Below are 57,671 nucleotides of genomic sequence, written 5' to 3'. Positions count from 1 at the left end.
GGCGCGGTGCGGCGGGAGATCACCGAGCTGCGTGCCGAACGGGCCTCCGGCATGGACCAGCGGCAGTGGCAGGCCACCTACGGGCCCTACCTGGAGCGAACCTTCGCCACCGGCCGGTTCCCCGCACTGGCGACGGTCGTCCGCGACGGCCCGCACCTGGACGCCGACCAGACGTTCCTGGCAGGCCTCGACTTCCTCCTCGACGGCATCGAGGCGCGCATCGCGCGGTGACCTGGCTCAGGCCGGGAAGCGTCGCTTACCGTGTGGGGTATGGCTGATCGGCGTGCCTCGCTCGGGCGGGTGCAGGCGTACCTCGGGCGGTGCGGCGCCGCCGAGGCGTTGGCCAACCGGGACGCGTTCGGCGGCGTGACGCTGCAGGGGGTGCACGGGCTCAAGATCGCGCGGGTGCTGGACCGGGCCGGGGAGCTGAAGGGCGTCGACCTCGATCCGGCCGCGTACCTCGCGCGCGGCAAGCCCGCGACACCCGTCGTGCAGGGGCAGCTGGGGTTCGATCTCGACCTCCCCGTGTTCGACTGGGTGGAGGCGCAGGCCGAGCTGGGGTTGCCGGTGGTCCGGACGGCCGGGCCCCGGTTGCGGGTCGGGCAGGTGGACGCGCTCAAGGCGGAGCTGGACCGCGACTACCCCGTGCCCGTGTCCGTCACGCTCGTGCTCGACGGCGGGTGGCTCGGGTCCAAGCACAGCGGGGTGCTCGCCGAACAGCTGCGTGCCGCCGACCGGGACGTCTCGCTCGTCCTCGGGGCGCCCTTCGATCCCGTGGACTCCTCGTACAAGGTGCAGGGGCTGCGCCGCCTGCTGCGGTGGAGCACGCGGACCGGGCGGCGGCTCGAACTGCTGCGCACCGGTCCGATCGGGATCCCCGCGGTGGCCGCCGGCGCGAAGGTCGCTGCCATCGGGCTGTCGTCCTCCACCCGGCACCTCGGTGGACCGGTCGCCCGGCGAGCGGACGGGGTGCGGCCCAAGCGGAGCCCGCAGGTGTTCGTGCCGCGGCTGCTGCACTGGCAGCGCGGGGTCGACCTCAAGGGCACCGAGGTCACGCACTGTTCGTGCGCCGCGTGCGCCCGCGCGGGCTCCGGGTTGCAGCGGTTCGACGTGGCGTTCGACAGTTCCGTGCCCGCCGGGGTGCGCAACGCCGCCCGTGAGCACGACCTGCACGCGCTCGCGGCCGTCGTGCGCGGCGTCGGCGCCGCCCCGGACCCGCGTGAGGAACTCGCCCGGCTGCGGCAGGACGCCCAGGACCTGGCGGAGGCCGTCGGCGTGCCCGTGCCGAAGTGGCTCGGCAACTGGGACTGACCATCTGGGAACGAGATCACCGGTACGGGTGGTGTCGCGGTCCTTGCACTGTCCACCGTGGACAGGAAGAGTGCGCGCCATGAGCATGGCTCACCTGGCGTCGCCGGTCGGCGAGGTGTGGGACGAGCTGGCTGTCGGGGTGCTGTTGTGTGACGGGCGCGGCCGGGTGCGTGCCGTCACCGGGTGTGCCGCGCGGCTGCTCGGGCTCACCGACGACGAGGTCGCGCGGCCGTGCGGGTGGGGGCTCACCGACGACCTCGGGACGCCGCTGCCGGACCTGCCGGTCATCGCGGCCCAGGTGGTGCGCACCGGGACCGCGGCGACGTTGGCCGTCATGGCGGGCAGGCGGCGGCTGTGGCTGGAGCTGTACCCCGTCGCGGGCGCGTCGGCGGCGTTCGCCGTGGTGCGGCCGGTGCACACCGACGTGGTGCGGGACAAGGGGTTGCTCGACCCGCTGACCGGGCTGCCGAACCGGGTGCTGCTGTTCGACCGGCTCGACCAGGCGTTGCGGCGGGCGCGGGTGCGCGGCACCACGGTCACGCTGGTGCTGGTGGCGCTGCCCGACGAACGCCGCCTCCACGAGACCGGCACGCTGCTGGTGACCGGCCTGGACGTCGACCACACCGTCGCCCGCTACGGCGTCGGCACGGTCGCGGTGATGGCCGACGGGGACGGCGACGTCGCCCGGCGGGTCACCGCGCTGGTGGCGCGGCCGGTGCGGGTGGGCTGGGCGACGAGCGACGGCACGCATTCCGTGCACGACGTGGTGGCCAGGGCGGAAGCCGCGGTCCTGGCATAGGAAAAGGGCCCGGGAGCGTCGGCTCCCGGGCCCTTCTCGGCTACCCGGTCAGGCGATCGGGTGGGTGGTGAAGAGGTTCGCCAGCGCGGCGCGGGTCGAGTCGAGCGACGACCCGCCCAGCTCCGGCGTCTGGACGTCCGACACGGCCGGGACCGGCAGGTGGCCGACCGACGGCGCCTGCACGACCGGCGCGGAGGTGACGTCCTCCATGCCCGGCACGGCCGGGACGACCGGCAGGACCGTGGTGACGTCGGTCAGGTCACCCGCCGCGGGGACCGCGGGGATGAGCGTCGTGACGTCGGTCAGGTCACCGGTCGCCGGGATGGCCGGGATCACGGTGGTGACGTCGGTCAGGTCCGCAGGCACGTCCGAGCGGCCACCGAAGCCGCCGAACCCGCCGAAGCCGCCCAGGGAGATCGCCGACAGCGGCTCCAGGACGTCACCCGACAGCGGCAGCTCCGGGGTCTGCGGCAGGTCGCGCTGCGCGGGCAGCGTCACCGGCAGGTCCGCGGGCAGCGTGACCGGCAGTTCACCGGCGAGGCTGGGGACCTCGCCGCGGGCCGACGCGGGCGCGGGCAGGATCTGCGGGGCCTGCGACAGACCGCCGTCGGCCGCCAGGTCCGCCACGTCCGTGACCTGGTCCTGGCCGGGCAGCCCGGTCATGCCGGTCGCGAACCCGGTCAGCACACCGGTGAACGCGCCGCGGAAGTCGTCCGCGGGCACGGACCGCTGCGTCGCGAACGACGGCAGCTCGGTCGGCGACATGCCACCGCTCACCGGGAGGCTCAGCTGGGACTCGCCCTCGCCGACCTGCACGTCGCTGTTGTTCGCGGACTCGGTCATCGCCTGGGCCAGCACCTCGACCGGAACGTCGTACACGGGTGCGTCGACGCCGACGGGCAGCGTGCCGTCGATGCCGGACAGCGAGCCGAAGTCGCCGCTCGTGGTGGACGTGCCGCCGACCTCGCCCTCGGTGTCGGACAGGCCCTGGGCGTAGGAGTCGCTCGCCACCGCGGCGACCGCGTCGCCGAACGGCTGCACGACCGCGGCCGCGGGCACGTCGGCCAGGTTGCCGGACAGGAAGCCCTCGTCACCGGTGGTGTCGATGTCGCCGCCGGACTCGGCCTCGGTCTCGTTCGTCGCCGACGAGGAGTTGACCCCGCCGACCCCCGACGCGACGGCCGCGAAGCTCTGCGCGAGCGGCAGAGCCTGCGGGGCGGCCACGTTGCCCGAGATCAGACCACCCTGACCGCTGGTCTCGGTGTCGCCACCGGCCTCGGTCTCCGTCTCCGACCCGGCGAGCGAGTCGTTGAGGCCCAGCGCCGCGACGGACTCGCCGTACGCCTGGCCCGCGCCCGCGACCGGCGTGGTCACGACGTTGCCGGAGCCCGCGCCGTGGGCGCCGTCGCTCGTCGCGTCGCCACCGGCCGCCATGTCGGTCTCGTTCACCGCGGCCTGCGTGCCCTTGGCGAGACCGCTGGCGCCGGTCCCGAACACCTGGAACGGCACGGAAACCGGGACCTGCCCGATGTTGCCGGACCCGAGACCGGCGGTGCCGGTCGCGTTGCTGTCGCCACCGGCGGTGACCTCGTTGTCGGCGGTCGCCGCGGCGTCGGTGAAGGCCACCGCGCCCGCGCTGTTGCCGAACGCCTGCGCCGCCGTCGCGACCGGGGTGTGCACCAGGTTGGAGGCGACCACACCGTTGTCGTCGTCGGTGTTGTTGCCGCCGCCGGAGGACACGGTCTTGGTCTCCGCGCCCGCCGCGTCGGCGCCACCGACGCCCGCCGCGGAGTTGCCGTACAGCTCGGTCGGCGTGCTCACCGGGGAGGTGACCATGTTGCCGCCGCCCAGCGAGTCGTCGCCCGTGGTGCCGGTGTGGCCACCGGACTCCGAGGTGGCGTCGTTCATCACGGCCGACTCGGCGTCGCCCGCGGCGGCCACCGAGTTCGCGAACACGTCGGCCGTGCCCGCCACCGGCGCGTTGGCCGTGGTGCCGGACGCGATGCTGTCGTGGCCGCGGGTGTAGGAGTCGCCGCCCGCCGTCGAGTCGACGGTGTTGGTGGCGATGGCGTCCGCGTCGCCGACACCGGCGACCGCGTTGCCGAAGCCCTCGACGGGCAGCGCGACCGGGGCGGCCGCGATGGCGCCGGAGGCGACGGAACCCTCACCGGTGGTGCGGCTGGTGCCGCCCGCGTCGGTGGTGGTCGCGGTGTCGCAGGAGGCGTCGGCCTCGCCGACCGCCCCGCCCGCGTTGCCGCACAGCATGACCGGGCCGGAGGCCGCGGGCTGCGCGATGTTGCCCGCCGCCAGCGCCGGGTCGCCGTTCGTCTGCACGTAGGTCGGGACGCCGTACATGCCGGTGCGGGTCGCGCCCGCGGTGGCGTCGGCGGTCGAGTGGGCCCACGCGTCCGCGTTGCCGAGACCCATGATCGCGTTGCCGTTGACCCGCGCGGGCACGGCCACCGGCACCGGCACGGCGTTGCCGCCGCCGATGCTGTCCGCACCGGTGGTGAGGATGGAACCGCCGGACTCCGCGGCGGTCGAGGCCTCCGAGGTGGCGTCGGCCCAGCCGCCGCCCGCGACCGCGTTGCCGTCGACCTGGACCGGCGTCGCGAACTGCGGCGCGACCACGTTGCCGCCGAGGAAGCTGTGCGACCCGTCGGTGTCGATGTCGCCCGTGGACCACGCTTCCTGCGTGTTGGTGCCCTCGGCGGACGCCTTGCCGAGCGCCGCGACCGCGTTGTTGGTGATCTGCACCGGGAGCGCCCAGTCCAGGTCCACCACGTTGCCGCCGATGAAGCTGCCGGAGCCGTCGGCCTCGGCGTCGTGGTTCCAGCCGTAGCTGTGGTCCGAGTCGTTGGTCGTCTCGGCCTTGCCGAGGACCGCGATCGCGTTGCCGGAGATGTCGACCGGCACGACCACGTCGACGTTGATCTGGTTGCCCTGCGCCGGGGTCCCGCCCATCTTGTCGACGGCGGGGACGCTCACCTTGTCCAGCGACGGGGCGGCGGGCAGCTTGTCGCCCACGACGGGCAGCGACGTCAGCTTGTCGGTGACCGGCTGCGCCTTGTCCGCGAGCGGAGCGGCGAAGTCACGGCCGTCCTGCGGCAGCGGCGCGACGGCACTCTGGGCCTTGTGGACAACAGGCGCGGCGGTCCCGGTCGCCTTGGCGACGACGGGGTCGGTGACGGGCGCGACCTTCGCGACCGGCAGGTGGCCGGTGACGTCGGAGCCGCGGACGGTGACGTCCCGGTGCACGGCAGGCAGGGTCTTCGAACCCAGCGGTGAGCCGAGCGCGTTGTTGTCGAGGTGGACGGGGACGGTGACCGAACCGTCAAGCGGCGATGCCGGCTTGTCCGGGTTCACGTCCTCGTCGGCAGAAGCGATGCCGGTACCCAGCATCAGCAAACCACCGGTGACTAGCGCGGTCTGGAGACCTCGCTTCGCCCAGGTTTGCATCGTCGGATGCTCCTTTCGTATTCCCTTTGGGGGGTATGGCGGGTGGCCGCGGACGCGGAGGGGGCATGCGCGTCGGGGGCATTCGGCCACCCGGGTCTGTGGGTGGGCGCGGGGAAGAAGCCCGCGGGGGGCGAAAGGCGCGCAGCACGAGCGAGAGACGCGGTGCTGGATCCGCTCAGCGTTCAGCGCTGACGGCGGACGCGCCGGTCAGTGATCAGTCAGGTGCGACACCGGGCTGAGCGCCCGGACGGCCGTGCGTGGCCGCGTCCGAAGCCGCGGCGACACCACCGCGCGTGAGGCCGAACGTGCTGTCCTGCCACGGAAGCGCGGCGAACAGGTGCGAGTCGACCGAGTTGCCCGCGGAGCCGTGGCCGCCCGTGGTCGGCACACCGGCCGGGGCGAACGGGAGCGGAGCGGGGACACCCGGGAGGTCCGGGAGGAGCGGCAGGACGGGCTCGGGGGAGCCGCGCCTGCTCATGCCGTCGGCGAAGGCGCGGTCCGTCGCGGTGCGGTGCGCGGTGGCGTCGGGGTCGGCGCCGGGTGCGCCGGTCACCGCAGTGACCGGGGCGGGCGTCTGCGTCTGCGCCTGCGCGGCCGGGAGGTCGGACCGGCCGTAGCCGTCGGACGGGTAGTGGTCCTGCGCGCCGTCGTCGAAGCAGGTGGCACAGCCGGGCAGACCCGCCAGGCCGTCCTGCGCGCCGGAACGGAACTTCCCGGCGGCGTCCTTCACCTTGTCGCCGAGGTCCTGCAACGGGTTCTTCGGCGGCGGCGGGGGGTCGGACAGGTACTGCGCGAGGGTGCCGACCGCGGTCTCGACCGGCCCGGTGACGGGCTCTGCGAAGTCCTGCACGTCCGTGACGACGGTGCGCACCTGGTCCTCGACCGGCTGCAGCGCCTGCGTGTCGGCCGAGGCGGAGGTGGTGGACAGGGCCCAGGCAAGCGCGGTCCCGGCGGCCACGCCGCCGAAGACCGTCAGCGTCCGGCAGACCACTCGCCGCGCGAACGCGGCGGTCTGCGAGACGTTGCTCATGGCCTGATCCACTGAACCTCACCGGTAGGACGGGGCGGGAGAGCACACACTGAGCGTTCGGTCGCTCACACTGGGTCCCGCATGCCGTGCAGCGAGACACTTTCATCGATCACCCCGTGCTCGCACGTCCGAACGGGACAGTCCCCCCGATCGTGTGAAAAACACACTGTGCAACCGGACCTGACGGAACGTAGTTCGCCGTGGTCGGGTGGATCGGCTGCCAAATGTCCGAGTCGCTCGATACCTTGCTTAGGTGACCTCGTCTCCCGAAGAGAAGTCCCCGCCGCCGCCGAAGAAACGACGCAGGAACCCGCCGGCCGACGTGACCGGTCTGGTGCCGACCGGGCTGCGCGTGAGCGCCGCGCTCGCGTGGCGCTTCCTCATGGTCATCGCCGCGCTGTACGTGATCATCTGGCTGTTCGGTTACTTCTCGCACCTCGTGGTGCCGGTCGCGATCGCGCTGCTGCTGTCCGCGCTGATGGCGCCCGGGGTGGAACGGCTCGTGCAGTGGCGCGTGCCGCGCGGCGCCGCCGCGGCGATCGTGATGATCGCGGGCATCGGCGTGGTCGGCGGCCTGCTCACGTTCGTGATCATCACGTTCACCAACGGCCTGCCGCAGCTGCAGTCCCAGGTGTCGGACAGCCTCGACCAGATCAACACCTGGCTGACCGAGGGCCCGCTGCACCTGCGGGACGAGCAGATCACCAAGTTCATCAACGACACCATCGACACGATCCAGGAGAACCAGGCCGCGATCACCGAGGGCGCGCTCACCACGGCGACGACCATCGGCGAGATCCTGACCGGCTTCCTGCTGACCGTGTTCGTCCTGATCTTCTTCCTGTACGACGGCCCCGGCATCTGGCGCTTCCTGATGCGCGGTGTGCCGAGCCGGGTGCGCGACCGCGTGGACGTGGCGGGCAGGCGCGGGTTCGGCGCGCTCGTCAGCTACGTGCGGGCGACCGCCGCGGTGGCGCTGGTCGACGCGGTCGGCATCGGCATCGGTCTCGCGATCCTGCAGGTGCCGCTGGTGATCCCGCTGTCGGCGCTGGTGTTCCTCTCCGCGTTCGTGCCGATCATCGGTGCGGTCGTCGCCGGCACGGTCGCGGTGCTGATCGCGCTGGTGGCCAACGGGTTCATCGCGGCGCTCGTGGTGCTCGCGATCGTGATCGGCGTGATGCAGCTGGAAGGCCACGTGCTGCAGCCGTGGCTGCTCGGCCGCGCGGTGCGGCTGCACCCGCTCGCCGTGGTGCTGGCGATCACCGCGGGCCTGCTCGCCGCGGGCATCGCGGGCGCGCTGCTCTCCGTGCCGCTGCTGGCGGTGCTGAACGCGGGCATCAAGTCGCTGGTGCACGACACCGAGGCGGAGCCGGAGGAGATCGACGTCCTGCACCAGGACGAGCAGAAACCGCCGGGTGGCGACGAGAAGCAGGACACCAAGGCGACCTGGGAGCCATGACGGTTCAGGAGCGACGAGACCCGACGCTGCCGCTGTGGCGGGCAGCGGTGCTGTTGCGGGTCCTGACGTTGCTGTTCGCGCTCGGCGTGATCGTTTACCACGTCGACGAGTACCGGCGCCCGTGGCTGGCGCTGGTCATGGGCGGCGTGATGGTCGTGTGGACCGTCGCCATCGCGGTCCGGTACCTGCGGCCCACTGCGTCGCTGCTCGCGTTCACGGTGCTCGACCTCGTCATCTGCTGCGCGATCATGACCAGCTCGCGGTTCGTGCTCACCCCGCTGCAGCTGCACGGCGAGCCGGTGCCGCTGATCCCGACGGTGTGGGTGACCGGGGTCGTCGCCGCGGGCGCGGTGGCGGCCGGGCCGGTCGCGGGCGGGGTGTTCGGCGGCGTGGTGGCGGCGTTCAACTTCGGCGTGCGCGGCTACGTCGACACCGACCTCACCCGTGACCTCATGCTGCTCGTCGGCGTGGGGTTCGTGCTCGGGCTGGCCGCGTCGTCGTCGCGGCGGTCCGCGGCCCGGCTGGAGACCGCGTTGCGCACGGAGGCCGCGACGGCCGAGCGGGAACGGCTCGCCAGGTCCATCCACGACAGCGTGCTGCAGGTCCTCGCGCACGTGCGGAGGCGCGGCGCCGAACTGGGCGGGGAGGCGGCCGAGCTGGCGAAGCTCGCCGGTGCGCAGGAGGTCGCGCTGCGGGCGCTGGTGTCGAGCGCGCCCGCGTCGACCGAGAGCGGCGCCGCGGACCTCGGCGCGCGGCTGAAGATCCTCGAGACCGAGCGGGTGTCGGTCTCGGTGCCCGCGACGCCGGTGCCGCTGCCCGCCGCCACCGCGAACGAGCTGACGTCGGCCGTGCGGGAGGCGCTCACCAACGTGGACAAGCACGCCGGCACGGCGGCCAAGGCCTGGGTGTTGCTCGAAGACCTCGGGTCGGACATCGTGGTCAGCGTCCGCGACGACGGGGTCGGCATCCCGCCCGGCCGCGTGGCCGAGGCGGAGCGGGAGGGGCGCATGGGCATCGCGCGCTCGCTCCGCGGCCGGGTCGCGGAACTGGGTGGCAGTGTCAGCCTCGAAACGGCGCCGGGGGAGGGGGTCGAGTGGGAACTCCGGGTACCGCGGGCGCGGAGCGGAGCGCAGTGACCGGTTCAGCGCAGGTCTCGGTGATGGTCGTCGACGACCACCCCATGTGGCGGGACGGGGTGGCGCGGGACCTCACCGAACGCGGCTTCGACGTGCGCGCCACCGCCGGGGACGCCCCCGCCGCGGTGCGGATCGCGCGGACGGTGCGGCCGGACGTGGTGCTGATGGACCTGAACCTCGGCGACAGCTCCGGCGTGACCGCGACCGGGCAGATCACCGGCGAGCTGGCCGGCACGCGGGTGCTGGTGCTGTCCGCCTCCGGCGAGCACGCGGACGTCCTCGAGGCGGTGAAGGCGGGCGCGTCGGGCTACCTGCTGAAGTCGGCGTCGGTCGAGGACCTGGTCGACGCGGTCAAGCGCACGGCGGCGGGCGACGCCGTGTTCACGCCCGGTCTCGCGGGCCTCGTGCTCGGCGAGTACCGGCGGATGGCCGCCGACCCCGAGCCGAAGGACCAGCCGCGGCTGACCGACCGGGAGACCGACGTGCTGCGGCTCGTCGCGAAGGGGCTGACCGCGCGGCAGATCGCGACCAGGCTCGTGCTGTCGCACCGGACCGTGGAGAACCACGTGCAGTCGACCCTGCGCAAGCTGCAACTGCACAACCGGGTCGAACTCGCCCGCTACGCCATCGAGCACGGGCTCGACGGAGAACCGGACGGCACCCGGCGGTAAGAATGCTCGCTCCGCAAGCTCCGCTCGGTAGCGACGATCGCTCCGCAAGCTCCGCTCGGTAGCGACGATCGCTCCGCAAGCTCCGCTCATTAAGCTGGCCCGCATGCATGACCCGCGCCTTCTGCTCGACCCGGCCACGGATGCCGTGCGCAAGCTCGCGCGCCGCGGCTTCACCCTCGACCTGGCCGCGCTGGAGAAGCTGTTCTCCCAGCGCACGGCGGTGATCGGGCAGACGGACGAGTCCCGCGCGGAGGCCAACCGGGTCGCCAAGGAGGTCGGCGCCGCCGCCAAGCGCGGCGAGGACGTGACCGAGCTCAAGGAGAAGGCCCGCGCGCTGAAGGCCCGCGTGCAGGAGCTCGAGGAGCAGCAGCGCAGGCTCGCCGCGGAGCTGGACGAGGTGATGCTGGGCATCCCGAACCTGCCGAGCGACGACCTGCCCGACGGCAACAGCGACGAGGACGCCGAGCAGGTCAGCACCTGGGGCGAGCCGCCGTCGTTCGACTTCGAGCCGAAGGACCACGTCGAGCTCGGGGAGAAGCTCGGCATCTTCGACTTCCCGCGTGCCACCAAGCTGTCCGGTCCCCGGTTCAGCGTGACCCGCGGCGCGGGCGCGCGGCTGGAACGGGCGATCGCCGCGTTCCTCCTCGAACTGCACACCGAGCGGCACGGGTACACCGAGTTCGGCGTGCCGGTGATCGTGAACCGGCCGACCATGACCGGCACCGGGCAGCTGCCGAAGTTCGAGCAGGACCTGTTCCGCACCGACGTGGCCGAGCGCGACCTGTACCTGATCCCGACGGCCGAGGTGCCGCTGACGAACCTGCACGCCGGCGAGACGCTCGCCGCGGAGGAGCTGCCGTTCGCCTACACCGCGAACACGCCGTGCTTCCGGTCGGAGGCGGGCTCGTACGGCAAGGACACCCGCGGCCTGATCCGCCTGCACCAGTTCCAGAAGGTCGAGCTGGTCCGGTTCTGCACGCCGGAGCGCGCGGCCGAGGAGTTCGACGTGCTGCTGTCGCACGCCGAGGCGTGCCTGCGGGAGCTGGGCCTCGCGTACCGGGTGGTGAAGCTCGCGGCGGGCGACATCGGGTTCTCGGCCGAGCGGACCTACGACATCGAGGTGTGGCTGCCCGGCCAGCAGCGGTACCGGGAGATCTCGAGCGTGTCGGACTTCGGCACGTTCCAGGCCCGCCGGGCGGGCATCAGGACGAAGGCCAAGGACGGCACACGCGGGTTCGCCAACACCCTGAACGGTTCCGGGCTGCCGATCGGGCGCACACTGGTGGCGATCCTGGAACAGGGCCAGCAGGCGGACGGATCGGTCGTGATCCCGCCCGCGCTGGTCCCGTACGCCCGGTTCGGGCGGATCAACGCGGACGGCACCGTGGGGGAGTGATCAACGTGAGCGAGCAACCCGGGGCGGTCGGCCCCGTCGACCCGCGAGAGCTGCGGGTGTCCGACGCCGAACGCACGCACGTGGTGAACGTGCTGCAGAAGGCCATCGGCCACGGGATGCTGTCGCTCGACGAGTTCACCGAGCGCACCGACAAGGCGCTGGCCGCGAAGACCCGCGGCGAGCTGAACGCGGTGCTCGTCGACCTCCCGGGCGTCACGCACACGGACACGCGGGCACCCGTGCGGGAGAAGCCGGTGGAGCTGCGTGCCAGCTTCGCCACGCTCAAGCGGAACGGGAACTGGTCGGTGCCGCGCGAGCTGGTGATCTACAACCGGCTCGGGTCGACCGACCTGGACTTCTCCGAGGCCCGCATCCCGCACAGCGAGGTGCGGATCGAGCTGAACTGCGGCGGCGGGTCGGTCCGGCTCGTGCTGCCCGACGGCGCGTCGGTGGTGCACGACGAGGTCCGGATGACCGCGGGCAGCATCAAGGACAAGGTCGGCAGCGGGACCGGGCGGCCGAGGTTCGTGCTGTCCGGTTCGGTCACCGCGGGTTCGCTGGTGATCCGCAGGCCGAGCTACGTGCGCATCGGCAACCTGCTGATCCACTCGTCGTTGCGGATCACCCGCGCGGCGGACTGAGGAGGACGAGTTGAAGGCTCTGGTCAAAGTGGCCCAGGGACCCGGGCTGGAGCTGACGGAAGTGCCCGAGCCCGCCGCCGGCCCGGGGGACGTGCTGATCCGCGTGCTGCGCACCGGGATCTGCGGCACCGACCTGCACATCCAGTCGTGGGACGAGTGGGCGGCGAACACCATCTCCCCGCCGCTCGTGGTCGGGCACGAGTTCGTCGGCGAGGTCGTGGAGGTCGGCGCCGCCGTCACGAAGGTGAAGGTGGGCGACCTCGTCTCCGGCGAGGGGCACCTCATCTGCGGCACCTGCCGCAACTGCAAGGCCGGCCGCAGGCACCTGTGCGCCAACACCGTCGGGCTCGGCGTGCACACGGCGGGCGCGTTCGCGGAGTACGCGGTGCTGCCGGAGCAGAACGCGTGGGTGCACACCCACCAGGTGGACCTGGACGTGGCCGCGATCTTCGACCCGTTCGGCAACGCCGTGCACACCGCGATGTCGTTCCCGGTGCTGAACGAGGACGTGCTGATCACCGGCGCGGGCCCGATCGGCCTGATGGCGGCGGCGGTCGCGAAGCACGCGGGCGCCCGGCACGTGGTGATCACCGACGTGTCCGAGCCGCGGCTGGAGCTGGCCCGCAAGATCGGCGTGGACCTGGCGCTGAACGTGGCCACCACGAAGATCGCGGACGTGTACGACCAGCTGCGGATGAGCGAGGGCTTCGACGTCGGCATGGAGATGTCCGGCCAGCCGTCGGCGCTGCGCGAGATGATCGCGAACATGACGCACGGCGGGCGGATCGCGATGCTCGGCCTGCCCGCGAACGAGATCCCCATCGACTGGTCGCACGTGGTGCTGAAGATGCTGACGATCAAGGGCATCTACGGCCGCGAGATGTTCGAGACCTGGTACGCGATGTCGGTCCTGCTACAGGCGGGGCTGGACATCTCCCCGGTGATCACCCACCGGTTCCACTACACGGAGCACGAGGCCGCGTTCGCCACCGCGCGCGACGGCCGGTGCGGCAAGGTCATCCTGGATTGGACGGAGTCCTGATGTTCGGTGCCATGCGCGAGAACCTGCGGTCGGAGCTCGACGAGATCCGGGCCGCGGGGCTCTACAAGGCGGAACGCGTGATCTCGACCCCGCAGAACGCGGCGGTCCGGGTCGGGTCGGACGCCGAGGTGCTGAACTTCTGCGCCAACAACTACCTCGGCCTCGCCGACCACCCCGCGCTGGTCCAGGCGGCGAAGGACGCGCTCGACCGGTGGGGCTTCGGCATGGCGTCCGTGCGCTTCATCTGCGGCACCCAGGAACCGCACAAGGAGCTCGAGGCGAAGCTGTCCGAGTTCCTCGGCACCGAGGACACGATCCTCTACAGCTCCTGCTTCGACGCGAACGCGGGCCTGTTCGAGACCGTGCTGGGCCCGGACGACGCGGTGATCTCCGACGAGCTGAACCACGCGTCGGTGATCGACGGCATCCGCCTGTGCAAGGCGCAGCGGCTGCGGTACAAGAACCGGGACATGGCCGACCTGGAGCGCCGGCTCAAGGAGGCGGAAGGTGCCCGGTACCGCCTGATCGCGACGGACGGCGTCTTCTCGATGGACGGCTACCTCGCGCCGCTGGACGAGATCTGCGCACTCGCCGACCGGTACGACGCGCTGGTGATGGTCGACGACTCGCACGCGGTCGGGTTCGTCGGCCCGACGGGCCGGGGCACGCCGGAGCTGTTCGGCGTCCAGGACCGGGTCGACGTCGTGACCGGCACCCTCGGCAAGGCGCTCGGTGGCGCCAGCGGCGGCTACACGTCCGGCCGCGCGGAGATCGTGGAGATGCTGCGCCAGCGGTCCCGGCCGTACCTGTTCTCGAACTCCCTTGCCCCGTCGATCACGGCGACGGCGCTGGCCGCGCTGAACCTGCTGGAGTCGTCCGGCGAGCTGCTCGCCCGCCTGCGCGCCAACACGGAGCTGTTCCGCGGGAAGATGACGGCGGCGGGCTTCGACCTGCTGCCCGGCGAACACCCGATCATCCCGGTGATGATCGGTGACGCGGCTCTCGCCGGCCGGATGGCGGACCTCCTGCTCGAACGCGGTGTCTACGTCATCGGCTTCTCGTACCCAGTGGTGCCGCACGGCAAGGCACGCATCCGCACCCAGATGTCCGCGGCCCACTCGACCGAGGACGTGGAGCGCGCGGTCGAGGCATTCATCGACGCCAGGGCCGCGATGTGAACACTCTTCGCAACCGAGTGAGTACGCCATCCGGTGATTCGTGCGCAACTGCTAACGATTAGTCAGCCACAGGCGTACGGGGTGCCACAATGTTCCCCGTCTCTGAGACATCAGAGCCCCAACGCCGGCAAAGCCGAGCGTCGGGGCCCGGCTCCGGCCGGGCTTCGCGCCGCTGGCATCGGTCGCGTAGCCCCCCGAGCGATCGATGCCAGTGGCGCGGTCCACGTCACCGCACCCTGCGGAACGGCATCCGCTCACCACCGAGGCTCTTCGCGTACCGGCCCGCCGCCTCCAGCACCGCCGCCCGGTCCGCGGCGGGACAGCCGGTCAACGCCTGCTTGGTCCGCTCGTTCGCGACCGCGAGCCGCTTGAGCGCCACGACGAGCCACGCGAGAGCGCTGATCCCGGCGGTCAGCACCGGCGCCAGCCACAACAGGGTCGTCATGGCGCCTCCCACCGGTCGGGCACGGGAATCGCGCCCGCCGAGAGCGCGGCGAGTGCGCCGGACGTGAGTGCTTCCGCCGCGTCGGCGGCCTCCGCCGCGGTCCTGCGCAGCTCGGCGACGTGGTCGAGCATCCGCGCGATCCGCGCGCACTCGTCGTCGCTCGGCCAGCGCACGTCGAGGTTGCGGACCTCCGAGTAGCGCACCGGATCCCTGCCGCCGGACAGCTGCGCGGCGATCACCCGCGCGCGTGCGGCCGACGACCTGCGCAGCCGCAGGCACTGCAGTGGGGCGAGCACGACGGCCCCCTCCTGTTCCACCACCGCGGCCCGCACTCGCTGGTCGCTCACCGAGATCAGCACGTCGCCACGCCGCGTCAGCGGCAGATCGCGCCGGCTCGCGGGCACGTCGGCGGTCACGGTCACGCGGGCGGTCCAGTCGTCCTGGAGGTCGTCCTCGCTGACGACCGGAGTGCCACCTCGGCCGATGCGGGCCGGCGGCAACCGCACACCGCGAAGCAGTTCGGCGTCACCGGCGCGCACCAGTTCGTGGACCGGCCGCCGGTCCACGTCGGCGACGACGAGTTCGGGAGGGAGCGTGGCGGCGGCGAGTTCGTCGGCTTTCCTGCTGATCCGCGACAGCGCGGCGCCGAACCGTTCGACCACGTCGGCGGCGTCGTCGGGCTCGGTCCAGGACGCGACGTCCATCCGGCATTCCCCGGTCATGAGCCGGCTGCGTGCCACCACGACCGCCGGGAACCCGGTCGGCTCGGGCTTGCCGTGAGCACGCCATGTGCGCACCGTCGCCACGACGGCGGCGATGTCGTGCTTGTCGAGCTCCGGCCTGGCTTCCCGCCGGACGGACGCCCCGGACGCGTCGACGAGCAGGACGTCGGATCGCGCACCACCACGTGGCCGCAGCAACCACAACGCGGATCGTGCGGTGGTGCCGTCGTACAGCCCGGGTGGCAGTTCGACCACCGCTTCGACCATGCCGTCGCGGACCAGTTCCGCGCGAATTCGCCGGTCCTCGCCGCCGCGCACGAGCACCGGGCGGGGCGACACGGTGAAGCCGTGCCCGCCGGGGTTGAGCGAGCGGGCGGTCCACCAGACCATGGCCGCACCGGTGTCGTGGGTGGCCGGGGCCGCGGCGAGGACCACGTCGGCGGTCCTGCGGTGGGCCCACCCGTCCGCACCGTGGAGCGTGACGGGGACGCCGTGAATGAGCGCCCGCAGCGTGGCGACCATGTGTGCGCGGCGGTTCTCGTTGTCGCCGACCAGCTCGACCCGGTCGCCCGCCCGTTCGTGCGCGGCCATCAGGAGCGTGCCGAGACCGCAGGCCGGGTCGTAGACCGTGCCGCGGAGGTGGGGCTCGGCGAGGGCGAGCACGAGATCGACGAGACCGGGTGCGGTGAGCAGCCAGGGAGCTCGGCGCTCCTGGTCGGCGGCCTCGGCGAGCAGGGCCTCGCAGACCGCGACCGCGCCGTGCTCACTGACGAGCCGGGGTAGCGAGGCCAGCATCGGCGTCGCGTTCGCCACGTCGTCCGGGTCGGCGAGCCATCCTCGCGACAGGTCGTCGCCCACCAGTTCCTCACCCCGGCCGACGAGGGTGCGGAAGTCGTGGTCCGCGCTGTTCTCGTCGGTGACCAGCACGGCGAGCACCTTCAGGCACATCTCGACCACCGACGTGACGGTGACGGCACCCCGCACCCTGTTGAGCGCGGCCGCGACCTCGGCGCGCGCCGACGGCGGCGCCAGCCCCTTGCCGTGTTCCGCGAGCCACGCCCGGATCTCGGGCAGGGAGAACAGGCTGACCGCACCCGTCTCCCGGACCGGCGCGGGGAAGTCGTCGTGCCTGCGCCGCCAGTTGCTGACGGCAGGCCGGGTGACACCGGCGAGCTTGGCCACGTCGGCCAGGCCGACCAGCGTCGTGTCGTGTCCCCCGGGCATGAAGGGAGTTTCCGTGAACCCCCTTAACGATGTCAAGCGTTAAGGGGGTTCACAGCCGTTTCGTGTCAGAGGACGACGTTCACCAGGCGGCCCGGGACGACGATGACCTTGCGGGGCTCGCCGCCGTTGGTCAGTGCCACGACCTTCTCCTCCGCCAGGGCGGCGGCCTTGACCTCGTCCTGACCGGCCGACGCGGGAACCGTGACGCGGGCGCGGACCTTGCCGTTGACCTGGATGGGGTACTCGACCGTGTCCTCGACCAGGTACTTCTCGTCCGCGACCGGGAACGGGCCGTGGGCCAGGGAGCCTTCGTGGCCCAGGGCCGCCCACATCTCCTCCGCGATGTGCGGGCACAGCGGGGCCAGCATCAGCACCATCGGCTCCACCACGGACCTCGGCGCCGGCTTGGTGCCGTACGTCTTGGTCACGTGGTTGTTCAGCTCGATCAGCTTCGCGCCCGCCGTGTTGAAGCGCATGTTCGCGTAGTCGGCGTGGACGCCGTCGATGGCCTTGTGCAGTGCGCGCAGCGTCGCCTCGTCCGGCTCCTCGTCCGACACGTGGACCTCACCGGTGGTCTCGTCGACCACGTTGCGCCACATGCGCTGCAGGAACCGCTGCGCGCCCACGACGTCCTTGGTCGCCCACGGCCGGGACACGTCCATGGGGCCCATGGCCATCTCGTAGAACCGGAACGTGTCCGCGCCGTACCGTTCGCACATCTCGTCCGGCGTGACGACGTTCTTCAGGCTCTTGCCCATCTTCCCGTACTCCTGCTTGACCTCCTGGTCGTGCCAGAAGTACTTGCCGTCGCGCTCGACGACCTCCTCCGCCGGGACGTACACGCCCCGCGCGTCGGTGTAGGCGTAGGCCTGGATGTAGCCCTGGTTGAACAGGCGCCGGTACGGCTCCTTCGCCGACACGTGGCCCAGGTCGTACAGCACCTTCTGCCAGAACCGCGAGTACAGCAGGTGCAGCACGGCGTGCTCGATGCCGCCGATGTACAGGTCGACGCCGCCCGGGTCGTCCGGGCCGTGGACCTGCGGCTGCGGGCCCAGCCAGTAGCGCTCGTTCTCCGGCTCGCAGAACCGTTCCTCGTCGGTCGGGTCCACGTAGCGCAGCTGGTACCAGCACGAACCCGCCCACTGCGGCATCACGTTCGCGTCGCGGCGGTACCTCTTGACCCCGTCGCCCAGGTCCAGCTCGACCTCGATCCACTCCGACGCGCGCGACAGCGGCGGCGACGGCTCGGAGTCGGCGTCCTCCGGGTCGAACGTCCTCGGCGAGTAGTCGTCCACCTCGGGCAGCTCGACCGGCAGCATCGACTCGGGCAGTGCGCGCGGCAGACCGTCCTCGTCGTAGACGATCGGGAACGGCTCGCCCCAGTAGCGCTGGCGGGCGAACAGCCAGTCGCGCAGCTTGTACTGCAGCCTGCCCTCGCCGTGGCCGTTCTGCTCCAGCCACGAGATGATCGTCTTCTTGGCCTCGTCGACGTCCATGCCGTTCAGGAAGCCCGAGTTGATCGCCGGTCCCTCGCCCGTGTAGGCCTCGCCGTCGAAGCCTTCCGACGGCTGGACCGTGCGGACGATGTCCAGGCCGAACACCGTCGCGAAGTCCCAGTCGCGCTGGTCCTGGCCGGGCACCGCCATGATCGCGCCGGTGCCGTAGCCCATCAGCACGTAGTCGGCGATGAACACCGGGATCCGGGTGTCGTTGACCGGGTTCGTGGCGTGGACACCCACGAACACACCGGTCTTCTCCTTGTTCTCCTGGCGGTCCAGCTCGGACTTCTGCGACGCGGCGCGGCGGTACGCGGCCACGGCCTCCTTCGGCGTCGCGTGCCCGCCGGTCCACCGCTCGTCCGTGCCCGCCGGCCACGCGTCCGGCACCAGCCGGTCCACCAGGTGGTGCTCGGGCGCCAGCACCATGTACGTCGCGCCGAACACGGTGTCGGGGCGGGTGGTGAAGACCTCGATCACGTCCCCGGGCACCGGGAACCGGATGTGCGCGCCCTTCGAGCGGCCGATCCAGTTGCGCTGCATGGACTTGACCTTCTCCGGCCACTCCAGCAGGTCCAGGTCGTCGACCAGGCGGTCGGCGTACGCGGTGATCCGCATCATCCACTGGCGCAGGTTCTTGCGGAACACGGGGAAGTTGCCGCGCTCGCTCTTGCCGTCGGCGGTGACCTCCTCGTTCGCCACCACCGTGCCCAGCCCGGGGCACCAGTTGACGGGCGCGTCGGACAGGTAGACCAGCCGGTGCGAGTCGATGACCTTGCGCTGCTCGACCCGCGACAGCTCCGCCCACGGGCGGCCGTCCGCGGCCGTGCGCATGCCGGACGCGTACTCGGCCTCCAGCTCGGCGATCGGGCGGGCCTTCCGCTGGTCCTCGTCGTACCAGGAGTTGAAGATCTGCAGGAAGATCCACTGCGTCCAGCGGTAGTACGCCAGGTCGGTCGTGGCGATGCGCCTGCGCTCGTCGTGACCCAGGCCCAGCCTGCGGATCTGCCGCAGGTACCGGTCGATGTTCTCCTCGGTCGTCTTGCGCGGGTGCTGGCCGGTCTGCACCGCGTACTGCTCGGCGGGCAGGCCGAACGCGTCGAAGCCCATGGTGTGCAGGACGTTGCGGCCGGTCATGCGGTGGTAGCGCGCGAAGACGTCGGTGCCGATGAAGCCCAGCGGGTGACCGACGTGCAGGCCCGCGCCCGACGGGTACGGGAACATGTCCTGCACGAACAGCTTGTCGTCGGGCACGTCGCCCTTCAGCGGGCCGACCGGGTTCGGCGCCTCGAACGTCCCGTGCTCGGCCCAGTGCTCCTGCCACCGCTTCTCGATGGAGTTGGCCAGCGCGGCCGTGTAGCGGTGTTCGGGCACGGCCTCCGAGCCGGCTACTGCGGCGGCGTCACTCATCGTGGGTCCTTCCCTGGTTGCTCTGCTCCGGAACACAAAAAACCCCTCTGCCGCAGGGCACGAGGGGTTAGCCGCACTGACCTGGTAGGTCGGTCAGCGCGGCCGGCTAAGGAGCAGGCGTCCGGCGCTCATACCACCAGTCTATCGCGCAGGCCAACCCCGTTCGTCAGGGCTCCAACCGGGACAAGTGGTGTTCCACCAGGGCGACGGCGTCCTCCGGGGTGCGGTGGCCGAGCAGGACCGCGTCACCGAGGCCGCTCACGACCGCCAGCAGCAGGTCCGCCTCCCTGGCCGGGTCGAGGTCGGCCGCCAGGGCGCCGTCGGCCTGGGCCGCGGCGATCATCGTGGCCAGCGCCTCGGTCAGCTGGGCGTGGCCGGTGCGGAAGCGGTCCGCGATCTCCTCGTCCTTGAGCGCGCGGACCAGGAACGCGTTCGCCACCAGCGCTTCCGCGCGGCCCGCCGCGTCGAGCGGGAGCAGCGCGACGACCAGGTCCCGGAGCGTGGCCGGGACGCCGACGCGGTCCTCGACCTGGGTGCGGAGCGTGCCGGTGGCGTACCGGAGCATCGCGTCCTTGGTCGGGAAGTAGTGCTGCACCAGGCCCTTCGAGATGCCCGCCTCGGCCGCGACCTCGCCGAGGCTCACCGCCTCCAGGCCGCGGTCGGCGGCGATGCGCCGGACCGCCGCCGCGATCAGCCGTCGCCGTTCCTCGTGGTCGACCCGCTTCGGCATCGCACCCCTTCGCAATACGTTCGGATTGCAAAAATCCGGCAGCCTGTTTACGATCCGATCGTATCGTCAAACGGGGGAGGCATGGATGGGGTTCCTGTCCGCACGGGCGCGCGCCGAGTACGACGCGGCCTACGACAAGGCGTTCACCACGCTGCCCGCGCCCGAGGAGCAGCACGACGTGCCGACGGACTTCGGCACCGCGCGGGTCTACCGGTTCGGGGAACCGGGCCCGGCACCGCTCGTGCTGCTGCCGGGCCGGGCGGGCACCTCGATCATGTGGGAGCCCAACCTCGCCGCGCTCGCCGCCGAGCACCCGGTGTGGACCGTCGACCTGCTCGGTGAGCCGGGCCGCAGCGAGCAGACCGCGCCGATCCGCGACGCAGCCGACCAGGCCGCGTGGATCGACGCCGTGCTCGCCGGGCTGGACCTGGACCGGGTGCACCTCGTCGGGTACTCGTTCGGCGGCTGGCTCGCCATGAACCAGGCCGTGCGCGCACCGGCGCGGCTCGCGTCGCTGACGGTGATCGACCCGGTGCGCACGTTCGCGGAGTTCCCGGTGCCGCTGCTGGTGCGGACGACGCTCACGCTCATCCCGGGTATCCGGCGGTGGGCCCGGCCCTCGTTCCTGCGGTGGACCGCGGGCGGCGCCGAGGTGTCCGCCGACGACCCGGTGGCGACGATCATCGACGAGGGCCTGCGGACGTTCACGATCGCACTGCCCGTCCCCGCGCTGTTCACCGACGAGCAACTCCGGTCGGTCACGCTTCCGGTGCTCGCGCTGATCGCGGGCCGCAGCGTCATGCACGACGCCCAGCGGGCCGTCGCCCGCGCGGAGGCGCTGCTGCCGGACGTGCGAGCCGAGCTGTGGCCGGACGCGACGCACGCCATCGCCGGTGAGTCGCCGGACGCGGTCAACGCGCGCCTCCTGGAGTTCGTCCGGTGATCGCGCTCCTGCTGTGGGACGCCGGGCTGCCGCTCGCCGCGTACTACGGCATGCGGCTTGCCGGGCAGACCGAGCAGGTCGCGTTGCTGGCCGGGGCCGTGCTCGCCGCGCTGCGGATCGGGTGGGTGGCCGCGCGGCACCGGAGGTTCGACGGGATCGCCGCGCTGCTGACGGCCGTGCTCGCGGTCGGGCTCGTACTGTCGTTCGTGTCCGGTGACGCCCGGTTCATCCTGGTCAAGGAGTCGTTCGGAACAGGTGCCGCCGCGCTCGTGCTGCTGGCGACAGCACGGAGCAACCCGTTGATCCTGGTCGCCGTGCGGGCCGGGGCGAGCGCGGAGAAGCGGGCCGAGATCGACCGGGAGCCCGCGTACCGGCGTGCGTTCGTGCTGATGTCGGTGGTGTGGGGAATCGCACTGCTGGCCGAGGCGGTGCTGCGAGTGCCGCTCGTCTACCTGCTGTCCCCGGACGTCATGGCCGGGTTGAGCGTGTTCCTGCTGCTCGCCGTGGTCGGGCTGCTGTCGCTGTGGACGACCTGGTACGCGGGCCGGGTGTGGTCCCGGCTTACCATCGACTCGTGTTCGTAGTCGCGCTGGTTCCGCTGGTGGTCGGGTTGGTCGTCGCGTCCGTCGGTGTGCTCGGGTTCCTCGAGCGGTTGCCGCGCAACCGGTTCGGTGGTGTGCGCACCCCCGCGACCCTGCGCGACGACGAGACGTTCCGGGTCGGCAACAAGGTCGCCGGGCTGCCCATCGCGGTCGCCGGGGTGGTCGGGATCGCGGGCGGCGGCATCGCGCTCGCCATGACCGGCACCGCCGCGATCGTCGTGACCTCGGTCATCGCACTGCTCGGCACGCTGGTCATCGCCGGGGCGGGCGGGGTGCTGGGGCACCGGGCCGCGGAAGCCGTGCCCGAGCCGGAGCCGGAGCTGCCCGCGGGCTGCAAGGGCTGCCAGTGCGGCGGCTGCGGTGCCGCCGCGCTGAAGAAGGACTCAGTTGGTGCGGACGTCGCCGGGGTGGGTGGCGAGTAACGCCAGCGGCATCCCCTGCCGCCGCAGCACCCGGCCCCACAGGTCCTGGTCCGTCGGCGCCAGCACGTCGCTCGGCAGCGCCGGGACCACGATCCAGTCACCGCGCTCGATCTCGCCCGCGACCTGGCCGACGTCCCAGCCGGCGTAGCCCGCGAACACGCGCAGGCCCTTGAACTTGGGCACCAGCACCTCGGGGTCGGCGTCGAGGTCGACGAGCGCGACCGGGCCGCGCACCCCGATCAGCCCCTTCACCCCGTTCGCCTCCTCGCCGGTGCGCAGGGAGGCCAGGCAGAGGGCCGTCTTCTGCTCGACCGGGCCGCCGACGAACACCGAGCCCGGGTTCGTCACGTGCGGACCCCAGTTGGGCAGCACGTCGTCGACCGGGACCTCGCTCGGCCGGTTCAGCACGACGCCGAGGGTGCCTTCGCCGCGGTGGTCTATCACGAACACGACGGTCCGGCGGAAGTTCGAGTCGGTCAGACTGGGTGCCGCGACGAGCAGCGTGCCCGGCTCAACGGCCGCGTCGGGAGCGTCGGATCGCACCAGGACATGATCCCATTCATTCAGCGGGAATCCAGCATGCCTACGGTACCTGGGGAACAATGGGAGGGGCCTCCTCGTTGGAGGAGGTGGCTGGACACCATTGTGTCCCCCGGGCTCAACCAGAATTGCCTTCGTGGAATACCGTTCGGCAGGAGCCACGTCGCGCCAACCGCCGAGAGGCGACCGGGTGCCCAGCCGTTCGAACGGCGGGTGCGTCACGCGAGTGGCACACCCGCCGTTCGGATCCCAGGGGTCTGGGGGCGCTCCCCGGCCGATTCCGTCCCATAGGCTCAACCACCGTGACCACCTCCGCTGACGTGTTCGATCCACACCACATCAGGATCGGTGCCCGTCGGCTGCTCGCGATCGACGGTTTCCGCAGGCTGCTGTTCAGCCGGTTCTCCTCGCAGTGGGGCGACGGGCTGTTCCAGACCGGGCTGGCGGGCGCGGTCGTGTTCAACCCGGAACGGGCGGTCTCCCCGGCGGAGATCGCGGCCGGGTTCGTCGTGCTGCTGCTGCCGTACTCGGTCATCGGGCCGTTCGCCGGCGCGCTGCTCGACCGGTGGGACCGCCGCCGGGTCCTGGTCGTGGCGAACCTGACCCGCGGCGCCCTGATCCTGCTGTCGGCGATCTGTGTCGGCACCGGGGTGGCGGGGTTCCCGATCCTGTTGCTCGCGTTGATCGTCATCGGCATCAGCCGGTTCGTCGGCGCCGGGCTGTCCGCGTCGCTGCCGCACGTGGTGCCGGTGCCCAACCTCGTCGAGGCGAACGCGCTGGCGGTCACGCTCGGCGCGGTGATCTCCGTGCTCGGCGGCGGGTGCGCGGTCGGGCTGCGCGCCGTGTTCGGGGCGGACAACGCGGGGTCGGGGCTGACCGCGGCGGTCGCCGTCATCGGGTCGGTGCTTGCCGCGTGGCTCGCGGCCCGGTTCGCCCGCGGCGCGCTCGGGCCCGACCGGATCGTCGAACCGGCCACGGCCATCGCGGCCGTCGCGAACGGGTTGTTCGACGGCGGCCGGGTCGCCGTGCGCACGCCGACGGTCGCCGCCGGGTTCTGCGCGCTGCTCGCGCACCGCGCCGCGTTCGGCATCTCCCTGCTGCTGACCGTGATCCTGATGCGCTACAGCTTCGAGGACTGGGGGCCGATCGAGGCCGGGCTGCCCGGTCTCGGCGTGGTGCTCGGCGCGGGTGGGGTCGGCATCTTCGTCGCGGGCCTGACCACCGCGCGCCTGGTCACGGCGCTGGGGCGCAAGCGGACGGTGTTCATCGCGCTGGGCGTGGCCGCCCTGTCCCAGTTCGGGCTCGGCCTGCCGATGCTGCTGCCGACCACGCTGGCGGCCGCGTTCCTGATCGCCTACACCGGACAGGTCGTGAAGCTGTGCGTGGACGCGGCCGTCCAGCGCGACATCGGCGACGAGGCCCGCGGCCGGGTGTTCGCCCTCTACGACATGCTGTTCAACATCACGCAAGCGCTTGCGGTGGCGATCGCGGCCACCGTGATCCCGGCCAACGGCGAGTCGGTGGCCCTCATCGTGGCGGCGACCGTCCTGTACCTGGCCGGGATCACGGGGTTCGAACTGGTCAGCCGACGAGGTCAGCGAGCAGCGTGACCTGTTCGGGGTCGCGGCCGTGGCAGTACAGCACCACCTCGTCCGCGCCGAGGTCGGCGAACTGCCGGATGGCGTCGCGGATCCCCCGCGGCGTGGTGAGCAGGCCGTCGACCATGTACCGCGCGCGGCCGGTGAACGCGTAGTACGCGGCCATCGCGGCGCGGGCCTGCTCGACCTCGGGCCCGAGCGCCACGTTGACCTGGGCGACGATCCGGGGTGCGCCGTCGCGGCCGTGCTCGGCCCACGACGTGCGGACGGTGTCGAACAGCCTGCCCGCCCACGACGGCGGCGCCGCGGCGAGGAACCCGTCACCCCAGCGGGCGACGCGGGCGAGCGCGGCGGGCTGGAAGCCGCCGAACAGCACCTCGGGACCACCGGGCCGGGCGGGCGCGGGGCCGATCGGGCCGACCTCGTCGCTGTACGGCTCACCGGTCCAGACGCGGCGCATCACCGCCATCTGCTCGTCGAGGCGGCGGCCGCGAGTGCGGATGTCGGTGCCCGAGGCGAGGTGGTCGTCGAGCCGGCCGCCGACGCCGAGCCCGAGGACGAACCGTCCGCCGGACAGCCGGTCCAGCGTGGCGGCCTGCTTCGCCAGCAGCGCCGGTTCGCGCAGCGGGGCGAGCAGGACCTCCGTCTGCAGCCGGACGCGGGACGTGGCGCCGGCGAGCACGCCGAGCGTGACGAGTGGCTCCGGGTTGTCGTACACGAGCCGGTCGAGCAGGCCGAGGGTGCTGAACGGGCCGGCGTCGGCGCGGCGGGCCCAGTCGAGCAACGCCACCGGGTCGGAGACGGGCAGGCCAAGACCGATCTTCATCGGGAGAACTCCTGTCGGAGGGGACGGCAAAGGAACGTGCCGCCCCTCCTGGTGGTGGGCTCCCGCGCTGCGGCGTACTTCTGGAGAACCCGGTTCGGAGTGCGTCCGACTCTAGATCAGGACTCGGCCGGGGGCGCGATGTTTTCCGACTCCGCCCACTTGCGCAGCTCGGCGATCGCCTCGTCGTGGTCCAGCGGCCCGCGGTCGAGGCGCAGCTCCTTGAGGTAGCGCCACGCCTTGCCCACGAGCGGGCCCGGCGGCAGGCCGAGGAGCCGCATGATCTCGTTGCCGTCGAGGTCCGGGCGGACCTTCGCCAGGTCCTCCTCGGCGGCGATCCGGGCGATCCGGGCCTCGAGGTCGTCGTAGGTGCGCTGCAACGCGGCCGCCTTGCGCCGGTTGCGGGTCGTGCAGTCGGCGCGGACCAGCTTGTGCAGCCGGGACAGCAGGGGACCGGCGTCGGTCACGTACCTGCGCACCGCCGAGTCGGTCCACTCGCCCTTGCCGTAGCCGTGGAACCGCAGGTGGAGGTACACGAGCTGGGCGACGTCCTCGGTGATCTCCTTCGAGAACCGCAGGGCGCGCAAACGCTTGCGGACCATCTTGGCACCCACGACCTCGTGGTGGTGGAAGCTCACGCCGCCGCCCTCGACGAACCGCCGGGTGGGCGGCTTGCCGATGTCGTGCAGCAGCGCGGCGAGCCGCAGCACCAGGTCCGGCTCGGCGCCGGGCTCCTCCAGGTCGATCGCCTGGTCCAGCACCACGAGCGAGTGCTGGTAGACGTCCTTGTGCTGGTGGTGCTCGTCGATCTCCAGCCGCATGGCGGGCACCTCGGGCAGCACGTACTCGGCCAGCCCGGTGTCGACCATCAGCTCGATGCCCCGGCGCGGGTGGCGGCCGGTGAGCAGCTTCGACAGCTCGACCTGGATCCGCTCGGCGGTGATCCGCTGGATCTCGCCCGCCATCTCGCGGATGGCGGCCAGCACACGCGGCGCGACGGTGAAACCGAGCTGGCTCACGAACCGGACCGCGCGCATCATCCGCAGCGGGTCGTCGGCGAACGACTCCTGCGGGGTGGCCGGCGTGTCGAGCACGCGCCGCTTCAGCGCGCCGCGGCCGTCGTGCGGGTCGACGAACTTCTTCGTGACCATGTCGATGGCCATCGCGTTGACCGTGAAGTCGCGGCGCAGCAGGTCGCCCTCGATCGAGTCGCCGAAGCTCACCTCGGGGTTGCGGCTCATCCGGTCGTAGGAGTCGGACCGGAACGTGGTGATCTCCACGGTGGTGCCGCGCTTGGCCGCGCCCATGGTGCCGAACGCGATACCGGTGTCCCAGATCGCGTCCGCCCACCCGGTCAGCAGCTCCCGCACCCGCTCCGGCCGCGCGTCGGTGGCGAAGTCCAGGTCGTTGCCCAGCCGGTCCATCATCGCGTCGCGCACGGTGCCGCCGACGAGGTACAGCCGGTGCCCGGCCGCTGCGAAGCGGTCGGCCAGCTCGTCGGCCACGGGAAAGCGCACCTGTTCCTCCTCGGCACGGGCGTTCGCGTCGATGGCGTGGGTTGTTGACACGGGGAACGAGCGTAACTGTCCTGATCGGGCAACCCGGACGCTGTACCAGCATTACGATCGCGAGCATGCCCCCGTCGTCCGGCAGGTCGCGTGGCGCCCGGTCGGGGCGCCGCGGCAGGCGACGCGGGCGGCGCATGGCCGCGGTCGACGAGACCTCGGCGGGTGGCGTCGTCGTCAACGTGGCCCGCGACAAGATCGTCCTCATCGGCAGGCTCGACCGGCGCGGACGGCTGCTGTGGTCGCTGCCGAAGGGCCACATCGAGGAGGGCGAGACCCCGGAGCAGACCGCCGTGCGGGAGGTCGGGGAAGAGACCGGCATCCAGGGCGAGATAATTCGACCGCTCGGCACCATCGACTACTGGTTCGTCGCGGAACGCCGCAGGATCCACAAGACCGTGCACCACTTCCTCATGGAGGAGCGCGGTGGCGACCTGTCCGACGAGGACGTCGAGGTGACCGAGGTGGACTGGGTCGCGCTGGACGAACTGGAGGACAGGCTTGCGTACGCAGATGAGCGCCGCCTCGTCCGCAAGGCGCTCGAGCTGCTCGCGATCCACGTCGACGAGACCACCGAGGACGTACCGGTCGAGGCTGATGGGGGCTGACCAACCATGACGCGCGGCCTGCGGGCGGGTGCGGCACTGCTCGCGTCCGCACTGCTCGCACTGTCCGCACCGTTCACCGCGGCGGACCCCGCCCATGCCCAGCCGATCGGGCAGCCGGTGCCACCCGCGGGCGGTGGGCAGCCCCGCCTGCAGCTGACGGTCGACACGATGTCCCCGCGCGTGGTCACGGCCACCACCCAGCGGGTGACGGTCACCGGCAAGGTCACCAACACCGGTGACCGGCGCATCGAGGACATCAGCGTCCGGCTGCAGCGCGGCGAGGCGATCGAGTCCGACCGCGCCATGCGCGACGTGCGCAACCAGCCCACCGACACGGCGACCGGCGAGTTCACCGACGTCAGCGAGTCGCTCCAGCCGGGCGACAGTGCGAACCTCTCGCTGAGCATCCCGGTCCGCGGCGACGGCAAGACGCTCGGCATCGACGAGCCGGGGGTCTACCCCCTGCTGGTCAACGTCAACGGCAGGCCGGACTACAGCGACCAGGCCCGGCTCGCCGCCGTGTCCATCCCGCTGCCGGTGCTGTCCGTGCCGGGCGGCGGCGCGGCGGCCCGGCCCAAGGCGACCCCGCCCGCGGTGACGATCCTGTGGCCGCTGCTGGACGAGCAGCCGAGGTCGCTGCCCGCCACCGACAACAGCACGCTGCTCGCCGACGACGCGCTGGCCGACTCGCTCGCCGCGGGCGGCCGCCTGTTCAACCTGCTCAACTCCGTGCTCACGGCGACCACCGCGAACGTCGAGCTGCTGCGGTCCATCTGCTTCGTGGTCGACCCGGACCTGCTGGACACCGTCTCGAAGATGACCGAGGGCTACCGGGTGCGGACCGCCGGCGGCAAGCTCGTCGCGGGCAAGGGCGCGCAGGCGGCGGCCGACTGGCTCACCCGCGTGCAGGACCTGACGCGCGGCCACTGCGTCCTGTCGGTGCCGTACGCCGACGCCGACCTGTCCGCGCTGTCCCGCGCGGGCGCCACCGACCTCGGCCAGCTGGCCGTGCCCAACGGCGCCGCGATCACCGGCAGGCTGCTGTCGGTGGCGCCGGTGGCGAACGTGTACTGGCCCGCCGGTGGCACCTTCGACCAGAACACGCTGGTCGGCCTGTCGACCGGCGGCTCGCCGACGGTCCTGGCCGATCCGGCGCACCTGCGCAACGTCGAGGGCCGCGCGCCGTACGTGCTCAACGCCCCGCAGACCGCGAACCCGGTCCGGGCACTGCCGGTCGACTCGCTGGTCTCGAACGCGCTCGCGAGCAACCCGCGCACGCCGTCCGGCGACACGGGTGTGTCCGTGCAGGACGGGCTCGCCGCGCTGGCCTACCGCGCCGCGTTCGACCAGCGGGTCGGCGGTCAGGTGCTGGTCGCGCCGCCGCGGCGGTGGCTCGCGTCGAACGCCGAGCTGGACCAGTTCCTCGCCCTCGCCGGGCAGCTGTTCGACGGCGGGTTCACCAGCCCGCTGCCGCTGGACCAGGCGGTCCAGGCGCCCGACGGGGGCACCGCGGAGAGCATCACCTACTCCACGCAGGACAGCAGGCTGGAGATCCCGGCCCAGATCACCGCGGACGTCATGCGGGTCAACGCGACGCGGCGGGACATGCTCGACGCGATGCCCGCGGACAACACCACGCGGGTCGAGCCGAACCAGCTGCTCGCGCCGCTGCAGTACGGCCTCCTGCGCGGGGTCTCCACGGCATGGCGCGGCCGCGTCGACGGCGCCGCGAGCATGGTCGGCTACGTGGACCTGCGGCTCGACGGGCTGCGCAACCTGGTCGTCGTCAACGACCCCGGCCGCCCGTACTCGCTCGCGTCCGGGGACAGCCCGATCCCGATCACGATCTACAACGGCCTGCCCGTGGCGATCGTCGTGCGGGTCAGGCTCAGCCCCGTGCCCGGCCTGCGGCCCGAGACGATCCAGGACGTGCCGATCCCGCCGCTGTCGTCGGTCGGCCGCTACATCCCCGCCGAGGTGTCCAGGTCGGGCCGGTTCACCGTCGACGTGCGGCTGACCACGCCGGGCGGCACGTCGCTGGGCGAACCGGTGCGGCTCGAACTGAACTCGACGTCGTACGGCATCATCAGCGTCGCCGTGACCGGCACGGCCGGTGCGGTGCTCGTGTTGCTCGTCGGGGTGCGTATCTTCCGCCGGGTGAAGGCGGCACGCGCCGGGGAACCCGAGGCGAGTGAGGAAATCGTTGACCCGTAGCGGCGATGTGACCCGGCGCCTCGGGTCACAATCACAGACCGTGGAGCCCCGGTCCCAGCAGCAGCCACCCTCGCTCGCGAAGGCGAGCGGGTCGATGGCGATCGCGACGCTGGTCAGCCGGATCACGGGGTTCGTGTGGAAGATCCAGCTCGCCTGGGTCGCGGGCCTGGGCGTGGTCAACGACTCGTTCACGGTGGCCAACACGCTGCCGAACATCGTCTACGAGCTGCTGCTCGGCGGTGTGCTGGCGAGCGTCGTCGTGCCGCTGCTGGTGCGGTCGCAGGACGACCCGGACGGCGGCCAGGCGTACACGAACCGGCTGCTGACGGTCGGCATGACCATGCTGGTCGGCGGCACTGTCCTCGCGGTCGCGCTGGCGCCGCTGCTGACCAACCTGTACATGGACGACTCGACCGGGTCGGCGAACTCGGCGCTCACCACCGCGTTCGCCTACCTGCTGCTGCCGGAGATCGTCTTCTACGGGCTGTTCGCGCTGCTGTCGGCGATCCTGCAGGCCAAGCACGTGTTCGGGCCGACCGCGTGGGCGCCGGTGATCAACAACGTGGTCATCATGGCGACCATCGGGGCGTACGCGCTCGTGCCGGGGGAGATCTCGCTCGACCCCGTCCGCATGGGCGACGTGAAGCTGCTGGTCCTCGGCCTCGGCGTGACGCTCGGCATCGTCGTGCAGGCGCTGGTCCTCGTGCCCGCGCTGCGGCGGACCGGCTTCAAGTTCCGCTGGAACTGGGGCTTCGACGCCCGCCTCAAGGAGTTCGGCGGGCTCGCGCTGTGGGTGCTCGGGTACGCCGCCATCAGCCAGATCGGCGTCGTGATCACCACCCGCGTGCTGACGTCGGCCGCGCCGGGCGGCGCCGCGATCTACGCCAACGCGTGGCTGCTGTTCCAGCTGCCGTACGGGGTCATCGGCGTGTCGCTGCTCACCGCGATCATGCCGAGGATGTCCCGCGCGGCCGCCGACGGCGACACCGAGAAGCTGGTCGGCGACCTGTCGCTGGGCAGCAGGCTGTCGACCGTGATGCTGGTGCCGATCAGCGCCATGCTGACGATCGCGGGTTCCGCGGTCGGCATCGCGTTGTTCGCCGTCGGCAAGGCCGACCTCGGCGACGCGGCCCGGCTCGGCGACGCGCTCGCGTTCTCGGCGTTCGGGATCCTGCCGTACGCGCTGGTCATGCTGCAGCTGCGGGTGTTCTACGCGATGAAGGACTCCCGCACGCCCACGCTGATCATGATCGTGATGACGGTCGTGAAGATCCCGCTGCTGTACTTCTGCGCCGACCGGCTCCAGCCGGAGGACGTGGTCGTCGGCGTGCTGCTGGTGAACTCGCTCACCTACGTGGTCGGCGCGGTGCTCGGCCAGATGTGGCTGTGGGTGCGGCTCGGGCGGCTGCAGAGCATGCGGGTCGTGAAGGTGATCGTCCAGACGATCGTCGCCGGGGTCGCCGGCGTGCTCGCCGCGTGGGGCGCCACGCTGCTCGCCGACCTGGTGCTCGGCGGCGCCGGACCGGCGCTGACCGCGTGGGTCCACCTCGTGGTCCAGGGATTCGTGACGCTCGTGGTGGCCTTCGGCCTGCTCGCGGCGTTCCGGGTGCCCGAATTGCAGCCCGCGACGCAACGAATCACCCGACTGGTGCGTCGCGGGTAGTAGTCAACGACAGGAATAACGAACCCACGTCACGTACCCTCGTTTTCATACTCACAACGAGCGGAGGGTGTCCGTCGCGCGCTGGGCGCTGGGCGGGGAGAGAGCAGTGACCACGAGACGAACCGAGTCCCTGACCGGCGAGTTGCCCCCCGGCGGAGAGCCAGGCGGGGAGGGTTTCCTGCTGCCCGGAGCCGTGATCGGGGACGGCCGGTACCGCCTGCTCGCCCAGTTCGGCCACGACCTGCGCGCCGAGGCGCACCTGTGGCGCGCCCGCGACGGGCAGCTGCGCCGCGACGTCGCGCTGACCGTGCTGGTCGGCGACCCGCACGACGGCCCGCGTGCCCAGGCCGCCCGCCGCACGCTGGAGCGGGCCGCGCACGCCGCCGCGTTCCAGCACCCGGCCACCGCCCGCGTGCTGGACGTCCTGAGCCTCGGCAACGGCATCTCCCCTGGTGAGGGCCTGCTCGGCATCATCGTCGCCGACTGGTCCACCGGCACCGACCTGATCGACGTCATCGCCGAGCACCCGCTGCCCGCCGCCAACGCGGCCCGGCTGCTCGAACCACTCGCCTCGGCCGTCGAACGCGCCCACCACGCCGGCCTCGTGCTCGGCGTCGACCACCCGCAGCGCATCCGCGTCGGCGTCGACGGGATGCTGCGGCTCGCGTTCCCCGGCCCGCTGCCGGAGGCCGTGCCGCGCGACGACGTGAAGGGTCTCGGCGCGGTGCTGTACCTGCTGCTCACCGGCCGCTGGCCGCTGCCGGGCGGGCCGGAGGCCATCCCGACCGCACCGGTCACACCGGACGGCTCGATCGTGCCGCCGCACGTGCTCGCCCCGCACGTCCCGCCGGAGCTGTCCGCGCTCGCGATCCGCAGCCTCGAGGACACGCACCTCGGCGGCATCCACACCAGCGCGACGCTGCTCGCCGTGCTCGACGAGGCCGCGCGGTCGGCGGAGCGCACCGAGTTCCTCGGGCCCGTCACCGAGCCGGCCGACGACGTCGAGGGCGGCCCGGTGTGGACCACGAGACCGCCGATCCGCGACCGGTCCCGCAGGCGCAAGCTCGCCATCGGCGTCACCGCGCTCGCGATCGCGGTCGTCGCCATCCTCGCGTGGCTGGGCACGCTGCTGATCGACTTCTTCGGCGACGACGCGAGCAGCGGCGGCGACACCGTGGTCGTGGAGCAGCCGACCCCCACCAACGGCGACACCGCGCCGCCCGCGCCGAAACCGGCCGGGCCGCTGCAGCCCGCGTCGATCGAGGTGTTCAACGTCGGCGGCACCCCGGACAACCCGCGCCGCGCCGGTTTCGCCACGGACGGCGACCCCGGCACGGAGTGGCGCACCGACACCTACAAGCAGCAGTTCCCGGCGCTCAAGCCCGGGGTCGGGCTGATGGCGTCGTTCGCGGAGTCGGTGAAGTTCGCGTCGGTGATCATCGAGTCGCCGAGCCCGAACACGGTCGTCGAGATCCGCACCGCCCCGTCCGGCACGCCGTCGCTCGACGAGACCAAGGTGATCGGCAAGGCCACGCTGCAGGGCGGCAAGACGGAGATCAAGCTCGCGAACGCGGAACCGACCCAGTACGTGCTGGTCTGGATCACCCAGCTGGGCGACGGGAACAAGTCGGCACTGGGTGAGGTGCAGTTCATCCGGGCGCAGTGAACATCCGGCGAGTGGTCGGCCCCACAGCGCGAATGGGTGAACGGCCGACCGATATCCTCCTCACGTGACCACCGCTGCCAGCTCGGACGCCGACCTCATCGCGGCACACGCCGCCGGGGATCCGCGTGCCTTCGGCGAGCTGGTCCGCCGGCACCGTGATCGCATGTGGGCGGTCGCCCTGCGCACCCTCCGGGATCCCGAGGAAGCGTCCGACGCACTCCAGGAGGCGTTCATCTCCGCCTTCCGCGCAGCGGGTTCCTTCCGGGCCGAGTCGCAGGTGACCACCTGGCTGCACCGGATCGTGGTGAACGCGTGCCTGGACCGGGTGCGGCGCCGGCAGGCCAGGCCGACCGTGCCCCTGCCGGAGACCGGACCGGGCGAGCCCGCCGCCCCGCGGGACTCGATGTCCGAGCGGGAGACGAAGCTCGTCGTGCAGAAGGCGCTCGACGCGTTGTCCGAGGACCAGCGGGTCCCGATCGTGCTCGTCGACGTGGAGGGCTACTCGGTGGCGGAGACCGCCAAGATGCTCGGCATCGCGGAGGGCACCGTGAAGAGCCGGTGTGCGCGGGGTCGCGCCAAGCTGGCCAAAGTTCTGGGGCATCTGCGGAACCCCGATGCAGATGCGAACGTCCCAGATGGCGCAGTTGAAGGGCGAGACGTGCCGGTGCGGCGCCGCTGGGAGGGACGATGACAGACAGCACGAGGGGAACGGGGGTCCCGAACGGGCCGCCGTGGTCTGTCGACGTGCTCGCCGACCTGCACGCCGGAGCGCTGGACGCGAGGCAGTCCGCGGCGCTGTGGGCGCAGGTCAACCGCGACCCGGAGGCGCAGGCGATCCTCGCCGCGCTCGACAGCGTCAAGCACGACCTCGGCGGGCTCGGTGACGGACCGTTCGAGCCGATGCCCGCGCACTTCGCGGCGCGGCTCGACAACGCCATCGCCGCCGAGGCCGCCAGGACGATGCCCGCCGCGCGGCAGCCGGGGGTCGCCCCGGTCGCCGACATGGCCGAGGCCCGCCGCAAGCGCAACCGCAGGATGGGCTGGGCCGGTGGCCTGGTGGCCGCCGCCGCTGCCGTCGCCGCGATCACGTTCGTCGCGCTGCCCGGGCAGGAGACGGGCGGCAACCCGGTGGCGGGGGACAAGGGCGACAGCTCGCAGGAGGCGCCGGGCCAGGAGCCGCCGCTCGCGTTGAAGGGCGACGACCTCGGCAAGGCGATCAGCGGCCTGTCCGGCAAGAAGGACTACGGCCCGCTGGAGGACGAGCAGGGCCTGAAGGACTGCCTGTCGGAGAAGGGGATCGCGGACCCGTCGGTCATCGGCGCCCGGGAGGTGACGCTCGACGGCAAGGAGGGCGTCGCCGCGCTGCTCGCGGGCGGCGAGGACGACCACCGGTTCCGGCTGGTCATCGTGGCGCCCGACTGTGCCGGCGACCTGATCACCGACGCGTCGATCGGCTGAGCACACTTTTTCGCGGACCGCGGGTGGCACCTGGTCGCCACCCGCGGTCGCGCTATGCGCACGGTCACCACGTACGCGTGGAACAACGGGCACCTACGATCGTGTTACACGAGTGCGCAGCAAACGAGCGCCCCGCTTCGGAGGTCTGATGTCCGAGAACGTCCGCGACGTGATCATCGTCGGGTCCGGCCCGGCCGGTTACACGGCTGCCGTGTACACGGCCCGCGCCCAGCTGGAGCCGCTGGTCTTCGAGGGCACGCAGTTCGGCGGCGCCCTGATGACCACCACCGAGGTGGAGAACTACCCCGGTTTCCGCGACGGCATCATGGGCCCGGACCTCATGGAGCAGATGCGGGCGCAGGCCGAGCGCTTCGGTGCGGAGCTGCGCGCCGAGGACGTCGACGAGGTACAGCTGGACGGCCCGGTGAAGTACGTCACCGCGAACGGCGTCCGGTACGCCGCGAAGGCGGTCATCCTCGCGATGGGCGCCGCCGCCCGGTACCTGCACGTGCCCGGTGAGCAGGAGCTGCTCGGGCACGGCGTGTCCGCGTGTGCCACCTGTGACGGCTTCTTCTTCCGCGACCAGGACATCGCCGTGGTGGGCGGCGGTGACTCCGCGATGGAGGAGGCCACCTTCCTGACCAAGTTCGCGCGGTCGGTCACGATCGTCCACCGGCGCCAGGAGTTCCGGGCGTCGAAGATCATGCTCGAGCGGGCGAGGGCGAACGAGAAGATCCGCTGGCAGCTCGACTCCGAGGTGCTCGAGGTGCTGGGGGACGGCAACGTCTCCGGCGTGAAGCTGCGGAACACCGTGACCGGCGAGGAGTCCGTGCTGGACGTGACCGGCCTGTTCATGGCCATCGGCCATGACCCGCGCAGCGCGCTGGTCAAGGGCCAGGTCGACCTGGACGCGGACGGGTACGTCCAGGTGCGCCCGCACACCACGTACACCAACATCGACGGCGTGTTCGCCGCCGGTGACCTGGTCGACCGCACCTACCGGCAGGCGATCACCGCGGCCGGCTCGGGTTGCGCCGCCGCGATCGACGCGGAGCGCTGGCTGGCCGAGCACGGCGAGCCGAAGGCGGAGTCGGCACCTGAACTCGTCGGCGGCGGCTACGCCCCGACGCAGAACTGAGAGGGAGAGAACATGGCCGGAAACACCGTGACCGTCACCGATGCGTCGTTCAGCGAGGACGTCCTGAACAGCGACAAGCCGGTGCTCGTCGACTTCTGGGCGACCTGGTGCGGGCCGTGCCGGATGGTCGCGCCGGTGCTCGAGGAGATCGCCGCCGAGCACGGTGACAAGCTCACCGTCGCGAAGCTGGACGTCGACGCGAATCCGACCGTCGCGCGTGACTACCAGGTCCTCTCCATCCCGACCCTGATGGTCTTCAAGGGCGGCGAGAAGGTGAAGGAGATCGTGGGCGCCAAGCCGAAGGCCGCGCTCCTCAACGACCTCTCCGACTTCATCTGATCACTCGTCCCGGGTGACAACCGTTCAACGGCGCACACCGTCTCCTTGGTGTGCGCCGTTGTGCCATGTGGGGTGAGCGGTTGGACGCGGCACGTGACCCCGCAAGCCCCGGCGTCGGCGGCAGGGCACAATAGTGGACCAGCAGCCGTGCTGCGACAGGAATGGAAAATCTGCGCCGACTCGGGTCGGTGCCCGATCCGAGCGAGGGGTGCATGCGGGTACTCCGCCGCGGTGACGCGGGACCGGCTGTTGCCGAGGTTCGCGCGACGCTCTCAGGGCTTGGCCTCCTGCCGGCGGATCCGTCAGCCCCACCGGAGGCCGCGGTCTACGACGCCGCCGTCGAGCACGCGGTGAGCACGTTCCAGCAGCAGCGTGGCCTGATCGCCGACGGTCTCGTCGGCCCGGCCACCTACCGCGCGCTGAAGGACGCCACGTACCGGCTGGGCGCCCGGCCGCTCGCGTACCTCGTGTCGTCGCCGGTCAGCGGGGACGACGTCATGACGCTGCAGGAGCGCCTGCTGGAGCTGGGGTACGACGCCGGGCGCGCCAACGGCGTGTTCGGCGCGCAGACCGAGGCCGCGCTGCGCAACTTCCAGCGGGACTACGGGCTGACCGTCGACGGCATCTGCGGCGCCGAGACGGTGCGGGCGCTGCGCCAGCTGTCGCCGCGGGCCCGTGGCGGCTCGCCGGTGCTGCTGCGTGAGCAGGAGCGGGTCCGCAAGGCGGGACCGCGGCTGCGTGGCAAGCGCATCGTCATCGACCCGGGTCACGGCGGCACCGACACCGGTGTCTCGGTGGCCGGCGTGAACGAGGCCGACCTGGTGTGGGACCTGGCGCGCAGGCTCGAGGGCAAGATGGCCGCGACCGGCATGCAGGCGCTGCTGTCCCGCGGGCCCGACCAGTGCCCGTCGGAGCCGGACCGCGCCCAGTTCGCGAACGAGGTGGGCGGCGACCTGTTCCTGTCGCTGCACTCGGACGCCAACCGGTCGCCGCTGGCGCAGGGCGTGGCGAGCTTCCACTTCGGCACGGCCACCGGCAGCACGTCGACCATCGGGGAGACCCTCGCGGGCTTCATCCAGCGCGAGCTGGTCGTGCGGACGGGCCTGAAGGACTGCCGTGCGCACCGCAAGACGTGGGACACCCTGCGGCTGACCCGGTGCCCGGCCGTGCGCGTGGAGATCGGCTACCTGACCAACACCGACGACCGGCGCCGCCTGACCGACCCGTCGTTCCGGGACGTGGTGGCCGAGGGCATCCTCGTCGCGGTCAAGCGCCTGTACCTGCTGGGCCAGAACGACCAGCCGACCGGCACGTTCACGTTCGCCGACGTCCTCCGGCACGAACTGGCCAAGGCCGAATAGCGAATGTTTCACATGAAACAGCCCCGGAACTGATCGTTCCGGGGCTGTTCCGTCTACTGCTGCAGCGCGGGGCTCGCCGTGGACACCGAAACGGTGCCCAGGAGCCTCTCCAGCGCCGCTTCGACGTCTTCCTTCCACCCCAGTGCCGACCGCAGCTCCAGGCGCAGACGCGGCCAACGAGGGTGCGGGCGGACCGTCTTGAAGCCGACGCTGAGGAGGAAGTCGGACGGGACGACGCACGAGACCTCTTCGTCGGGCTTCGCGTCGCCGAACGCCTCGATCGCCTTCACGCCGCGGCGGGTCAGGTCCTTGGCCACCGCCTGGACCAGCATCCGGCCGAGACCGCCGCGCCGGAACTCCGGCAGCACCATGAACCCGGTCAGCAGGACCGCGTCCGGGCTGGGCGGGGACGTGGGGAAGGCCGACGCGCGCGGCACGGCGTTCGGCGGGGCGTACAGCACGAACCCGACCGGCAGCTTGTCGCTGTAGACGATCCGACCGCAGGACCCCCACTCGAGCAGCACGCTGGAGACCCAGGCCTCTTTCTCCAGCTCAGAGGTGCCGAACTCCTCGGCCTGCTCCTTGAGGTGCGGGGCGAGCTCCCAGTACACGCACGAACGACTGTGCTTGGGGAGATCCTCGAGGTTGTCCAGCGTGACGCCCACAACGCGTCGCGACACCTGACCTCCCACCCTGGACCTTGAACCGGCCCTGACCACCGTGTGCACCGCCAGGATAAGCCTGTTCCACGGGCCGCTGGAACCGGCAGGGCGGGAATATCGGCCCGGTTACACTCGATCGACTGAGCGAAGCTCGCGCAGCGAGCATCGTCACCGCGTTGACCCCGGCTGAGATGAGCCCGCCATGTCCCTCGAGCCAACAGGCAGCAGAAGCCTCGACCCGCACCTCGGCCGCTACGCGGCGCGAGCTGCCGGCATGACGGCCTCCGAGGTACGAGCTCTGTTCGCCGTCGCCAGCAGGCCCGAGGTGGTCTCGCTGGCGGGCGGCATGCCGAACCTGGCCGCGCTGCCGCTGGACTCGCTGTCCGGCGAGGTAGCGAACATCATCGCCAAGGACGGCCTGGTCGCGCTGCAGTACGGGTCGGCCCACGGGCTGCCTGAGCTGCGGGATCAGATCGGTGACGTGATGGCGCTGGAGGGCATCAGCGGGCACCCGGACGACATCGTCGTGACCGTCGGCTCGCAGATGGCGCTGGACATGGTGACGAGGATCTTCTGTGATCCTGGTGACGTCGTCCTCGCCGAGGGGCCGTCGTACGTCGGCGCGCTGGGCACGTTCGCCGCGTACCAGGCCGACGTGGTCCACGTGGCCATGGACGAGGACGGCCTGATGCCCGACGCGCTGCGCGAGGCGCTGCGGACGGCCGAGTCGGCGGGGCGGCGGGTCAAGTTCCTCTACACGATCCCGAACTTCCACAACCCGGCCGGCGTGACGCTCGCGATCCTGCGGCGGGCCGAGATCCTCGAGATCTGCAGGCAGCACAACGTGCTGGTGGTGGAGGACAACCCGTACGGCCTGCTCGGCTTCGACGGCCAGACGTACCCGGCGCTGCGGTCCATGGACCCGGACAACGTGGTGTACCTCGGGTCGTTCTCCAAGACGTTCGCCGCGGGCCTGCGGGTCGGCTGGGTGCTGGCGCCGCACGCGGTGCGCGAGAAGCTCATGCTGGCCGCCGAGTCGGCCACGCTGTGCCCGCCCACGCTGAACCAGATGATCGTGTCGCGCTACCTCGCGACGCACGACTGGAAGGGGCAGATCAAGTCCTTCCAGTCGGCGTACCGGGAGCGGCGGGACGCGATGATCGCCGGGCTGGAGCAGCACATGCCGCCCGGCTGCTCGTGGACGGTGCCCGCAGGCGGGTTCTTCGTGTGGATGACCGTGCCGGAGGGCGTGGACACGAAGGCGATGCTGCCGCGTGCGGTCACCGCGCGGGTGGCGTACGTGTCCGGCACCGGGTTCTACGCGGACGGGTTCGGCAGCAGGCAGATGCGCCTGTCGTTCTGCTACCCGACGCCGGAGCGGATCCAGGAGGGCGTGCGCAGGCTCGCGGCCGTGCTCGCCGCCGAGCTGGAGCTGTCGCGGACGTTCGGCCCGATCAACGGGCGGCGCGCGTCCGGTCCGCAGGTGCCCGGCCCGGACATCGCGTAGTCTCCTTCCCCCGCAAGCAACTTCGCGTCCGCTATCCACAGTGGACGATCTGGTCCGTTGAGGAGTCGAGCCGTGTCCGATCTCGCCGTGGCGGTGCTGTCCGGAGGTCTGTCCCACGAGCGTGAGGTGTCGCTGCGCTCGGGCAGAAGGCTGTCGGCGGCACTGCGGTCGGCCGGGCTGACAGTCGACGAGTGGGACGCGGACGCGGCGCTCCTGGAGCGGCTGCGCGAGCACCGGCCGGACGCGGTCGTGGTGGCGCTGCACGGGGTCGAGGGCGAGGGCGGCTCCGTGCAGACGGTGCTGGAGATGCTCGACGTGCCGTACGTCGGCTCGGACTCGCACGCGTGCCGCCGCGCGTGGGACAAGCCCACCGCCAAGACGGAGCTGGCCCGTGCGGGCATCGCGACGCCGGACTGGGTGGTGCTGCCGCACAGCACGTTCCGGGAGCTGGGCGCGCAGCCGGTGCTGAACGCGATGGTCGACCGGCTCGGGCTGCCGATGATGCTGAAGCCGGACCAGAGTGGTTCGGCGCTCGGCGCTCAGGTGGTGCGGGACGCGGCCGAGCTGCCCGCCGCGATGGTCGGCTGCCTCGCCTACGGGGAGACCGTGCTGGCGGAGCGGTTCGTCGAAGGTGTCGAGGTGGCCGTGGCGGTCGTCGAGGGCGCTGACGGTCCGGTCGCGCTGCCCGCGGTGGAGATCGAGCCGGCGACCGGCATCTACGACTACACCGCCCGCTACACCGCGGGGCTCACCACGTTCCACTGCCCGGCCCGGCTCGACGACCGGGCGGCGGCCGCGGTGGCCGACCTCGCGGTGGCGGCGCACCGGTTGCTCGGGCTGCGCGACGTGTCCCGGACCGACGCGATCGTGGCGCCGGACGGGACCGTCTACTTCCTCGAGGTGAACTCGTCGCCGGGGCTGACGGAAACCTCGCTCCTGCCGATGGCGGCGGAGGTCGCGGGCCGCTCGCTCGGCGACATCTACGCCGGTCTGATCGAACGAGCGGTCGCTCGCGCTCAGTGATCGTTGATCATCGGAGCGCAATCGTCACCGTGACGTAAGGGCCTGGGGTGATCCCTAAGCCCCGTCACGAGTCCGATTTGCCCCGGTTTGCGACATCAGTTCGACAATGCGTTCGAGATCGTCGACGGACCCGAACTCGACGACGATTTTGCCCTTCCGCTTGCCGAGTTCGACCTTCACGCGGGTGTCGAACGTGTTGGACAGCCGGTCCGCCACGTCCTGGAGACCCGGCGCCTGGATCGGCTTGCGCTGGGGAGCGGCCTTCTGCTTCGCGGGTGCCTGGCCCTTGAGCAACACGACCGCTTCCTCGGTGGCCCGCACCGACAGCCCCTCGGCGACGATGCGGGCGGCCAGCTCCTCCTGCTGGCCGGCGTCCTCGAGACCGAGCAGCGCGCGGGCGTGCCCGGAGGAGAGGACCCCGGCCGCGACCCGGCGCTGCACCGCGAGGGGGAGCTTCAGCAGCCGGATCGTGTTCGTGATGACCGGACGGCTGCGCCCGATGCGGGACGCGAGCTCGTCGTGGGTCACGGAGAACTCCTCGAGCAGCTGCTGGTAGGCCGCCGCCTCCTCGAGGGGGTTCAGCTGCACGCGGTGGATGTTCTCCAGCAGCGCGTCCCGCAGCATCGCCTCGTCGGCGGTCTGCCGGACGATCGCCGGGATCTTGCCGAGCTCCGCGCGCTGGGCGGCACGCAGCCGCCGCTCGCCCATGACCAGCTCGTAGGAGTCCGGGCCCAGCTCGCGGACCACGATCGGCTGCATGAGCCCGAACTCGCGGATCGAGTGTTCCAGCTCGGCGAGCGCGTCCTCGTCGAAGACCTGGCGAGGCTGCTTCGGGTTGGCCTTGATCGCGCCGACCGGCACCTCGCGGTACACCGCGCCCGCCACCGTGCCGCTGGGCGCGGCCGGTGCTTCCGGAACGACCGCGGGCTTCGGACGCGGTGCGGTCGGCAGCTTCATCGCGCCGCCGCCCGAACCGTCCGCCGGTCCCTGTGGGATCAGTGCCGCGAGGCCCCGGCCAAGACCACCCTTGCGCTCACTCATGCTTCTACTCCTCGCCGAACGCGCGTTCGGCCATCTCCCGTGCCGCGTCCAGGTAGCTCATCGCACCCCGGGAACCGGGGTCGTACGCGAGCACCGTCTGCCCGAAGCCGGGTGCCTCGGACACCTTCACACTCCTGGGGATCACAGTACGCAAGACCGTGTCGCCGAAGTGCTTCCGGACCTCCGCCGTCACCTGATCGGCGAGCTTCGTGCGCCCGTCGTACATGGTCAGCAGGATGGTCGACACGTGCAGGTTCGGGTTGAGGTGGTTCTGCACCAGCTCGATGTTGCGGAGGAGCTGGGAGAGACCCTCCAGCGCGTAGTACTCGCACTGGATCGGGATCAGCACCTCCTCCGCGGCGACCATCGCGTTGACCGTCAGCAGGCCGAGCGACGGCGGGCAGTCGATGAACACGTAGTCCGGGTTCAGCTCGTCGAGCGCACCGGTCGGCAGCGCTGCCTTGAGGCGGGACTCGCGGCCCTCCATGCCCACCAGCTCGATCTCCGCACCGGCGAGGTCGATGGTCGCCGGCACGCAGTAGAGGTTGGGGGACTGGTCGCTGACCGCGGCGGCGTCGGTGAGGGAGCACTCGCCGATCAGCACCTCGTAGATCGACGGCACACCGGAGCGGTGGTCGACGCCGAGCGCGGTGCTGGCGTTGCCCTGCGGGTCGAGGTCGATCACGAGCACCTTCAGCCCGTGCATCGCGAGCGCGGCCGCGAGGTTGACCGCGCTGGTCGTCTTCCCGACGCCGCCCTTCTGGTTGGCGACCGTCATGACGCGGCGGTGGGGCGGCTTGGGCAGGTCGTGCTTCGGGTGCAGCATGCGGGTAGCGCGCTCGGCCTCCTCGGCGATCGGTGTCCACCCGGACACCGCCGTGGCCGCCTCGACGTTGTCGTGCATGGTCTCGCTGGCGCCCTGGACATCATGGCGTCCGGTCATGGGTGGCTGCACCTCGCCTCGTTCGACACGTGTTTCACGTGAAACAATCCTCGCTCCATCACTTCTTGGTCCGCCGCGGACCACGCCCACGCGCGCCCTGGGGTGGGTCGGCACGTGTCACCACGATGATGGTCGTCGGCACCGCCAGCACGTCGGCGCCACACCGTTCGACCACCGGAAGCGAACCACCCGCACGGGTCACGGCGCCGCCATCGCGTGCCACTTCCTCCGCGGCACTTTCCCCTTTGAGTGCGACCAGCCGGCCGCCCCGCCGAAGCAAGGGGGCGCTCCAGCCCCACAGCCGGGCGAGCGGTGCGACCGCTCGCGCGATGACAACATCGGCACCCGCGAGCTGCTGCTTGATGGCCGGCTCTTCCGCACGACCCCGAACCACACTTGCGGACAGCGAAAGAGTATCGACGACTTCGGTCAACCACGCCACCCGGCGAGCCATCGGTTCCAACAACGTGATGTGGAGATCGGGCCGCGCGATGCACAGCGGCACGCCGGGTAGCCCAGCGCCCGACCCGAGGTCCACCACACGGGCACCCTCGGGGATGGCGTCGGCGATCACGGCCGAGTTCAGGAGGTGCCGGTCCCAGAGGCGCTCGACCTCACGGGGTCCGATCAAACCTCGTTCAACGCCGACGGCGGCGAGCAGTTCCGCGAACTGCGCCGCCGCCGTCAGAGCGTCACCGAAAACTGTTGTAGCGGTCTCCGGGGGCGGAGACGCGGATGGCGCCTCAGCCAACCCGGATGCCACCTTCTTCGTATCGATGTTTCACGTGAAACGTCAGTCCGTCAGGGCTTGGGGAAGACCACGACGCGGCGCCGCGGGTCCTCGCCCTCGCTCTCGCTGTGGACGCCGTCGATCGCGGCGACCGCGTCGTGGACGACCTTCCGCTCGAACGGCGTCATCGGCTGGAGGCGGATCTTCTCGCCCTCCGCCAGCACGCGCTCCGCCGTCGCCTTGCCGAGGTCCTTCAGCTCCTGGCGACGGTCCGCCCGCCAGCCCGCGATGTCCAGCATGAGCCGGCTGCGCGTGCCGGTCTCCTGCTGGACGGCGAGCCGGGTCAGCTCCTGCAGGGCTTCGAGCACGTTGCCCCGCGGCCCCACCAGCTTGTCCAGGTCCTCGCCACCGTCGATGCTCACGACCGCCCGGCCGGCTTCCACGTCGAGGTCGATGTCCCCGTCGTAGTCCACCAGGTCGAGCAGGCGCTCCAGGTAGTCCCCAGCGATGTCGCCCTCGCGGACGAGAAGGTCCTCTCCCAACGGCCCCCGGTCACTGTCCTCGTCGGCGACCGCCTCGGCGGTCTGTTCGTCGGCGTCGGTTGCCACCGCGTCGCGGTCGGCGTCCGACTCCTGCACCGTCTCCGGCACGACTTCTCCTCTCCAGGTCCGGAACAGCTCGTGTGTCAGCGCTTCTTCCGGCCTGTGTTCTTATTGCGGGAACGGTCTGCGCTCAGACCGGAATCGGTGGAGCCGTCCGTGCCCGCGGCGCCGTTGGCGCTCGCCGGGCCGGCCGACTTGGTGGTGCCACCCTTCGGGCGGGCGGTGCCCGCCGCCTTCGCGTTCGGCGCGGGCTTCGCACCCGGGGCGGGCTTGTTCGCGGCTCCGGCGGCCTTCGCGTTCGGGGCCGGCTTCACACCGGGGGCGGGTGCGGTGCCCGGGCGCTTCTTCGTCTGGTCCGGCTTGGCGCCCGGCTTCGGCGCGAGGTTGGTGCGCTTCTCGATGGCCGCGGACTTCTTCGCCTCTTCCTCGCGGTCGATGCGGTTGTAGACCAGGCGCTGCTGCATCAGGGTCCACGTGTTGTTCGACAGCCAGTAGATGAGCAGACCGATCGGGAAGAAGAAGCCGAAGATCAGCACACCCAACGGGAAGATGTACAGGGTCAGCTTGTTCATGATCGCGGTCTGCGGCGTGGCCGACTCGGGGTTCTGCCGCTGCACCGAGTGCCGCGCGGTCAGGTGCGTCAGGACGCTCGCCAGGACCATCAGCGGGATCGACACGATGATGACCGCGGTGCGGTCCGCGCCGAAACGCTCCAGCACGTCCAGGGGCTGGGTGATGAAGTTCGAGAGGCCCGCGCCGAAGAGCTTGGCGTTGACGTAGGACTCCACGCCCTGCGCGTCGAAGAAGTAGTTCTCGGTGTGGCCCGGCGCGAACGAGCGCAGCACGTGGAACAGACCGATGAACACCGGGATCTGGATCAGCATCGGCAGGCAGCCGCCCAGCGGGCTGAACCCGTGCTCGCGCTGGAGCTTCTGCATCTCCTGCGCCTGGCGCTGCCGGTCGTTCGCGTACTTCTTCTGGATCTTCTTGATCTCCGGCGCGAACTGCTGCATGGTCCGCATCGAGCGGACCTGCTTCACGAACGGCTTGAACATGATCGCGCGGAGCGTCCACACCAGGAACACGATGCCGAGCGCCCACGCGATGCCGCTGGACTCACCGAAGACGTGCCCGAACACCCAATGCCAGCACCAGAGGATGAACGACACGGGGTAGTAGATGAAGTCGAGCACGAGAGCTACTCCTTGGCGGCAGTGTGGTGTTCCTGGCCGGCCTCGGCCGGCTCAACGAGGTCTTGGTTTCGCGGCGGCACCGGGTCGTAACCACCGGGGTGCCACGGTCCGCAGCGCAGCAGCCTGCGCACGGTGAGCCAGGAGCCGCGCAGCGCGCCGTGGGTCGTGAGCGCCTCGACGGCGTACGCGCTGCAGCTCGGCTCGAACCGGCAGCTGGGCGGGAGCACCGGCGAGATCCACCGCCGGTAGAAGTTGACGGGCACGAGGAACACCCGCGCCACCGGACCCGGTCGCCGCGTCTGCCCGGGCGTCCGGTCCTCGGTGTCGTGCGTGGTGGTCACTGGGCACCGCCGGAATCACTGTCTTCGCGGCCGAGCCGCAGTCGCCGGAAGGCGGAGTCGATGTCGCCGCCGAGTTCGGCGCTCGCCGCCGTGGCAGCGGACGGCAGCGCCCGCACGACCAACGTGCAACCCGGACGCACGGTTCCCAACCGGTCGCGGACGACGTGACGAAGGCGGCGGACGACCCGGTGGCGCACCACCGAGTTGCCCACCGCCTTGCTCACGACGAACCCGACCCTGGGTGCCGCACCGGCGTCAGCCAGTGCCGCATCGATTTCAAGCGCGCCGAAGCCCGCGACCTCCTCGGCCGTGATGGCATGCACGACGAGCCTGGGACGCCCAGCGCGGCGCCCCTTCCTGGTCACGAGCCGAAAGTTGTCGCTACCGGTCAGTCGACTGGGCGCGGGGAGCAAACTCAGGCAGACAGGCTCTTGCGACCCTTGCGACGACGAGCCGCGAGGATCGCCCGGCCGGCACGGGTGCGCATGCGCAGACGGAAACCGTGGGTGCGCGCCCGGCGGCGGTTGTTCGGCTGGAAAGTACGCTTGCTCACGGCTGGATCTCCCGTATTGCTGGCTCGTCAAAAGTACGCTGTCCCCGTCGCGGCCTGACGGCGCGCAGGACTCACCCACAACTGACGGGAGACCTTCACAGGGTACGCACCCCGGCCCAGGCCAACGCACCCGGGGGTGCGTTCGACCCGCTCGACGACACGCCGCGCACACTCAGTGCTTGCTTCCGGACATGCCTTGTGGCATGGCCCGGCGCTTGTTAGCGTGCGTGCTCTTGGTTGGCCAGTCGGGAGTGGGAGCCCGCTGCGCCGCGGAAGTTACGGCAGGCCCTCCGGCGGGTTCCGCTGCGGTTCGCCGTACCTTCGTGCACAGTTGTGGACAACTTGTGGATGCCGCTCGTAGCCGGGCCGCGTCCGCCACGGCTGAGGGGTCGCAGTGATGGTGCATGGCCGGCGAGGGGAGGGGAGCTCGTAGGTGTCCGAGCAGCAGATGAACCTGAGTGTGGTGTGGGAGCAGGTCGTGCGGGAGTTGTCCGCAGGCACGCTCTCCCCGCAGCAGCGGGCGTGGATGCGGGTGACCCGGCCCATCGGGTTGCTGGACGGCACCGCGCTGCTCGCCGCACCGAGCGACTTCGCGAAGGACGCGATCGAACGCGCCCTCCGGGACCCGATCACCGACGCGCTGTCACGCAGGCTGGGCCGCGTCGTCTCACTGGCCGTGAAGGTCGACCCGATGGGCACCCAGGCCGCGCCGCCTCCGGTCGTCGTGCCGCCGGTGCCCCAGCCGCCGCAGCAGCAGCCGCGCCCCGCCGCGCCGCCGCCCCCCATGCCGATGCCGCCCCAGCCGCGGCCGGGCACCCCGCGCCCCGGCGTCGGTTCGCTCGTCGAGCAGACGCTCGTGATGGCGCCGATCAAGGCAGTGGACCCTAGTAATACTGACAAGCCACCGAACGGCGCCGACGCGGACGGCGACAACGAGGAAGTCGACGAGGTCGGCGACGCGCTCGCCACCGTCCACGAGATCTGGCCGCCGTTCAACGGCCAGCAGCTCCCGCAGAGCGGTCAGCCGTTCACCGCGCCGGCCCAGCCGCAGACCGCCAAGACGCGGCTGAACGAGAAGTACACGTTCGACACGTTCGTCATCGGCGCCTCGAACCGGTTCGCGCACGCGGCCGCGGTCGCCGTCGCCGAGGCGCCCGCCCGCGCGTACAACCCGCTGTTCATCTGGGGCGAGTCCGGGCTCGGCAAGACGCACCTGCTCCACGCGGTCGGCCACTACGCGCAGCGGCTGTTCCCCGGCATGCGCGTGCGGTACGTGTCGACCGAGGAGTTCACGAACGACTTCATCAACTCGCTGCGCGACGACCGCAAGGTCGCGTTCCAGCGCCGCTACCGCGACATCGACATCCTGCTGGTGGACGACATCCAGTTCCTGGAGGGCAAGGAAGGCACCCAGGAGGAGTTCTTCCACACCTTCAACACGCTCCACAACGCGAACAAGCAGATCGTGGTGTCGTCCGACCGGCCGCCGAAGCGCCTGGAGACCCTGGAGGACCGGCTGCGCACGCGGTTCGAGTGGGGTCTGATCACCGACATCCAGCCGCCGGAACTGGAGACGCGCATCGCGATCCTCCGGAAGAAGGCGGCGCAGGACCGCCTGCCGGCGCCCGCCGAGGTGCTGGAGTTCATCGCGGCCCGCATCGAGCACAACATCCGCGAACTGGAGGGCGCGCTCATCCGCGTCACCGCGTTCGCGTCGCTGAACCAGCAGCCGGTCGACGTGGGGCTCGCGGAGATCGTGCTGCGCGACCTGATCCCCGACTCACAGGTGCCGGAGATCAGCGTCTCGACGATCATGGCCGTCACGGCCGAGTACTTCAGCGTCTCCATCGACGACCTGTGCGGCCCCGGCAAGACGAAGGCGCTCGCACAGGCCCGGCAGATCTCCATGTATCTGTGCCGGGAACTGACCGACATGTCGCTGCCGAGGATCGGCCAGACCTTCGGCGGCCGCGACCACACCACGGTCATGCACGCGGAGAAGAAGATCCGCAAGGAGATGGCGGAACGGCGGCGTGTCTACGACCAGGTCCAGGAACTGACCTCCCGCATCAAGCAACGCGCTCGCGGCTAGCACCGAACCTCTTGTATGGGGGGCACGACTTCTCTCGCCTGTCGTGCCCCCCGTTGTGGTCTCCGTCGCACTCCCGACCGCCCGTCACCCGGAAAGGGGATTCATGGCCATCCCCAACCCTGTGCATCACCTGGGGGCAGACCGGGCCGCCGCTGGGGAGCAGGCTGTGGACAACTGTGGAGCGCCTGTGGAAGAACCTTGCACAGGCACGAGTTGTCCACGGGACCCCCAAGTTGTGCACGGGTTGCCCCCAGGCTCTGCCCACAGCCGTCGATACGTCGCGACGTGCGCGTATGAGGGTTGTCCACACCATCCACAGGGCTTACTACTACGACTGATTTTCTCTCCAAGAGTTATCAACAAAAGAAAAACAGGGGCTGTGTGTGCGCGAGCGCGCGTCGCGTCGCGGAGGCACGCCGGACGGCAGGGCCGGGATGCAGCGGGCGATCCGCACGCTCTACGGTGGCGAGCAACGTCTGGTGTGCTTTCTCGAGGCGGCCCGAGCTGGTGTGCCCCTCGTGTCTGGAAAGGACTCTCATGAAGATCCGCGTCGAGCGCGACGGTCTCGCCGACGCCGTCGCCTGGGTCGCCCGCTCGCTGCCGACCCGGCCGCCGGTTCCCGTTCTCGGCGGGATCCTCCTGGACGCCAGCGGCTCCGACGGGCTCACGATCTCCGGCTTCGACTACGAGGTCTCGGCGACGGTGGGGGTCGCGGCGACGATCGCCGACGGCGGCCGCACCCTCGTCTCCGGCCGGCTCCTCGCCGACATCACGAAGTCCCTTCCCGCACAACCGGTCGAGATCCTCGTCGACGGCGCCCGCGTGTCGATCACGTGCGGCAGCGCGAAGTTCTCGCTGCCGACCATGCCGGTCGAGGACTACCCGCAGCTGCCCGCCATGCCACCGCACGCCGGGCAGCTCGCCGGTGAGGTGTTCGGGCTCGCGGTCAGCCAGGTCGCGGTCGCGGCGGGCAAGGACGACACGCTCCCGATGCTGACCGGTGTCCGCGTGGAGATCGCGGGCGACAAGCTGACCCTCGTCGCGACCGACCGCTTCCGGCTCGCGATGCGCGAGTTCGCGTGGCAGCCGGACGAGAGCCTCGCGTCCGCCGGCGAGATCGCGGTGCTCGTCCCGGCGCGCACGCTCGCCGACGCGGCCAAGTCGCTCGGCACCGCCGGCAACACCGTCGAGATCGCGCTGTCGCCGAGTGACGGGCTCATCGGCCTGTCCGGCGCAGGCCGCCGCACCACGAGCAGGCTCCTCGACACCGAGTTCCCCCGCTACCGCCAGCTGCTGCCGTCCGAGCAGACCGCGGCCGCGATCATCGACGTGGCCCCGCTCGTCGAGGCGATCAAGCGCGTGTCGCTCGTCGCCGAGCGCGGCACCCAGGTCCGGCTCGAGTTCGGGGACGGCGGTCTGCGCCTGTCCGCCGGCGGTGACGACGAGGGGTCGGCGGAGGAGGAGCTGTCGGTCGAGTACACCGGCGAGCCGGTGACGATCGCGTTCAACCCGGGATTCCTCCAGGAGGGCCTCGGCGCGCTGCACTCCGACCGCGCCGAGTTGTCGTTCACCACACCCAGCCGACCGGCACTGATCAAGCCGGTCGGGGACGATGGGAACGTCGTCCCGGGTTATCTGCACCTGCTGATGCCGGTGCGGCTGCCCGGCTGACCCGTTTCCACTTCCAGGGAGGGACAAGCCATGCAGCTCGGTCTCGTCGGTCTCGGCCGGATGGGCTTCAACATGCGCGAGCGGTTGCGCGCCGCGGGCCACGAGGTCGTCGGGTACGACCGCAACCCGGACGTGAGCGACAGCGAGTCGCTGGCCGACATGGTGTCGAAGCTGTCCGCGCCGCGCGTGGTCTGGGTGATGGTCCCGGCCGGTGACCCGACCCGGCAGACGATCGCGGAGCTGTCGGACCTGTTGTCCGGCGGCGACACCGTGATCGACGGCGGCAACTCCCGCTTCTCCGACGACACGCGCAACGCCGCGCTGCTCGCGGAGAAGGGGATCGCCTACCTCGACTGCGGGGTGTCCGGTGGCGTGTGGGGCAAGGACAACGGCTACGGCCTGATGGTCGGCGGCGCCGCCGAGGACGTCGAGCGCGTGATGCCGATCTTCGACGCGCTGCGCCCGGAGGGTCCCCGCGAGGAGGGCTTCGCGCACGCCGGCGCCGTGGGTGCCGGCCATTACGCGAAGATGATTCACAACGGCATCGAGTACGGCCTGATGCAGGCGTACGCCGAGGGCTTCGAACTGCTCGAGGCGGCGAAGGTCATCGAGGACGTGCCCGCGGTGATCAAGGCGTGGCAGCGCGGCACGGTCGTCCGGTCCTGGCTGCTCGACCTGCTCGTGCGCGCGCTCGACTCCGACCCGGAGCTCGACGACCTGCGCGGCTACGTCGAGGACTCCGGCGAGGGCAGGTGGACCGTCGAGGAGGCGATCAACCTCGCCGTCCCGGCGCCGGTGATCTCGGCCGCCCTGTTCGCCCGGTTCCGCTCGCGCCAGGAGGACTCGCCCGCGATGCGCGCGGTCGCCTCGCTGCGCAACCAGTTCGGCGGGCACGCGGTGCAGGCCGCCGGCCCGTCCTCCGGGACGGGCAGCACGCAAGGCTGAGGGTGTGTACGTCCGGCACTTACAGGTCACCGACTTCCGGTCGTGGGAGCACGCCGACCTGGAACTCGAACCGGGACCGGCCGTGCTGGTCGGACAGAACGGGCAGGGCAAGACCAACCTGGTCGAAGCCCTCGGCTACGCGGCGACGCTCGGCTCGCACCGCGTCGCGACCGACGCGCCGCTGATCCGGCACGGCGCCGCCCGCGCGATCGTGCGGACCGCGGTGGTCAACGAGGGCCGCGAGCTGACGATCGAGCTGGAGATCACCGCGGGCAAGGCCAACCGCGCCCGCGTGAACCGCGGCCCGGTGCCCAGGACGAGGGACGTGCTGGGGATCCTCCGCACGGTGTTGTTCGCGCCGGAGGACCTGGCGCTCGTCCGGGGCGACCCCGGTGAGCGCAGGCGGTTCCTCGACGACCTGCTGGTGCTGCGCGCACCGAGGTACGCCGGGGTCCGGTCGGACTACGACCGGGTGCTGCGGCAGCGGAACGCGTTGCTGAAGTCGTCGGGCCACGCCCGGCGCGCCGGGTCGAAGGGGGACATCGGAACGCTGGACGTCTGGGACGGGCACCTCGCCCGGCACGGCGCCGAGCTGCTCGCCGCCCGGCTCGACCTGGTCGCGGACCTCGCGCCGCACGTCACCGCCGCGTACGCGGGGGTCGCGCCCGAGTCGCGGCCCGCGACCATCCGGTACCGGTCGGGGATCGCCGACTCCTTCCCGGAGGAGTACGGCACGACGGGGCGCGCGGACATCGAGGTGCTGACGGACGCGTTGCTCGCGGCCATGGCGGCGAGCCGCGACCAGGAGCTGGAGCGGGGCGTGAGCCTCGTCGGCCCGCACCGCGACGAGCTGGAGCTGACCCTGGACGTGTTCCCGGCGAAGGGCTACGCGTCGCACGGCGAGTCGTGGTCGTTCGCGCTCGCGCTGCGGCTGGGGTCCTACGAGCTGCTGCGCGCCGACGGCAACGAGCCGGTCCTCGTGCTCGACGACGTGTTCGCGGAGCTGGACCGCCGAAGACGGGAACGCCTCGCCGAGGTGTCGGTCGCCGCCGAACAGGTGCTCGTGACCGCCGCCGTGCCGGAGGACGTCCCAGGGGAACTGGCGGGTGCCCGCTACCTTGTCTCCGACGGGGAGGTCCGCCGTGAATGATCACCCGAATGTGACTCCGCGTGGTGTGACGCGTCCCACATCTGGGGACAAACCTGTGGATAGTGTGGATAACGCTGTCACTCGGCGTCCCATCACGCCCCCCGAGCGGGGGAAAACCGGCGATCTGACCTCCCCGAATGAGGTTCCGGCCGATGACGCCACACGATCTACCACGGAGAGTGACTATCCACAGCTCCGCGGTTCGGACCTCGTGCGTGCCGCGCTGGCCGCCGCGCGGGCGGCGTCCGGCGGCCCGGAGGCCAAGAAGAAGAAGTACGTCGGCCGTGGCGCGGGCGCGGTCAACCGGCGGCGCCGCCGCTGGTCCGGGCCCGGCGCCGACGAGCGCGACCCGCAGCCGCTCGGCCGCATCGCCTCTCGCATCGCGCTCGAGCGCGGGTGGGCGCCGCGGCTCACCACCGGCAGGCTGTTCGACCGGTGGGCGCAGATCGTCGGCGCCGACGTCGCCGAGCACGCGCAGCCGGTCGAGCTGAAGGACGGCGAGCTGACCGTGCAGGCCGACTCGACCGCGTGGGCGACCCAGCTGCGGCTGCTGCAGAAGCAGCTGCTGACCAAGATCGGCGCCGGCGTGGGCCACGACGTGGTCAAACGGCTGAAAGTGCTCGGTCCGACGGCCCCGAGCTGGCGCTTCGGGACACGCCACGTGCGCGGCCGCGGCCCCCGCGACACCTACGGGTGACCTCGGGTGGCGCTATCGGGCCGGAAGGTGTGAAATCCGCGAAGTAGGGCCCACGCAGGCGTACGGGGTCGGCCGAGAGCCCCTTCGAGCGTCTGTGACGGAGCTAGGGGTGTGTTCGCCCCATTCTGCGGCCGGGCACCAGTATCATTGAGACAGGCGATCGGCTTGGCCCTTTTCCGGACAGGAGACACCCCGCCCGTGGCGACTAACAACCATGAATACAACGCGTCCTCCATCAAGAAACTGGAAGGCCTCGAAGCCGTTCGCAAGCGCCCCGGCATGTACATCGGGTCCACCGGCGAGCGCGGCCTCCACCACCTGATCCAGGAGGTCGTGGACAACTCCGTCGACGAGGCGATGGCCGGTTTCGCCACGAAGGTCGAGGTCACGCTGCTGGCCGACGGTGGTGTCCGGGTCGTCGACGACGGGCGCGGCATCCCCGTGGAGATGCACCCCGAGTACAAGAAGCCCACGGTCGAGATCGTCCTGACCGAGTTGCACGCGGGCGGCAAGTTCGACAGCGACACCTACGCGGTCTCGGGCGGTCTGCACGGCGTGGGCGTCTCGGTCGTCAACGCGCTGTCCACCAAGCTCGACGTCGAGATCCACTACAAGGGCAAGATCTGGCGCCAGCACTACGACCGCTCGGTGCCCGGCCCCCTGACCGAGCACGGCGACACCGACCGCACCGGCACCTCGGTCACGTTCTGGGCCGACGGGGACATCTTCGAGACCACCACGTACAACGCGGAGACGATCGCCCGCCGGCTCCAGGAGATGGCCTTCCTCAACAAGGGCCTGTCGATGACGCTGCGGGACGAGCGGGTCACCGAGGAGGAGACCCACGAGGACGCCGACGGCCAGCCCGCGCGCGTCAAGGAGCGGACGTACCACTACCCGGGCGGGCTCGAGGACTTCGTCAAGCACATCAACCACACGCGCGAGGCCATCCACAACGGCGTGATCGCCTTCGAGGCCAAGGGCGAGGGCCTCGAGGTCGAGGTCGCCATGCAGTGGAACACCGGCTACAGCGAGTCGGTGTACACGTTCGCCAACACGATCAACACGGCCGAGGGCGGCACCCACGAGGAGGGCTTCCGCGCCGCGCTGACCCGCGTGGTCAACGTGTACGCGCGCGAGAAGAAGCTGCTCAAGGAGAAGGACGCCAACCTCACCGGCGACGACGTGCGCGAGGGCCTCGCCGCGATCATCTCCGTGAAGCTCGCCGAGCCGCAGTTCGAGGGCCAGACCAAGCAGAAGCTCGGCAACACCGAGGCGAAGACGTTCGTGCAGACCACCTGCAACGAGATGCTCGCCGACTGGTTCGAGCGCAACCCGTCCGACGCGCGCACGATCGTCACCAAGGCGGTCGGCTCCGCCCAGGCCCGCATCGCCGCCCGCAAGGCGAAGGAGCTGGTCCGCCGCAAGGGCGCGCTCGACATCGGTGGCCTGCCCGGCAAGCTGAAGGACTGCCGCTCCACCAACCCGGAGGAGTGCGAGCTCTACATCGTGGAGGGCGACTCCGCGGGCGGCTCGGCCAAGGAGGGCCGCGACTCCCGCTACCAGGCGATCCTCCCGATCCGCGGCAAGATCATCAACGTGGAGAAGGCCCGCATCGACCGGGTCCTCAAGAACACCGAGGTCCAGAGCCTGATCACGGCGCTCGGCACCGGCATCCACGAGGACTTCGACCTGTCGAAGCTGCGGTACCACAAGATCGTGCTGATGGCCGACGCCGACGTCGACGGCCAGCACATCCGGACCCTGCTGCTCACCCTGCTGTTCCGGTTCATGCGCCCGCTCGTCGAGCACGGGCACGTGTACCTCGCGCAGCCGCCGCTGTACAAGATCAAGTGGCAGCGCGCCGAGCCGGAGTTCGCCTACTCCGACCGCGAGCGGGACGGGCTGATGAGCCAGGGCCTGCAGTCCGGTAAGAAGATCAACAAGGACGACGGCATCCAGCGGTACAAGGGTCTCGGCGAGATGAACGCCGACGAGCTGTGGGAGACCACCATGGACCCGGCCCACCGCCTCCTGCTGCAGGTCACCCTGGACGACGCCGCTCAGGCGGACGAGCTGTTCAGCGTGCTGATGGGCGAGGACGTCGAGGCCCGCCGCTCGTTCATCACCCGCAACGCCAAGGACGTCCGCTTCCTCGACGTCTGAGTCGAGGGACGCGCGCCTGAAAGGAACCCCTGTTCGTGACCGACACCTTGCCGCCCGTGCCGCCGGAGTCCGACCGCACCGAGCCGGTCGACATCCAGCAGGAGATGCAGCGCTCCTACATCGACTACGCGATGTCCGTCATCGTGTCGCGTGCGCTGCCGGACGTCCGCGACGGTCTGAAGCCCGTGCACCGCCGCGTCCTGTACTCGATGTACGACACGGGCCTGCGACCCGAGCGCAGCCACGTCAAGTGCTCCCGCATCGTCGGCGACGTCATGGGCAACTACCACCCCCACGGCGACTCGGCGATCTACGACGCGCTCGTCCGCCTCGCGCAGCCGTGGTCGATGCGGTACCCGCTGATCGACGGGCAGGGCAACTTCGGTTCGCCGGGCAACGACCCGCAGGCCGCCATGCGGTACACCGAAGCACGCATGACGCCGCTGGCCATGGCGATGCTGCAGGACATCCACGAGGAGACCGTCGACTTCGCCGACAACTACGACGGCAAGACGCAGGAACCGACGGTCCTCCCGTCCCGCATCCCGAACCTGCTGATCAACGGCAGCAACGGCATCGCGGTCGGCATGGCGACCAACATCCCGCCGCACAACCTGCGGGAGGTCGCCTCCGGTGTCGTGTGGGCGCTGGAGAACTGGGACGCCTCCGACGAGGAGACCCTGGCCGCGATGATGCAGCGGATCAAGGGCCCGGACTTCCCGACGAAGGGCCTTATCCTCGGCACCCGCGGCATCGAGGACGCCTACCGCACCGGCCGCGGCTCGATCCGCATGCGTGCCGTCGTCGAGGTCGACGAGGACGCCAAGGGCCGCACGATCCTGGTGGTCACCGAGCTGCCGTACCAGGTCAACCCGGACAACCTGATCGAGAACATCGCGTCCCTGGTCCGCGACGGCAAGGTCGGCGGCATCGCGAACGTCGACGACGAGTCGTCGAAGCGGGCGGGCATGCGGATCGTGATCACGCTCAAGCGGGACGCGGTCGCCAAGGTCGTGCTGAACAACCTGTACAAGCACACCCAGCTGCAGCACAACTTCGGCGTGAACATGCTGTCGCTGGTCGACGGCGTGCCGCGCACGCTGCGCCTGGACCAGATGATCCGGCACTACGTGCGACACCAGGTCGAGGTCATCGTCCGGCGCACCCGCTACCGCCTGCGCAAGGCCGAGGAGCGGGCCCACATCCTGCGCGGTCTGGTCAAGGCGCTCGACGCGATCGACGAGGTCATCGCGCTGATCCGGCGGTCGCCGACCGTCGACGAGGCCCGCACCGGCCTGATCTCCCTGCTCGAGATCGACGAGATCCAGGCCAACGCCATCCTCGAGATGCAGCTGCGCCGCCTCGCCGCCCTCGAACGCCAGAAGATCATCGACGAGCTGGCCGAGATCGAGACCTACATCGCCGACCTGCAGGACATCCTGGCCAAGCCGGAACGCCAGCGGGCCATCGTGCGCGACGAGCTCATGGAGATCGTCGACAAGCACGGCGACGACCGCCGCACCCAGGTCATCCCCTACGACGGCGAGGTCTCCGTCGAGGACCTGATCGCGGTCGAGGACGTCGTCGTCACCATCACCCGCACGGGTTACGCGAAGCGCACCAAGACCGACCTGTACCGCGCGCAGAAGCGCGGCGGCAAGGGCGTCCAGGGCGCGGGCCTCAAGCAGGACGACATCGTGGCGCACTTCTTCGTGTGCTCCACGCACGACTGGATCCTGTTCTTCACGAACAAGGGCCGGGTGTACCGGGCGAAGGCCTACGAGCTGCCGGAGGCCAACCGCAACGCACGCGGCCAGCACGTCGCGAACCTCCTCGCTTTCCAGCCGGACGAGGAGATCGCGCAGGTCATCGAGATCAAGGACTACCAGGTCGCGCCGTACCTGGTGCTCGCGACCAAGAGCGGCCTGGTCAAGAAGAGCCGCCTGTCCGACTTCGACTCCAACCGCGCGGGCGGCCTCATCGGCATCAACCTGCGCGAGGACGACGAGCTGGTCGGCGCGGTCCTCTGCTCCGCGGAGGACGACCTGCTGCTGGTGTCCGCGGGCGCCCAGTCCATCCGGTTCCACGCGAGCGACGAGGCACTGCGCCCGATGGGCCGCGCCACCTCCGGTGTGCTCGGCATGCGGTTCAAGGACGGTGACGAGCTGCTCACCCTCGGTGTGGTCCGCGAAGACACGTTCCTGCTGGTCGCGACGAACGGCGGCTACGCCAAGCGCACCCCGATCGAGGACTACCCGGTCCAGGGCCGGGGTGGCAAGGGCGTGCTCACCGTTCAATACGACAGCAAGCGTGGCAGGCTGGTAGGTGCACTCATCGTCGACGAGGACGACGAGGTGTACGCGATCACTTCCGCGGGCGGGGTCATCAGGACCTCGGCCAGGGAGGTCCGCAAGGCCGGAAGGCAGACGAAGGGGGTGCGCCTCATGAACCTCGGGGAAGGCACCACCCTGGTCGCGATCGCCCGCAGCGCGGAGGACACGAGCGAGAACGGTGTCGAGAACTCCGAGGAAGTCACCGGTGAAACAGCGCCGGAGAGCAACGTGAGCGACGATCAAGGCGTCATCACCAATACAGCCGACGGCACGGACGGCGAGTCGACGCCGCCCGAGCCGGCATAAGCCGCGAGACACGTAGGGGACCCGCGTGACACCACCCGACAAGCCCGGACGCACCGGCCAGGAAGCGGAGACGGACAACACGTCCGCCGTCGCCACCAGCGGCCAGGCCAACAAGGTCGACCAGGCCGGTGGGAACCACGAGGGCAACGGCACCGCGCCGGCCACCGCACACGTGGCCGGCGCGGAGGACCTGGAACTCAGCCACGGCACCCCACCCCCGTGGCAGCGCGTGACGGCCGACAGCCAGGCCACGACCCAGCAGACCCGCCGCCCCGAACCGCCGGGGGAGAAGACGGTGCAGGTCGAACGCCCAGTGGTGACCGGCAGCGCAGCCAACCGCCTGTTCGGCGCGAGCACCGACGCACCCACCGTCAACGTGCCGCAGTCACTGCCGACCACCCCCGGCACCCCGCCGGGAGGCATCCCGTCGGCGGCCCGCACGACGGTCCACCTCGACGGCAGCAACCCGGGCACCGGCCCGCTGCGGTCGGTCGGCACGAGCGCGGCCGCGCCCAGCGCGCTGCGCAGGCCGGGCAGGGGCCCGCGACGCGCCAACCTGCAGATCAAGCGCTTCGACCCGTGGTCGGTGCTGAAGCTGTCGCTCGTGCTCGGCGTGGCGCTGTTCTT

Annotated in this window: 50 protein-coding genes and 1 pseudogene (2 of these 51 only partly in view); 33 read left to right on the top strand and 18 right to left on the bottom strand. The window is 71.2% G+C overall.

All coding sequences use genetic code 11. The annotated features are described in order from the left end of the window. From ACYQ77_RS20375 to ACYQ77_RS20365, 3 genes are all read left to right on the top strand, one after another. Positions 1-231 carry the end of a TetR/AcrR family transcriptional regulator gene (locus tag ACYQ77_RS20375; protein ID WP_459713544.1) on the top strand. It extends 450 nt beyond the left edge of the window, so the window shows 231 of its 681 coding nt (coding positions 451-681); its start codon lies beyond the left edge, outside the window; the stop codon is at positions 229-231. Between the two features lie 39 nt (positions 232-270). After that, complete coding sequence (locus tag ACYQ77_RS20370; protein ID WP_459713542.1) at positions 271-1,311, top strand: hypothetical protein; 1,041 nt, start codon at positions 271-273, stop codon at positions 1,309-1,311. Between the two features lie 79 nt (positions 1,312-1,390). After that, entirely contained in the window at positions 1,391-2,110 is a 720-nt protein-coding gene (locus ACYQ77_RS20365) for a diguanylate cyclase domain-containing protein (RefSeq protein WP_459713541.1), read from the top strand. A 48-nt stretch (positions 2,111-2,158) separates the two neighbouring features. Here the strand turns inward: ACYQ77_RS20365 and ACYQ77_RS20360 are convergent, their stop codons facing one another. After that, the gene (locus ACYQ77_RS20360) at positions 2,159-5,512 is read right to left on the bottom strand and encodes a beta strand repeat-containing protein (protein ID WP_459713539.1); all 3,354 of its coding nucleotides are present in this window, start codon (positions 5,510-5,512) and stop codon (positions 2,159-2,161) included. A 271-nt stretch (positions 5,513-5,783) separates the two neighbouring features. Next, a complete protein-coding gene (locus ACYQ77_RS20355; RefSeq protein WP_459713538.1) occupies positions 5,784-6,599 on the bottom strand; it encodes a hypothetical protein in 816 nt (271 codons plus the stop codon). A 253-nt stretch (positions 6,600-6,852) separates the two neighbouring features. Between ACYQ77_RS20355 and ACYQ77_RS20350 the strand changes: the two genes are divergently transcribed. The 7 genes from ACYQ77_RS20350 to ACYQ77_RS20320 all read left to right on the top strand — a co-directional run bounded on the left by ACYQ77_RS20350 (position 6,853) and on the right by ACYQ77_RS20320 (position 14,122). After that, complete coding sequence (locus ACYQ77_RS20350) at positions 6,853-8,058, top strand: AI-2E family transporter (protein WP_459713537.1); 1,206 nt, start codon at positions 6,853-6,855, stop codon at positions 8,056-8,058. Next, positions 8,055-9,194 carry a MacS family sensor histidine kinase gene (macS, locus tag ACYQ77_RS20345; protein WP_459713535.1) on the top strand — a complete coding sequence of 380 codons (1,140 nt, stop codon included), beginning with the start codon at positions 8,055-8,057 and terminating at the stop codon, positions 9,192-9,194. Before ACYQ77_RS20350 ends, macS begins: the two co-directional genes overlap by 4 nt. A 23-nt stretch (positions 9,195-9,217) precedes the next feature. Then, a complete protein-coding gene (locus tag ACYQ77_RS20340) occupies positions 9,218-9,865 on the top strand; it encodes a response regulator (protein ID WP_459713971.1) in 648 nt (215 codons plus the stop codon). Positions 9,866-9,968: 103 nt separating this feature from the next. Continuing rightward, entirely contained in the window at positions 9,969-11,261 is a 1,293-nt protein-coding gene (gene serS, locus ACYQ77_RS20335; protein WP_459713534.1) for a serine--tRNA ligase, read from the top strand. A gap of 5 nt (positions 11,262-11,266) precedes the next feature. After that, positions 11,267-11,902, top strand: a complete 636-nt coding sequence (locus ACYQ77_RS20330; RefSeq protein WP_459713533.1) for a DUF1707 SHOCT-like domain-containing protein — start codon at positions 11,267-11,269, stop codon at positions 11,900-11,902. Between the two features lie 10 nt (positions 11,903-11,912). Continuing rightward, on the top strand, positions 11,913-12,944 hold the full coding sequence (gene tdh / locus ACYQ77_RS20325) for an L-threonine 3-dehydrogenase (protein WP_459713531.1): 1,032 nt from the start codon (positions 11,913-11,915) through the stop codon (positions 12,942-12,944). Then, a complete protein-coding gene (locus ACYQ77_RS20320) occupies positions 12,944-14,122 on the top strand; it encodes a glycine C-acetyltransferase (protein WP_459713529.1) in 1,179 nt (392 codons plus the stop codon). Before tdh ends, ACYQ77_RS20320 begins: the two co-directional genes overlap by 1 nt. A 226-nt stretch (positions 14,123-14,348) precedes the next feature. Here ACYQ77_RS20320 and ACYQ77_RS20315 read toward each other — a convergent pair whose 3' ends face one another. From ACYQ77_RS20315 to ACYQ77_RS20300, 4 genes are all read right to left on the bottom strand, one after another. Next, the gene (locus tag ACYQ77_RS20315; protein ID WP_459713528.1) at positions 14,349-14,567 is read right to left on the bottom strand and encodes a hypothetical protein; all 219 of its coding nucleotides are present in this window, start codon (positions 14,565-14,567) and stop codon (positions 14,349-14,351) included. After that, positions 14,564-16,513 carry an N-6 DNA methylase gene (locus tag ACYQ77_RS20310; RefSeq protein WP_459713526.1) on the bottom strand — a complete coding sequence of 650 codons (1,950 nt, stop codon included), beginning with the start codon at positions 16,511-16,513 and terminating at the stop codon, positions 14,564-14,566. Before ACYQ77_RS20310 ends, ACYQ77_RS20315 begins: the two co-directional genes overlap by 4 nt. A gap of 65 nt (positions 16,514-16,578) precedes the next feature. After that, positions 16,579-19,419 (bottom strand): leucine--tRNA ligase, encoded by a 2,841-nt coding sequence (leuS, locus tag ACYQ77_RS20305; RefSeq protein WP_459713525.1) that lies wholly within the window; start codon positions 19,417-19,419, stop codon positions 16,579-16,581. A gap of 166 nt (positions 19,420-19,585) precedes the next feature. Beyond that, positions 19,586-20,149: a TetR/AcrR family transcriptional regulator gene (locus ACYQ77_RS20300; protein ID WP_459713523.1), complete on the bottom strand. Its 564-nt coding sequence runs from the start codon at positions 20,147-20,149 to the stop codon at positions 19,586-19,588. Positions 20,150-20,234: 85 nt separating this feature from the next. Here ACYQ77_RS20300 and ACYQ77_RS20295 point away from each other — a divergent pair, with 85 nt between their 5' ends. The 3 genes from ACYQ77_RS20295 to ACYQ77_RS20285 are packed head-to-tail and all read left to right on the top strand — an operon-like array spanning position 20,235 to position 22,116. After that, positions 20,235-21,092: an alpha/beta fold hydrolase gene (locus tag ACYQ77_RS20295; protein ID WP_459713520.1), complete on the top strand. Its 858-nt coding sequence runs from the start codon at positions 20,235-20,237 to the stop codon at positions 21,090-21,092. Further along, positions 21,089-21,676 (top strand): VC0807 family protein, encoded by a 588-nt coding sequence (locus ACYQ77_RS20290; RefSeq protein ID WP_459713518.1) that lies wholly within the window; start codon positions 21,089-21,091, stop codon positions 21,674-21,676. The genes ACYQ77_RS20295 and ACYQ77_RS20290 overlap by 4 nt, the downstream gene beginning before the upstream one ends. Next, a complete protein-coding gene (locus ACYQ77_RS20285) occupies positions 21,667-22,116 on the top strand; it encodes an SdpI family protein (RefSeq protein WP_459713516.1) in 450 nt (149 codons plus the stop codon). The genes ACYQ77_RS20290 and ACYQ77_RS20285 overlap by 10 nt, the downstream gene beginning before the upstream one ends. Here the strand turns inward: ACYQ77_RS20285 and ACYQ77_RS20280 are convergent. Continuing rightward, entirely contained in the window at positions 22,078-22,659 is a 582-nt protein-coding gene (locus tag ACYQ77_RS20280; protein WP_311771071.1) for a YqgE/AlgH family protein, read from the bottom strand. The two genes, ACYQ77_RS20285 and ACYQ77_RS20280, sit on opposite strands and share 39 nt — an antisense overlap. 299 nt (positions 22,660-22,958) lie before the next feature. Here ACYQ77_RS20280 and ACYQ77_RS20275 point away from each other — a divergent pair, with 299 nt between their 5' ends. Continuing rightward, a complete protein-coding gene (locus ACYQ77_RS20275; RefSeq protein WP_459713514.1) occupies positions 22,959-24,266 on the top strand; it encodes an MFS transporter in 1,308 nt (435 codons plus the stop codon). Here the strand turns inward: ACYQ77_RS20275 and ACYQ77_RS20270 are convergent. Then, complete coding sequence (locus ACYQ77_RS20270; RefSeq protein WP_459713512.1) at positions 24,238-25,080, bottom strand: LLM class flavin-dependent oxidoreductase; 843 nt, start codon at positions 25,078-25,080, stop codon at positions 24,238-24,240. The two genes, ACYQ77_RS20275 and ACYQ77_RS20270, sit on opposite strands and share 29 nt — an antisense overlap. Before the next feature lie 116 nt (positions 25,081-25,196). Then, a complete protein-coding gene (locus ACYQ77_RS20265; protein ID WP_459713510.1) occupies positions 25,197-26,645 on the bottom strand; it encodes a CCA tRNA nucleotidyltransferase in 1,449 nt (482 codons plus the stop codon). A 65-nt stretch (positions 26,646-26,710) separates the two neighbouring features. On the opposite strand from ACYQ77_RS20265, the gene ACYQ77_RS20260 reads away from it, so the two are divergent. From ACYQ77_RS20260 to ACYQ77_RS20220, 9 genes are all read left to right on the top strand, one after another. Then, positions 26,711-27,250: an NUDIX hydrolase gene (locus tag ACYQ77_RS20260; RefSeq protein ID WP_459713509.1), complete on the top strand. Its 540-nt coding sequence runs from the start codon at positions 26,711-26,713 to the stop codon at positions 27,248-27,250. 6 nt (positions 27,251-27,256) lie between these two features. Continuing rightward, a complete protein-coding gene (locus ACYQ77_RS20255; RefSeq protein ID WP_459713507.1) occupies positions 27,257-29,464 on the top strand; it encodes a DUF6049 family protein in 2,208 nt (735 codons plus the stop codon). A 94-nt stretch (positions 29,465-29,558) separates the two neighbouring features. Beyond that, on the top strand, positions 29,559-31,127 hold the full coding sequence (gene murJ / locus ACYQ77_RS20250) for a murein biosynthesis integral membrane protein MurJ (protein ID WP_459713969.1): 1,569 nt from the start codon (positions 29,559-29,561) through the stop codon (positions 31,125-31,127). A gap of 106 nt (positions 31,128-31,233) precedes the next feature. Then, positions 31,234-32,793, top strand: a complete 1,560-nt coding sequence (locus ACYQ77_RS20245; RefSeq protein ID WP_459713505.1) for a protein kinase family protein — start codon at positions 31,234-31,236, stop codon at positions 32,791-32,793. Positions 32,794-32,857: 64 nt separating this feature from the next. After that, a complete protein-coding gene (gene sigM, locus ACYQ77_RS20240; RefSeq protein ID WP_459713504.1) occupies positions 32,858-33,484 on the top strand; it encodes an RNA polymerase sigma factor SigM in 627 nt (208 codons plus the stop codon). Next, on the top strand, positions 33,481-34,251 hold the full coding sequence (locus ACYQ77_RS20235) for an anti-sigma factor (protein ID WP_459713502.1): 771 nt from the start codon (positions 33,481-33,483) through the stop codon (positions 34,249-34,251). Before sigM ends, ACYQ77_RS20235 begins: the two co-directional genes overlap by 4 nt. Before the next feature lie 148 nt (positions 34,252-34,399). Continuing rightward, entirely contained in the window at positions 34,400-35,389 is a 990-nt protein-coding gene (gene trxB / locus ACYQ77_RS20230) for a thioredoxin-disulfide reductase (RefSeq protein ID WP_459713501.1), read from the top strand. A gap of 12 nt (positions 35,390-35,401) precedes the next feature. Further along, the gene (trxA, locus tag ACYQ77_RS20225; RefSeq protein WP_459713499.1) at positions 35,402-35,728 is read left to right on the top strand and encodes a thioredoxin; all 327 of its coding nucleotides are present in this window, start codon (positions 35,402-35,404) and stop codon (positions 35,726-35,728) included. A 212-nt stretch (positions 35,729-35,940) separates the two neighbouring features. Beyond that, positions 35,941-37,089, top strand: a complete 1,149-nt coding sequence (locus tag ACYQ77_RS20220) for an N-acetylmuramoyl-L-alanine amidase (RefSeq protein ID WP_459713497.1) — start codon at positions 35,941-35,943, stop codon at positions 37,087-37,089. 53 nt (positions 37,090-37,142) lie between these two features. On the opposite strand, the gene ACYQ77_RS20215 is transcribed toward ACYQ77_RS20220, so the two are convergent. Beyond that, positions 37,143-37,769: a GNAT family N-acetyltransferase gene (locus ACYQ77_RS20215; protein ID WP_459713495.1), complete on the bottom strand. Its 627-nt coding sequence runs from the start codon at positions 37,767-37,769 to the stop codon at positions 37,143-37,145. 184 nt (positions 37,770-37,953) lie between these two features. Between ACYQ77_RS20215 and ACYQ77_RS20210 the strand changes: the two genes are divergently transcribed. After that, entirely contained in the window at positions 37,954-39,258 is a 1,305-nt protein-coding gene (locus ACYQ77_RS20210) for an aminotransferase-like domain-containing protein (protein ID WP_459713492.1), read from the top strand. Between the two features lie 72 nt (positions 39,259-39,330). Beyond that, positions 39,331-40,281 (top strand): D-alanine--D-alanine ligase family protein, encoded by a 951-nt coding sequence (locus tag ACYQ77_RS20205; RefSeq protein ID WP_459713490.1) that lies wholly within the window; start codon positions 39,331-39,333, stop codon positions 40,279-40,281. A gap of 54 nt (positions 40,282-40,335) precedes the next feature. Here ACYQ77_RS20205 and ACYQ77_RS20200 read toward each other — a convergent pair whose 3' ends face one another. The 8 genes from ACYQ77_RS20200 to rpmH all read right to left on the bottom strand — a co-directional run bounded on the left by ACYQ77_RS20200 (position 40,336) and on the right by rpmH (position 45,684). Beyond that, the gene (locus ACYQ77_RS20200; RefSeq protein ID WP_459713487.1) at positions 40,336-41,322 is read right to left on the bottom strand and encodes a ParB/RepB/Spo0J family partition protein; all 987 of its coding nucleotides are present in this window, start codon (positions 41,320-41,322) and stop codon (positions 40,336-40,338) included. A gap of 4 nt (positions 41,323-41,326) precedes the next feature. Continuing rightward, positions 41,327-42,226, bottom strand: a complete 900-nt coding sequence (locus ACYQ77_RS20195; RefSeq protein ID WP_459713967.1) for a ParA family protein — start codon at positions 42,224-42,226, stop codon at positions 41,327-41,329. A gap of 97 nt (positions 42,227-42,323) precedes the next feature. Next, positions 42,324-43,016, bottom strand: a complete 693-nt coding sequence (rsmG, locus tag ACYQ77_RS20190) for a 16S rRNA (guanine(527)-N(7))-methyltransferase RsmG (protein WP_459713485.1) — start codon at positions 43,014-43,016, stop codon at positions 42,324-42,326. Positions 43,017-43,066: 50 nt separating this feature from the next. Further along, the gene (locus ACYQ77_RS20185) at positions 43,067-43,645 is read right to left on the bottom strand and encodes a Jag family protein (protein ID WP_459713483.1); all 579 of its coding nucleotides are present in this window, start codon (positions 43,643-43,645) and stop codon (positions 43,067-43,069) included. 35 nt (positions 43,646-43,680) lie between these two features. Further along, complete coding sequence (gene yidC / locus ACYQ77_RS20180) at positions 43,681-44,790, bottom strand: membrane protein insertase YidC (protein WP_459713481.1); 1,110 nt, start codon at positions 44,788-44,790, stop codon at positions 43,681-43,683. A gap of 5 nt (positions 44,791-44,795) precedes the next feature. Next, positions 44,796-45,131, bottom strand: a complete 336-nt coding sequence (gene yidD, locus ACYQ77_RS20175) for a membrane protein insertion efficiency factor YidD (protein ID WP_459713479.1) — start codon at positions 45,129-45,131, stop codon at positions 44,796-44,798. Then, entirely contained in the window at positions 45,128-45,544 is a 417-nt protein-coding gene (rnpA, locus tag ACYQ77_RS20170; RefSeq protein ID WP_459713476.1) for a ribonuclease P protein component, read from the bottom strand. Before rnpA ends, yidD begins: the two co-directional genes overlap by 4 nt. Before the next feature lie 2 nt (positions 45,545-45,546). Next, a complete protein-coding gene (gene rpmH / locus ACYQ77_RS20165) occupies positions 45,547-45,684 on the bottom strand; it encodes a 50S ribosomal protein L34 (RefSeq protein ID WP_184810885.1) in 138 nt (45 codons plus the stop codon). A 433-nt stretch (positions 45,685-46,117) separates the two neighbouring features. On the opposite strand from rpmH, the gene dnaA reads away from it, so the two are divergent. From dnaA to ACYQ77_RS20125, 8 genes and pseudogenes are all read left to right on the top strand, one after another. Next, entirely contained in the window at positions 46,118-47,776 is a 1,659-nt protein-coding gene (dnaA, locus tag ACYQ77_RS20160; protein WP_459713474.1) for a chromosomal replication initiator protein DnaA, read from the top strand. Between the two features lie 537 nt (positions 47,777-48,313). Continuing rightward, positions 48,314-49,447 carry a DNA polymerase III subunit beta gene (dnaN, locus tag ACYQ77_RS20155; protein WP_459713472.1) on the top strand — a complete coding sequence of 378 codons (1,134 nt, stop codon included), beginning with the start codon at positions 48,314-48,316 and terminating at the stop codon, positions 49,445-49,447. A gap of 27 nt (positions 49,448-49,474) precedes the next feature. After that, positions 49,475-50,392: pseudogene (gene gnd / locus ACYQ77_RS20150) on the top strand (phosphogluconate dehydrogenase (NAD(+)-dependent, decarboxylating)); the annotation flags it as partial. Positions 50,393-50,396: 4 nt separating this feature from the next. Further along, positions 50,397-51,542 carry a DNA replication/repair protein RecF gene (gene recF, locus ACYQ77_RS20145; protein ID WP_459713470.1) on the top strand — a complete coding sequence of 382 codons (1,146 nt, stop codon included), beginning with the start codon at positions 50,397-50,399 and terminating at the stop codon, positions 51,540-51,542. Between the two features lie 124 nt (positions 51,543-51,666). Continuing rightward, positions 51,667-52,239: a DciA family protein gene (locus ACYQ77_RS20140; RefSeq protein WP_459713965.1), complete on the top strand. Its 573-nt coding sequence runs from the start codon at positions 51,667-51,669 to the stop codon at positions 52,237-52,239. 198 nt (positions 52,240-52,437) lie between these two features. Beyond that, positions 52,438-54,405: a DNA topoisomerase (ATP-hydrolyzing) subunit B gene (gene gyrB, locus ACYQ77_RS20135; RefSeq protein WP_459713468.1), complete on the top strand. Its 1,968-nt coding sequence runs from the start codon at positions 52,438-52,440 to the stop codon at positions 54,403-54,405. 35 nt (positions 54,406-54,440) lie between these two features. Beyond that, on the top strand, positions 54,441-57,044 hold the full coding sequence (gyrA, locus tag ACYQ77_RS20130; RefSeq protein WP_459713466.1) for a DNA gyrase subunit A: 2,604 nt from the start codon (positions 54,441-54,443) through the stop codon (positions 57,042-57,044). A gap of 172 nt (positions 57,045-57,216) precedes the next feature. Continuing rightward, positions 57,217-57,671, top strand: the 5' portion of a protein-coding gene (locus ACYQ77_RS20125; RefSeq protein ID WP_459713964.1) for a DUF3566 domain-containing protein. 274 nt of this gene lie beyond the right edge of the window; 455 of the gene's 729 nt are visible here — the first part of the coding sequence; it begins with the start codon at positions 57,217-57,219; its stop codon lies off the right edge, out of view.

Source organism: Actinophytocola sp. KF-1, from assembly GCF_054661535.1.
This window is presented reverse-complemented; position numbering and strand designations above follow the sequence as displayed.

Bases quoted from the DNA above. Each gene is read 5' to 3' on its own strand.
- ACYQ77_RS20370 (WP_459713542.1), top strand. From the start codon at position 271: ATGGCTGATCGGCGTGCCTCGCTCGGGCGGGTGCAGGCGTACCTCGGG.
- ACYQ77_RS20365 (WP_459713541.1), top strand. From the start codon at position 1,391: ATGAGCATGGCTCACCTGGCGTCGCCGGTCGGCGAGGTGTGGGACGAG.
- ACYQ77_RS20360 (WP_459713539.1), bottom strand. From the start codon at position 5,512: ATGCTGGGTACCGGCATCGCTTCTGCCGACGAGGACGTGAACCCGGAC.
- ACYQ77_RS20355 (WP_459713538.1), bottom strand. From the start codon at position 6,599: ATGAGCAACGTCTCGCAGACCGCCGCGTTCGCGCGGCGAGTGGTCTGC.
- macS (WP_459713535.1), top strand. From the start codon at position 8,055: ATGACGGTTCAGGAGCGACGAGACCCGACGCTGCCGCTGTGGCGGGCA.
- ACYQ77_RS20340 (WP_459713971.1), top strand. From the start codon at position 9,218: ATGGTCGTCGACGACCACCCCATGTGGCGGGACGGGGTGGCGCGGGAC.
- serS (WP_459713534.1), top strand. From the start codon at position 9,969: ATGCATGACCCGCGCCTTCTGCTCGACCCGGCCACGGATGCCGTGCGC.
- ACYQ77_RS20320 (WP_459713529.1), top strand. From the start codon at position 12,944: ATGTTCGGTGCCATGCGCGAGAACCTGCGGTCGGAGCTCGACGAGATC.
- ACYQ77_RS20315 (WP_459713528.1), bottom strand. From the start codon at position 14,567: ATGACGACCCTGTTGTGGCTGGCGCCGGTGCTGACCGCCGGGATCAGC.
- ACYQ77_RS20310 (WP_459713526.1), bottom strand. From the start codon at position 16,513: ATGCCCGGGGGACACGACACGACGCTGGTCGGCCTGGCCGACGTGGCC.
- leuS (WP_459713525.1), bottom strand. From the start codon at position 19,419: ATGAGTGACGCCGCCGCAGTAGCCGGCTCGGAGGCCGTGCCCGAACAC.
- ACYQ77_RS20300 (WP_459713523.1), bottom strand. From the start codon at position 20,149: ATGCCGAAGCGGGTCGACCACGAGGAACGGCGACGGCTGATCGCGGCG.
- ACYQ77_RS20295 (WP_459713520.1), top strand. From the start codon at position 20,235: ATGGGGTTCCTGTCCGCACGGGCGCGCGCCGAGTACGACGCGGCCTAC.
- ACYQ77_RS20270 (WP_459713512.1), bottom strand. From the start codon at position 25,080: ATGAAGATCGGTCTTGGCCTGCCCGTCTCCGACCCGGTGGCGTTGCTC.
- ACYQ77_RS20260 (WP_459713509.1), top strand. From the start codon at position 26,711: ATGCCCCCGTCGTCCGGCAGGTCGCGTGGCGCCCGGTCGGGGCGCCGC.
- ACYQ77_RS20255 (WP_459713507.1), top strand. From the start codon at position 27,257: ATGACGCGCGGCCTGCGGGCGGGTGCGGCACTGCTCGCGTCCGCACTG.
- murJ (WP_459713969.1), top strand. From the start codon at position 29,559: ATGGCGATCGCGACGCTGGTCAGCCGGATCACGGGGTTCGTGTGGAAG.
- ACYQ77_RS20235 (WP_459713502.1), top strand. From the start codon at position 33,481: ATGACAGACAGCACGAGGGGAACGGGGGTCCCGAACGGGCCGCCGTGG.
- trxB (WP_459713501.1), top strand. From the start codon at position 34,400: ATGTCCGAGAACGTCCGCGACGTGATCATCGTCGGGTCCGGCCCGGCC.
- trxA (WP_459713499.1), top strand. From the start codon at position 35,402: ATGGCCGGAAACACCGTGACCGTCACCGATGCGTCGTTCAGCGAGGAC.
- ACYQ77_RS20220 (WP_459713497.1), top strand. From the start codon at position 35,941: ATGCGGGTACTCCGCCGCGGTGACGCGGGACCGGCTGTTGCCGAGGTT.
- ACYQ77_RS20210 (WP_459713492.1), top strand. From the start codon at position 37,954: ATGTCCCTCGAGCCAACAGGCAGCAGAAGCCTCGACCCGCACCTCGGC.
- ACYQ77_RS20200 (WP_459713487.1), bottom strand. From the start codon at position 41,322: ATGAGTGAGCGCAAGGGTGGTCTTGGCCGGGGCCTCGCGGCACTGATC.
- ACYQ77_RS20195 (WP_459713967.1), bottom strand. From the start codon at position 42,226: ATGCACGACAACGTCGAGGCGGCCACGGCGGTGTCCGGGTGGACACCG.
- dnaN (WP_459713472.1), top strand. From the start codon at position 48,314: ATGAAGATCCGCGTCGAGCGCGACGGTCTCGCCGACGCCGTCGCCTGG.